The organism is Streptomyces sp. GESEQ-35 (genome assembly GCF_017948485.1).
Classification (GTDB): Bacteria; Actinomycetota; Actinomycetes; order Streptomycetales; family Streptomycetaceae; genus Streptomyces.
In genome coordinates this window covers 743,855-793,190 of sequence record NZ_JAFFSX010000002.1, presented here as the reverse complement: position 1 = coordinate 793,190, position 49,336 = coordinate 743,855, and the positions used below count along the sequence as shown (strand labels likewise).

42 protein-coding genes and 1 pseudogene (1 of these 43 only partly in view) are annotated in these 49,336 nt (G+C 70.7%); 15 read left to right on the top strand and 28 right to left on the bottom strand.

Annotated elements, in window-relative coordinates:
* The first annotated feature begins 242 nt into the window (after positions 1-242).
* Entirely contained in the window at positions 243-1,634 is a 1,392-nt protein-coding gene (locus KCH87_RS06990; protein ID WP_210584976.1) for an OFA family MFS transporter, read from the top strand.
* Position 1,635: 1 nt separating this feature from the next.
* Positions 1,636-3,051 carry an OFA family MFS transporter gene (locus KCH87_RS06985; protein WP_210584975.1) on the top strand — a complete coding sequence of 472 codons (1,416 nt, stop codon included), beginning with the start codon at positions 1,636-1,638 and terminating at the stop codon, positions 3,049-3,051.
* Positions 3,052-3,138: 87 nt separating this feature from the next.
* Here KCH87_RS06985 and KCH87_RS06980 read toward each other — a convergent pair whose 3' ends face one another.
* A complete protein-coding gene (locus KCH87_RS06980; protein ID WP_210584974.1) occupies positions 3,139-3,816 on the bottom strand; it encodes a GntR family transcriptional regulator in 678 nt (225 codons plus the stop codon).
* Between the two features lie 284 nt (positions 3,817-4,100).
* Here KCH87_RS06980 and KCH87_RS06975 point away from each other — a divergent pair, with 284 nt between their 5' ends.
* The 3 genes and pseudogenes from KCH87_RS06975 (at position 4,101) to fdhD (KCH87_RS06965) (ending at position 6,738) form a co-directional block, all read left to right on the top strand.
* The gene (locus KCH87_RS06975) at positions 4,101-5,072 is read left to right on the top strand and encodes a 2-dehydropantoate 2-reductase (RefSeq protein ID WP_210584973.1); all 972 of its coding nucleotides are present in this window, start codon (positions 4,101-4,103) and stop codon (positions 5,070-5,072) included.
* Positions 5,073-5,122: 50 nt separating this feature from the next.
* Positions 5,123-5,881: pseudogene (locus KCH87_RS06970) on the top strand (molybdopterin dinucleotide binding domain-containing protein); the annotation flags it as partial.
* Between the two features lie 8 nt (positions 5,882-5,889).
* Positions 5,890-6,738: a formate dehydrogenase accessory sulfurtransferase FdhD gene (gene fdhD / locus KCH87_RS06965; RefSeq protein WP_210584971.1), complete on the top strand. Its 849-nt coding sequence runs from the start codon at positions 5,890-5,892 to the stop codon at positions 6,736-6,738.
* A gap of 81 nt (positions 6,739-6,819) precedes the next feature.
* On the opposite strand, the gene KCH87_RS06960 is transcribed toward fdhD (KCH87_RS06965), so the two are convergent.
* The 20 genes from KCH87_RS06960 to KCH87_RS06870 all read right to left on the bottom strand — a co-directional run bounded on the left by KCH87_RS06960 (position 6,820) and on the right by KCH87_RS06870 (position 30,527).
* The gene (locus KCH87_RS06960) at positions 6,820-7,881 is read right to left on the bottom strand and encodes a sugar phosphate isomerase/epimerase (RefSeq protein WP_210584970.1); all 1,062 of its coding nucleotides are present in this window, start codon (positions 7,879-7,881) and stop codon (positions 6,820-6,822) included.
* 58 nt (positions 7,882-7,939) lie between these two features.
* A complete protein-coding gene (locus tag KCH87_RS06955) occupies positions 7,940-9,328 on the bottom strand; it encodes a nucleotide pyrophosphatase/phosphodiesterase family protein (RefSeq protein ID WP_210584969.1) in 1,389 nt (462 codons plus the stop codon).
* On the bottom strand, positions 9,325-10,554 hold the full coding sequence (eboE, locus tag KCH87_RS06950) for a metabolite traffic protein EboE (protein ID WP_210584968.1): 1,230 nt from the start codon (positions 10,552-10,554) through the stop codon (positions 9,325-9,327). The genes KCH87_RS06955 and eboE overlap by 4 nt, the downstream gene beginning before the upstream one ends.
* 3 nt (positions 10,555-10,557) lie before the next feature.
* Positions 10,558-11,406, bottom strand: coding sequence for a TatD family hydrolase (locus KCH87_RS06945; RefSeq protein WP_210584967.1), 849 nt, complete (start codon positions 11,404-11,406; stop codon positions 10,558-10,560).
* Positions 11,406-12,116, bottom strand: a complete 711-nt coding sequence (locus tag KCH87_RS06940) for an EboA domain-containing protein (protein ID WP_210584966.1) — start codon at positions 12,114-12,116, stop codon at positions 11,406-11,408. The genes KCH87_RS06945 and KCH87_RS06940 overlap by 1 nt, the downstream gene beginning before the upstream one ends.
* Positions 12,113-13,066 (bottom strand): sugar phosphate isomerase/epimerase, encoded by a 954-nt coding sequence (locus KCH87_RS06935; protein ID WP_210584965.1) that lies wholly within the window; start codon positions 13,064-13,066, stop codon positions 12,113-12,115. Before KCH87_RS06935 ends, KCH87_RS06940 begins: the two co-directional genes overlap by 4 nt.
* On the bottom strand, positions 13,063-14,115 hold the full coding sequence (locus tag KCH87_RS06930; protein ID WP_374198969.1) for an SCO3242 family prenyltransferase: 1,053 nt from the start codon (positions 14,113-14,115) through the stop codon (positions 13,063-13,065). The genes KCH87_RS06935 and KCH87_RS06930 overlap by 4 nt, the downstream gene beginning before the upstream one ends.
* Positions 14,116-14,297: 182 nt before the next feature.
* Complete coding sequence (locus KCH87_RS06925; RefSeq protein WP_210584963.1) at positions 14,298-15,491, bottom strand: inositol-3-phosphate synthase; 1,194 nt, start codon at positions 15,489-15,491, stop codon at positions 14,298-14,300.
* Positions 15,492-15,643: 152 nt separating this feature from the next.
* Complete coding sequence (locus KCH87_RS06920) at positions 15,644-17,005, bottom strand: ThuA domain-containing protein (RefSeq protein WP_210584962.1); 1,362 nt, start codon at positions 17,003-17,005, stop codon at positions 15,644-15,646.
* Between the two features lie 14 nt (positions 17,006-17,019).
* Positions 17,020-19,509 (bottom strand): PQQ-dependent sugar dehydrogenase, encoded by a 2,490-nt coding sequence (locus KCH87_RS06915; RefSeq protein WP_210584961.1) that lies wholly within the window; start codon positions 19,507-19,509, stop codon positions 17,020-17,022.
* A gap of 81 nt (positions 19,510-19,590) precedes the next feature.
* Positions 19,591-20,589: a sugar phosphate isomerase/epimerase gene (locus KCH87_RS06910; protein WP_210584960.1), complete on the bottom strand. Its 999-nt coding sequence runs from the start codon at positions 20,587-20,589 to the stop codon at positions 19,591-19,593.
* Between the two features lie 15 nt (positions 20,590-20,604).
* A complete protein-coding gene (locus KCH87_RS06905) occupies positions 20,605-21,813 on the bottom strand; it encodes a Gfo/Idh/MocA family protein (RefSeq protein ID WP_210584959.1) in 1,209 nt (402 codons plus the stop codon).
* 308 nt (positions 21,814-22,121) lie between these two features.
* On the bottom strand, positions 22,122-23,162 hold the full coding sequence (locus KCH87_RS06900; protein ID WP_210584958.1) for a substrate-binding domain-containing protein: 1,041 nt from the start codon (positions 23,160-23,162) through the stop codon (positions 22,122-22,124).
* 17 nt (positions 23,163-23,179) lie between these two features.
* Positions 23,180-24,199: an ABC transporter permease gene (locus KCH87_RS06895; protein ID WP_210584957.1), complete on the bottom strand. Its 1,020-nt coding sequence runs from the start codon at positions 24,197-24,199 to the stop codon at positions 23,180-23,182.
* The gene (locus KCH87_RS06890; protein WP_210584956.1) at positions 24,196-25,713 is read right to left on the bottom strand and encodes a sugar ABC transporter ATP-binding protein; all 1,518 of its coding nucleotides are present in this window, start codon (positions 25,711-25,713) and stop codon (positions 24,196-24,198) included. The genes KCH87_RS06895 and KCH87_RS06890 overlap by 4 nt, the downstream gene beginning before the upstream one ends.
* An 86-nt stretch (positions 25,714-25,799) precedes the next feature.
* On the bottom strand, positions 25,800-26,981 hold the full coding sequence (locus tag KCH87_RS06885) for an ROK family transcriptional regulator (protein ID WP_210584955.1): 1,182 nt from the start codon (positions 26,979-26,981) through the stop codon (positions 25,800-25,802).
* A gap of 203 nt (positions 26,982-27,184) precedes the next feature.
* Complete coding sequence (locus tag KCH87_RS06880) at positions 27,185-27,862, bottom strand: GntR family transcriptional regulator (protein WP_210584954.1); 678 nt, start codon at positions 27,860-27,862, stop codon at positions 27,185-27,187.
* 138 nt (positions 27,863-28,000) lie between these two features.
* Complete coding sequence (locus KCH87_RS06875; protein ID WP_210584953.1) at positions 28,001-28,939, bottom strand: beta-ketoacyl-ACP synthase III; 939 nt, start codon at positions 28,937-28,939, stop codon at positions 28,001-28,003.
* Between the two features lie 147 nt (positions 28,940-29,086).
* Positions 29,087-29,221 carry a hypothetical protein gene (locus tag KCH87_RS50035; protein WP_282612918.1) on the bottom strand — a complete coding sequence of 45 codons (135 nt, stop codon included), beginning with the start codon at positions 29,219-29,221 and terminating at the stop codon, positions 29,087-29,089.
* On the bottom strand, positions 29,190-30,527 hold the full coding sequence (locus tag KCH87_RS06870; RefSeq protein WP_210584952.1) for an OFA family MFS transporter: 1,338 nt from the start codon (positions 30,525-30,527) through the stop codon (positions 29,190-29,192). Before KCH87_RS06870 ends, KCH87_RS50035 begins: the two co-directional genes overlap by 32 nt.
* 181 nt (positions 30,528-30,708) lie before the next feature.
* Here KCH87_RS06870 and fdhD (KCH87_RS06865) point away from each other — a divergent pair, with 181 nt between their 5' ends.
* Positions 30,709-31,557, top strand: coding sequence for a formate dehydrogenase accessory sulfurtransferase FdhD (fdhD, locus tag KCH87_RS06865; protein WP_210584951.1), 849 nt, complete (start codon positions 30,709-30,711; stop codon positions 31,555-31,557).
* A gap of 7 nt (positions 31,558-31,564) precedes the next feature.
* Here the strand turns inward: fdhD (KCH87_RS06865) and KCH87_RS48885 are convergent, their stop codons facing one another.
* Together KCH87_RS48885 and KCH87_RS48880 are read right to left on the bottom strand one after the other, a co-directional pair.
* On the bottom strand, positions 31,565-31,945 hold the full coding sequence (locus KCH87_RS48885) for a LysR substrate-binding domain-containing protein (RefSeq protein ID WP_247195857.1): 381 nt from the start codon (positions 31,943-31,945) through the stop codon (positions 31,565-31,567).
* 64 nt (positions 31,946-32,009) lie between these two features.
* Positions 32,010-32,411: a LysR family transcriptional regulator gene (locus tag KCH87_RS48880; RefSeq protein WP_247195723.1), complete on the bottom strand. Its 402-nt coding sequence runs from the start codon at positions 32,409-32,411 to the stop codon at positions 32,010-32,012.
* A gap of 130 nt (positions 32,412-32,541) precedes the next feature.
* Between KCH87_RS48880 and KCH87_RS06855 the strand changes: the two genes are divergently transcribed.
* Positions 32,542-33,261 (top strand): SDR family oxidoreductase, encoded by a 720-nt coding sequence (locus KCH87_RS06855; RefSeq protein ID WP_210584950.1) that lies wholly within the window; start codon positions 32,542-32,544, stop codon positions 33,259-33,261.
* A gap of 207 nt (positions 33,262-33,468) precedes the next feature.
* Here KCH87_RS06855 and KCH87_RS06850 read toward each other — a convergent pair whose 3' ends face one another.
* Both KCH87_RS06850 and KCH87_RS06845 read right to left on the bottom strand, forming a co-directional pair.
* The gene (locus KCH87_RS06850; protein ID WP_210584949.1) at positions 33,469-33,996 is read right to left on the bottom strand and encodes an isochorismatase family protein; all 528 of its coding nucleotides are present in this window, start codon (positions 33,994-33,996) and stop codon (positions 33,469-33,471) included.
* A 19-nt stretch (positions 33,997-34,015) separates the two neighbouring features.
* Positions 34,016-34,453: a MarR family winged helix-turn-helix transcriptional regulator gene (locus KCH87_RS06845; RefSeq protein WP_210584948.1), complete on the bottom strand. Its 438-nt coding sequence runs from the start codon at positions 34,451-34,453 to the stop codon at positions 34,016-34,018.
* Between the two features lie 89 nt (positions 34,454-34,542).
* Between KCH87_RS06845 and KCH87_RS06840 the strand changes: the two genes are divergently transcribed.
* The 3 genes from KCH87_RS06840 to KCH87_RS06830 all read left to right on the top strand — a co-directional run bounded on the left by KCH87_RS06840 (position 34,543) and on the right by KCH87_RS06830 (position 39,139).
* A complete protein-coding gene (locus tag KCH87_RS06840) occupies positions 34,543-35,838 on the top strand; it encodes a zinc-binding dehydrogenase (RefSeq protein WP_210584947.1) in 1,296 nt (431 codons plus the stop codon).
* 170 nt (positions 35,839-36,008) lie between these two features.
* On the top strand, positions 36,009-37,910 hold the full coding sequence (locus KCH87_RS06835; RefSeq protein WP_210584946.1) for a sialidase family protein: 1,902 nt from the start codon (positions 36,009-36,011) through the stop codon (positions 37,908-37,910).
* 11 nt (positions 37,911-37,921) lie between these two features.
* Entirely contained in the window at positions 37,922-39,139 is a 1,218-nt protein-coding gene (locus tag KCH87_RS06830) for a DUF4185 domain-containing protein (RefSeq protein ID WP_210584945.1), read from the top strand.
* Here the strand turns inward: KCH87_RS06830 and KCH87_RS06825 are convergent.
* Entirely contained in the window at positions 39,075-40,079 is a 1,005-nt protein-coding gene (locus tag KCH87_RS06825; protein ID WP_210585025.1) for a bile acid:sodium symporter family protein, read from the bottom strand. The two genes, KCH87_RS06830 and KCH87_RS06825, sit on opposite strands and share 65 nt — an antisense overlap.
* 169 nt (positions 40,080-40,248) lie before the next feature.
* Here KCH87_RS06825 and KCH87_RS06820 point away from each other — a divergent pair, with 169 nt between their 5' ends.
* From KCH87_RS06820 to KCH87_RS06805, 4 genes are all read left to right on the top strand, one after another.
* Positions 40,249-41,127 (top strand): LysR substrate-binding domain-containing protein, encoded by an 879-nt coding sequence (locus KCH87_RS06820; RefSeq protein WP_210584944.1) that lies wholly within the window; start codon positions 40,249-40,251, stop codon positions 41,125-41,127.
* Between the two features lie 12 nt (positions 41,128-41,139).
* A complete protein-coding gene (locus tag KCH87_RS06815; protein WP_308298765.1) occupies positions 41,140-41,613 on the top strand; it encodes a hypothetical protein in 474 nt (157 codons plus the stop codon).
* Positions 41,614-41,839: 226 nt separating this feature from the next.
* Complete coding sequence (locus KCH87_RS06810) at positions 41,840-43,666, top strand: long-chain fatty acid--CoA ligase (protein ID WP_210584943.1); 1,827 nt, start codon at positions 41,840-41,842, stop codon at positions 43,664-43,666.
* A gap of 121 nt (positions 43,667-43,787) precedes the next feature.
* The gene (locus KCH87_RS06805) at positions 43,788-44,618 is read left to right on the top strand and encodes an aldo/keto reductase (RefSeq protein WP_308298764.1); all 831 of its coding nucleotides are present in this window, start codon (positions 43,788-43,790) and stop codon (positions 44,616-44,618) included.
* A 50-nt stretch (positions 44,619-44,668) separates the two neighbouring features.
* Here KCH87_RS06805 and KCH87_RS06800 read toward each other — a convergent pair whose 3' ends face one another.
* Both KCH87_RS06800 and KCH87_RS06795 read right to left on the bottom strand, forming a co-directional pair.
* Positions 44,669-45,370 (bottom strand): SDR family oxidoreductase, encoded by a 702-nt coding sequence (locus KCH87_RS06800; RefSeq protein WP_210584942.1) that lies wholly within the window; start codon positions 45,368-45,370, stop codon positions 44,669-44,671.
* A 60-nt stretch (positions 45,371-45,430) separates the two neighbouring features.
* Positions 45,431-48,808, bottom strand: coding sequence for a hypothetical protein (locus tag KCH87_RS06795; RefSeq protein ID WP_210584941.1), 3,378 nt, complete (start codon positions 48,806-48,808; stop codon positions 45,431-45,433).
* 279 nt (positions 48,809-49,087) lie between these two features.
* Here KCH87_RS06795 and KCH87_RS06790 point away from each other — a divergent pair, with 279 nt between their 5' ends.
* Positions 49,088-49,336, top strand: the 5' end (the start) of a protein-coding gene (locus KCH87_RS06790) for a glycosyltransferase family 39 protein (RefSeq protein WP_308298763.1). The gene runs 1,128 nt beyond the window's last position; 249 of the gene's 1,377 nt are visible here — the first part of the coding sequence; it begins with the start codon at positions 49,088-49,090; its stop codon lies beyond the right edge, outside the window.

The following is a 49,336-nucleotide window of genomic DNA, read 5'->3' as shown; positions in this document are numbered from 1 at the left end:
GTCTATATCGGCGAGCTCGGCCTCGGCGACGAGGAGCTGCGTCTGCTCAGGTCGAGCGGGGTGATCTGACGTGCTGCTCCAGACCCACGTCACGAGTCTTGTTGGGCGGTGGCCCATGAGGTGAATGTGGACGGGGTCGACCGACGGTGCGCGTCGGGCGACCCCGGGACACGCGCGCGCACGAAAGGCATTTGGACAGGGGGCGCTGGCCAGATCTTTCGACGCAAGGAGTGCTTGAGAAGATGACAACCGTCGAATACTCGAAGTCCGTCACCTACAGGGAGGTGACGGACCGCAACGGCCGCGTGTATCGGCTCGGCGAAACCGACCGGGACATCATGGGGCGGCCACGATGGACCATGGTGCTCTTCCCCTGGATCGGCATGATGGGCATCAGCTCCTCGGAGTACGCGTTCACGTCGGCCGAGGACACACTGCACGAGGCGCATCTGTGGAGCAGTGGGCACATCTTCTGGCTGATGGGCGTCTGGGTGTTCTTCCAGGCGGCCGTGGCCTTCCCTGCCGGGCAGCTGCGGGAGAGCGGAAAGCTTCCCGCGCGGTACGCGATGATGCTCGGCGCGCTGGGCACGGTCCTGGGCTATCTCTCACTCGCGTTCGCGCCGAACGTGATCGTCGCCTACCTCGGCTTCGGCATGTGCAGCGGCATAGGCGCCGGCCTCGTCTACGCGACCTGCGTGAACATGGTCGGCAAGTGGTATCCGGAGCGCAAGGGCGGCAAGACCGGCATGGTCAACGGCGGTTTCGCCTACGGCTCGGTGCCCTTCGTGTTCCTGTTCACCTCGTACATGGACCTGAGCAACTACGAGGTCGTCCTGGTGATGGTCGGCCTCATCTGCTGCTCCGTCGTGGCGTTCTCCGGGTGGTTCTTCAAGGACCCGCCGAAGAACTGGTGGCCCCCGCACGTCGACCCGCTGAAGGTGACCGACGACCCGAAGATCCGGCGCGCGCTGGAGAAGAACCCGCCGGCGGTGAAGCAGTACACACCGAAGGAGGCCGCACGCACGCCCGTCCTGTGGATGATGTGGTTCTGCCTGCTGTGCACGGCCGGGATCAACATCTTCGGCATCGCCTTCCAGGTGCCGTTCGGCAAGGACATGGGCTTCGCGGGCGGGATCGTGGCCACGGCGATGTCCCTGAAGGCGATCGTCAACGGCACGGGACGCGGCGTGATCGGCTGGATCTCCGACAAGTTCGGCCGCCGTAACACGCTGATCATCGTGTGTCTGGTGCTGGGCACCGCCCAGTTCGGTGTGCTGATCTCGGGCCAGATGGGCAGCATGCCGTTCTTCCTCTTCTGCTCCATGGTCTCCGGCTTCGGCGGCGGGGCGATCTTCCCCCTGTTCGCCGCCATGACGGCGGACTACTTCGGCGAGAACAACAACGCCTCCAACTACGGCATGGTCTACAGCTCGAAACTCATCTCCGGCCTCGTGGGCTCCGGAGTCGGCTCGGTCGTGGTCGGCGTCTGGGACTACGAGGGCGCGTTCGTCATCGCCGGCTGCATCGGACTGGGCTCCGCTGTGCTGGCGCTCTTCCTGAAGGCCCCCGGCAGGCCGAAAGCCGGTCGTCTCACCGTCCCCAACCCGCACCCCCTCGGCGAGGAAACAGCCTGACATGACGGCAGATCCGTACGCAGCAAACAGCAAGGCCGGCAAGTCCGCACAAAGCGACGCCGCACACCGTCCCTACAACGAAGTGACCGATACCCACGGTCGCATCTACCGCGTCGGCGAGAGTGACCGGGACATCCTCGGCCACTCCCGCAAGATCATGGTGTATCTGCCGTGGATCGCCATGATGGCCATCAGCGTCTTCGAGTACGCGTACGGCTCGGCGGAGGACACCCTGTCCCACGCCCACGGCTGGACGCAGAGCAACACCTTCTGGATCCTCAGCGTCTGGGTCTTCTTCCAGGCCGGCATCGCCTTCCCGGCGGGCTGGCTGCGGGAGAAGGGCATACTCACCGCCCGCAGGGCGATGTACATCGGCTCGGCCATGTGCCTGGTCGGGTTCCTCGCCCTGTCGCACCTGGGCAACGTCTGGCTGGCGATCCTGGGATTCGGCGTCATCGGGGGGATCGGCGCCGGCCTCGTCTACGCGACCTGTATCAACATGGTCGGCAAGTGGTTCCCCGAACGCCGGGGAGCCAAGACCGGATTCGTCAACGGCGGCTTCGCGTACGGATCACTGCCCTTTATTTTCATCTTCAACTACGGCTTCGACACCGCGAACTACCACCGCGTCCTGGACCTCATCGGCTGCTACATCGTGATCGTGGTCTTCGGGTGCGCGTTCTTCTTCAAGGATCCGCCGAAGAACTGGTGGCCCGCGGACGTCGACCCGCTGACCTACGGCGGCACCAAGAAGGGGGCCGAGAGCCTGGCCAAGAACCCTCCCGCGGTGAAGCAGTACACACCCAAGGAGGCCATCAGGACCGGCATGCTTCCCCTGATGTGGATCGCCCTCGTCATGACCGCGGGCGTGTCCATCTTCGGGATCTCCTTCCAGGTCGACTTCGCCAAGGAGGTGGGCTTCGGCCCGCTGGTGGCGGCCTCCTCCATGGGGGTCATGGCGGTCATCAACGGCATCGGCCGCGGGGTCGTGGGCTGGCTCTCCGACAAGTGGGGCCGCAAGTCCACCCTGGTGTTCGTCATTCTCGTCCTGGGTCTCTCCCAGTTCGGTGTGATCTGGGCCGGTGACGTCAAGAGCGAGGCGCTGTTCCTGTTCTTCGCCTTCCTCTCCGGCTTCGGCGGCGGCGCGTTCTACCCGCTGTTCGCGGCGCTCACCCCGGACTACTTCGGGGAGAACTACAACGCCTCCAACTACGGGCTGGTGTACAGCGGCAAGCTGATCAGCGGCCTGTTCGGCGGCGGCCTCGGCTCCATGGTGGTCGCAGCCTGGGGCTACAACGGCGCCTACGCGCTGGCCGGCGCCACCTCGATGGTCGCGGCGGCGATCGCCCTGCTGCTGCGGCAGCCGGGGCGGACCGGGGCCGGCGTATCGGCACCACAGCCGCAAGCAGCGGGCTGAGCGAGGAAGTCCGGACAGCAGGCGGCTCTCCCCTGCGGCATCCGCCGCAGGGGAGAGCCGCCTGCTCTGCTGGTCAGGGCCGCCCGGCTACTTCTCGCGCTCGTGGTACATCTTCCGCGTGTGTTCCGTGTGGGCGCGCATGACCTGCGTGGCGCGCTGCTCGTCGCGGTCCGCGATCGCCGCGATCAGCTCACGGTGCTCGGCCCAGGACTGGTGCCCACGCTGCCGGGCGACCGGCGTGTAGTACCAGCGGACGCGCCGGTCGACCTGCGCGGCCAGCTCGGCGAGGACCGTGTTGCCCGCGAGCTCCATGACCTTCGCGTGGAGCCGGGCGTTCAACGCCACCGCGCCGTCCACGTCATCGGCGTCGACCGCGCTCTCGCCCTGCGCGCACAGCTCCTCCAGCGTGGTGATGCCGGCGCTGCCCGCGTTGGCGGCGGCGAGCCGGGCGGCCTCGGCCTCCAACAGTGTACGGACGGTGAGGAGTTGGTCGGCCTCCTCCTCGGTGGGCTCGTGTACGAACGCGCCCTGGGCGGGCCGCAGATCGACCCAGCCCTCGGTACTGAGACGCTGGAGCGCCTCACGTACCGGCTGGCGGGACACCCCCAGATGCCCGGCGAGTTCGCTCTCCACCAGGTGCTGGCCCGGCTGGAGGGCACGGGTCGTGATGAGTTCGAGCAGCGCCTCGTAGACACGGTCGCGCAGCGGGCCGGGGCGTTCGAGCTTGGGCACCGCACCCTGCGGCAGTCCGGTCGTCGACAACATCGCGGTCCCTCCTGAGCAGCGGACGGCGCTGCAGCACGAAGCCAAATATGAATTGGCTTTCGCCTACAGTCTACGGCGCACAAATGCCCGCAGACGCAGGTGTCGGCCTCGCCGCCCGGAGCCGCCCGGAGCCGTACCGACAGCTCACGGCGGCGGGAGCGATGGGCGGGCCGCCGGAGTGGCGTCACAACTCTTGCTGTCGTCGACTCCATCCTGTAGACAATATTTCGTCGACACAGTTCGGCAGTTCCTCGGTATCCCTCGACCGAACGGAGCGCCACCCAGTGAAAGTCGCAGTCCTCGGCGCCGGAGCGATCGGCGCCTACGTCGGCGCCGCACTCCACCGCGCCGGCGCCGACGTGCACCTCGTCGCCCGTGGACCGCATCTCGCGGCCATGAGGCAACACGGAGTACAGGTCCTCAGCCCGCGCGGTGACTTCACCGCCCGCGCCCACACCACCGACGACCCGGCCGAGATCGGCCCGGTCGACTACGTCTTCCTCGGCCTCAAGGCGAACTCGTACGCGGCGTGCGGGCCGCTGATCGAGCCACTGCTGCACGACACCACGGCGGTGATCGCCGCCCAGAACGGCATCCCCTGGTGGTACTTCCACGCGCACGGCGGCCTCTACGACGGCCACCGCATCGAGAGTGTGGACCCGGACGGCGCGGTCAGTGCGGTGCTCGCGCCCGAACGGGCCATCGGATGCGTGGTCTACGCGGCCACCGAACTCGAAGGTCCCGGCGTCGTCCGCCACTTGGAGGGCACCCGGTTCTCCATCGGCGAACCGGACCGCAGTATCTCGGCCCGCTGCCAGGTCTTCAGCGAGGCCATGCAGGCCGGCGGTCTGAAGTGCCCGGTCGAACCCGACCTGCGCAACGACATCTGGCTCAAGCTGCTCGGCAACATCTCCTTCAACCCGATCAGCGCCCTGTCCCGCGCCACCATGCGGCAGATGTGCCTGCACGGCGGCACCCGCAAAGTCATCGAGACCATGATGGCCGAGACGCTGGCCGTCGCCGAGGCGCTGGGCTGCAAGGTCGGCGTCTCCATCGAACGCCGGCTCGCGGGCGCGGAACGCGTCGGAGACCACCGCACCTCCACGCTCCAGGACCTGGAGCGCGGCAAGCCGCTCGAACTCGACGTACTCCTGGCCGCCGTGGTCGAGTTGGCGGAGATCACCGGCGTCGAGGTGCCCACCCTGCGCACCGTGTACGCCATCTCGGATCTGCTCGCCCTGCGGACCGCCGCATGAGCGGACTTGTCCCGCAGCACAGACAAGGGACGGCGGGCCGGCTCCGGCCGAACCCCGGTACCGACGTCCCGCTGGCCCACGCGATCGGCCGGGAGATCATCCACGCGGGGCTCGCCGACCATGCCTTCATCGAACGAGCGACGAGCGGCTTCGAGGAGTACCGGCAGCTGGTCGAACCCTGGACCTTGTCGCTCGCGGAGAAGGTGACGGGCATACCGGCTGCCGCGATCCGGGGGCTGGCGCACGTCTGGACCCGCGACGAGCAGGCCCGGCTGATTCGGCTGCCGGGCGACACGGAGCTCGACAACGGCACCGACCATCTCCAGTCCCTGATCAACCTGTCCCTGCTGACCGGCCACACGGGTCAGCAGGGCTCGGGGGTTCAGCGCGCGCCCTTCCGGCTCGTCCAGCAGGCCCCGCCCGTCGACCTGACGGACGAGCGGTATCCGGTCCGCCTCACCACGGGACGCCGCCTCGACTCGTACAACAGCAGTGTCCAGAGGGGGGATTCCGCTGCGCCGCTGCGGCGCGGCGAGTGCATCGAGCTGAGCTCGGAGGACGCCGAGCACTACAGCGTGGTGGTCGGTGAGCAGGTACGGGTCTCCACCCGGCGCGGCTCACTGGTGGCACCGGTTTGGGTGGACCCGGCGCTGCGGCCGGGCCTGGCGTTCATGGCCCTGCGCCTTCCGGCGGACGCGGACATCAACCAGCAGACGGTCAGGGCCAGTTGTCCGATCGCGGGGGCGGCGGAGTTCACGGCGTCGGCGATCCGCATCGAGAAGCTGCCGGTCGCGGCGGCACGGAACTGAGGCCGGTCATGGGACGAGTCACGGAACGACGCAAGGTGATCCGGATCCGGGACGGGGCGGTCTCCACCCGCCCGGACACACTCGTCGCCGAGGAACCCCTGGAGATCAGACTCAACGGCAAACCGCTCGCGATCACCATGCGCACACCCGGCGACGACTTCGCGCTCGCCGCCGGATTCCTGGTGAGCGAAGGAGTGCTGGCTGCCGCTTCGGAGCTTCAGAACATCGTGTACTGCGCGGGTGCCACCGTGGACGGCTCGAACACCTACAACGTGGTCGACGTGAAGACCGCTCCAGGGGTTGTCATCCCCGACATCACGCTTGAGCGCAACGTCTACACCACCTCGTCCTGCGGCCTGTGCGGCAAAGCAAGCCTCGACGCAGTCCGTACGACAGCCCGCTGGCCCATCGCCGACACTCCCCCGGTCCGAGTCGACCCCGAACTGCTCGCGCGCCTCCCCGACCGGCTGCGCGCGGCACAACGGGTCTTCGACCGGACCGGGGGCCTGCACGCCGCCGCCCTGTTCACCGAGGACGGAGAACTGGTCGACATACGCGAGGACGTCGGCCGCCACAACGCGGTCGACAAACTCGTCGGCCGCGCCCTCCAGCACGGCAACCTGCCCCTGTCCCGCACGATCCTGCTCGTCTCCGGCCGAGCCTCCTTCGAACTCGCGCAAAAGGCGGTCATGGCCGGCATCCCGGTCCTGGCGGCCGTATCCGCCCCCTCCTCCCTGGCAGTCGACCTGGCCACCGAGACCGGCCTCACCCTGATCGGGTTCCTGCGAGGGACCTCCATGAACGTGTACGCGGGACAGGACCGCATCGCCCTACGGGCCGCGGCCACCCAGGGCTGACCGGCCCCCCGCGACACGACGGCGGGGCCCACCGGCGGGGAGCGCCCCCTGCGCCGGTGGGCCACGTCTCAGTCGTATCCGTCAGCACTTCTCGCGCAGTGAGTGCAGGTGCGCGCTGGAACGGCGGGCGAACGTGAAGGACTCGGTCGGGTTGTCGTGTTCGGCCTGCCAGTGGTGGGCCAGGCGGTGGCCGCGCAGGCGGGTGACGGCGGAGATGAACCGCTGGTAGTCGATGTCGCCGTCGCCGACGTCGGTCATGCGGTAGCCGTACTGGTTCGACGGGTCGCTCTCGCCGTCCTTCACATGGAACAGCGGGTAGCGGTCGGGCTGCTTGAGCACGTAGTCGAGGGGTTCGAAGGGGGCGGGTGTGCCGTCGGGGCGCTTGGAGAAGCGGAACTGGCCCGAGTAGGCCCAGAAGATGTCCATCTCCAGGAAGACGAGGTCCGGGTCGGTCTCGGCGAGCAGCACGTCGTAGAGGCGGACCTTGGGGTTGTCGGTGGCGAAGGAGAACTCCTCGGAGTGGTTGTGCTGGTAGAACTTCATGCCGCGCTTCTTCGCCGCGGCGCCGTAGGTGTTGAACTCCTCGGCGGCGCGCTTCCAGGCGTCGACGGTCGAGCCGTAGCGGAACGGGCCGGATGCGGTGCCGATGTGCTTGAGGCCGAGGGCCTGGGCGTCGTCGAGGACCTTGGTGAGGTTCTGGGCGAACGTGTAGGCATTGGGGTCGTCGGAGTAGTAGCCGACATGGCTGCCGATGGGGTTCAGGCCGTAGTTCCTCGCCAGCCGCTTGAGCTGGGCGAGCGTGATCGGTCCCGCCGAGCCCTGGGTGTAGCCGGCGAACTCGACCTCGTCGTAGCCGTACTTCTCCAGTTCGGCGAATACGGCGGCGAAGCCGAGGGTGGAGACCTTGTCGCGGAGGCTGTACAGCTGGATGCCGAGGCGGCCAGGGGGCAGGACGGGACGGCCGCGGCGCTCGGCGCCGGCTTCCGCGTCGGTGGCGGCCACGGCGGGGGCGGACGCGGCGCCGAGCAGTGCGGCGGCGGTGGCGCCGGCTGCCACGCCGAGCATGCCTCGTCTGCTGAGGCGGTGGGCCAGTTCGGGGTCGTTCGCCTTGCTCGTTCTGACCGTGCGAGGTGTGCGGCTCATGCGGAACTCCTCGAGGTGGGAGGGCGTTGTCAGTGGTGAGTGCTTCACTTGTGACCAGTCAGGAAAGACCGGCCAGTTGGAGCAGCAGTGACTTCACATCGGTGGCCGCGACGCGGTCGCCGACAGCGCGGGGGGTGGAGCAGATGATGAGCGGACCGTCGTCGTCGCTCGTGGGAAGGCGGCCGTGGCTGCCGCGAATAGGTGACGGGTCGAGGGGCACGACCGCCATCCGGTAGCGCATGCCGAGTTTCTTGCGCGCCAATGCCGTGGCCGCCTTGACCTTGACGTAGGGGTCGAGGGGATCCATGAAGAGTTCGACCGGGTCGTAGCCGGGTTTGCGATGGATCTCGACGAGTCGCGCGAAGTCGGGCGCGCGTTCGTCGTCGAGCCAGTAGTAGTACGTGAACCAGGCGTCCGGCTCCGCCACGGCGACGAGCTCGCCGGAGCGCGGATGGTCGAGGTGGTGGGTCTTCTTGCCCTCGTCGTCGAGGAGTTGCTCGATGCCGGGTAGGCCGTCGAGCGCTGCCCGGGTCGCGTCGAGGTCCTCGGGGCGGCGCACATAGATGTGGGCGATCTGATGGTCGGCCACCGCGAAGGCGCGTGATGCCATCGGGTCGAGGTACTCCATGCCGTCCTGCGTGTGAACTTCCAGCAGACCGGCGCGGCGCAGAGCGCGGTTGATGTCGACGGGGCGATCCGCGCGGGTGATGCCGTATTCGGAGAGCGCGACGACGGTACGGCCTTCTGCGCGGGCGTCGGCCAGGAGTGGGGCCAGGGCCGCGTCCAGGTCGGTGGCCGCCTTGAGCGAGCGTGGGTCGTCGGGGCCGAAGCGCTGTAGGTCGTAGTCGAGGTGGGGGAGGTAGCAGAGCGTCAGGTCGGGGTGCCGGGTGCGCATGATGTGGCGGGTGGCGTCGATGATCCAGCGGCTGGAGACCAGGTCCGCGCCGGGTCCCCAGAAGTGGAAGAGGGGGAAGGTGCCGAGTTCGGCGGTGAGTTCGTCGTGCAGGGCGACGGGGCGGGTGTAGCAGTCGGGTTCCTTGCGGCCGTCGGCGTAGTAGATCGGACGGGGGGTGACGGTGATGTCGGTGTCGGCGCCCATGGCGTACCACCAGCAGATGTTGGCGACCGTGTAGCCGGGGTGCGCGCGGCGGGCGGCGTCCCAGAGTTTGTCCCCGGCGACCAGGCCGTTGTGCTGCCGCCAGAGCAGGACATCGCCGAGTTCGCGGAAGTACCAGCCGTTGCCGACGATGCCGTGCTCCGACGGGTGGGTGCCGGTGAGGAAGGTGGACTGGGCGGCGCAGGTGACGGCGGGCAGGACGGTGCCGAGCGATGCGCGGGAGCCGGCCTGGGCGAGCGTCTTGAGGTGGGGCATGTGGTCGAGCAGGCGGGGGGTGAGTCCGACGACGTCGAGGACGAGGAGAGGAGTGGCCCCTTCGGATCGGGTCATGGCAGTTCCTTCAGGCCGAGGTCCGTCAACAGGTCGCGGGCGAGGGTGAGTTCGGCGGCGATGCCGTCGGCGAGCTGACCCCGGCCGCGGGGCCGCAGTTCGGGTGGGAGGGCCTGCCAGGTGTACGTCTCGACCTCGAGGTGGCTGGTGAGCGGGTGCGGGCCGCCGACCAGGCTGGTGAGCGCGGACTTGAGCACGGGGAGCGTGGAGGTGAGGGGTGCGGCGGGGGCCGCGTGCAGGGGGACGTGGAAGTGGGCTCGCCAGGGGGCGGCGTCGGGGAGGGTGTCGCCCTTGAGGGCCTCGCCGAGGTCGTCGGTGCCGTGCAGGCCGGCGGCGGTGGGGGTCCCTCCCGCTCGAACGGAGTTGAGAGTGGGGGAGGTGCGGGTCTGGTGCAGGAAGCGGGGTTCGTCGAAGGCGGCGAGCGCCTCACGGACTTCGGGGAGATGGGGGTGTTCGGCGTGCAGGGCGGCGGAGAGCTGGGACTTGACGACGGGGACGCCGGCCTCGGTGAGCGCGTCCAGGGCGGTGTGCGGGTCTTCGAAGGAGGTGGCGAGGTGGCAGGTGTCGACGCAGATGCCGATGCGTTCGTGGGCGATCGCGGTCAGCGGGGCGAGGGCGTCGGCGGTGGTCTCGACGATGCAGCCGGGTTCCGGCTCCAGGCCGATGCGGATGGAGCGGCCGGTCAACTCGTCGAGCGCGTCGAGTCGTTCGGCGAGCGTGAGCAGAGCGGTGCGGGCCGTCGCGCTGCGCTGCTCGATGGAGCTCTCGTTCCCTTTCGCGTGCAGGTCCGTGCGCCAGGCGAGCGGGAGGGTGGAGATGGTGCCCTCGGTGACGTCGTCGGGGAGCAGCGCGGCGAGGACGCGGGCCAGGGCGGTGGTGTGGTCGAGGCGTTCGGGGTCGGTCCAGTCCGGTTTGTAGACGCGGTACTTGACCTCTTCGGCGCCGAATCCTTCATAGGGGAAGCCGTTGAGGGTGACGACTTCGAGGCCGCGGCGGTCGAGTTCGGTGCGCAGGCCGCGCAGCGCGGACGGGTCGGTGACGAGGGCGTGCGCTGCGTCCTTGGCGAGCCAGAGGCCGATGCCGAGGCGGTCGCGGCCGAGGCGGCGGCGCACGGGTTCGCAGTGGTCGCGGAGTTGCGCGAGGACGCCGTCGAGGGTTTCGGCGGGGTGGACGTTGGTGCAGTAGGCGAGGTGGACGGTGGAGCCGTCGGGGTGGCGGAAGCGCATCGCTCACTCCCCGCCGCGCAGGATGGAGTTGCCCTCGTGGGTGGCGTCGGTGGCCGCGACATCGAGGTTGAGCCGGCCGCTGAGGTTGTAGAAGGCGACGGGGTTGCGCCACAGCACCCGGTCGACGTCGTCCTCCGTGAAGCCCTCGGCGAGCATCAGGTCGGCGACCTTGCGGGTCTTCAGGGGGTCGCTGCGGCCCCAGTCGGCGGCGGAGTTCACCAGTACCTGCTCGGGTCCGTACTGCTGGAGGATGGCGACCATCCGCTGCTCGTCCATCTTGGTTTCGGGATAGACGGAGAAGCCCAGCCAGCAGCCGCTGTCCTTGGCTTCCTTGACGGTGGTCTCGTTGAGGTGGTCGACGAGGACACGTTCCGGGGGCAGTGCGGACTCCCGGACGAGGTCGAGGGTGCGGCGCAGGCCCGCCAGCTTGTCGCGGTGCGGGGTGTGCACCAGCGCGGGCAGTTCGTGGTCGGCGGCGAGTTGGAGCTGGGTGGCGAGCGCGGTGTCCTCGGCGGGTGTCATGGAGTCGTAGCCGATCTCGCCGACGGCCACGACCTGGTCCTTGACGAGATACCTGGGCAGTTCGTCGAGGACGGGGAGGCAGCGCGGGTCGTTCGCCTCCTTGGGGTTGAGGGCGAGCGTGCAGTGGTGGGCGATGCCGTACTGGGCCGCGCGGAAGGGTTCCCAGCCGAGGAGGGAGTCGAAGTAGTCGAGGAAGGTGGCGGGTGAGGTGCGGGGCTGGCCGAGCCAGAAGGAGGGCTCGACGACGGCGCGGACACCGGCTGCGTGCATGGCCTGGTAGTCGTCGGTGGTCCGTGACGTCATGTGGATGTGGGGGTCGAAGAGGCGCATCAGGACTCCTTGCCGTGGGGGTCGGCCGCTGGTTGCCGTGGGGCTGCGGGCTCGCTGAGGGCCAGGACGCGGTGCAGGTCCTCCGGTACGGGACGGCCCGCCGCGGTGCGTTCGGACGCGTAGTCGCCGAGCATGCGGGCGAGTTCGGCGTCGGCGTACGCGCGGCGTTCCAGGTCGGCCACCTCGTCGACGGGCACACCGGTGAAGAGGCACTTCAGGACGGCGTGCCGCCAGTGGTGGGGGGTGAGGTGCCGGGCGGCGTAGGGGCCGACGGCCGCGGCGAGGAGCCGGGTGTCGTTGGTGCGCAGGGCGTCCTCGACGAGCGGCAGGGCGTCCGGGCCCGGCACGAGGTGCGGCAGGGCGTGCAGGACGGCTCGGCGTTCGGCGGCGGTGCCCTGGGAGTAGACCCGGGTGAGGGCGTCGGTGTCGGCGCGGGCGGCGTGCAGGATCAGGACGCGGGCGGCGTCGGCGTGTTCGGTCCCGCAGCGGCGTCCGGCCTCGGCGAGGCGTAGTTCCCACACGGAGATGGGGCCGTGGGTGCCGGGGTGTGCGGTGGCCTCGTCGAGCGCCCGGTCGAGCCAGGTGCGGGCGGCGCCGGTGAGGCGGGTCGTGAGGTGGCGGTGCAGCTCGTCCAGCGGGGTGAGGGCGAGTGTGGTGCCGCCTGGGGTGCCGGTCGCCGGGGTGTCCGGGGCGGCGTGCGGTTGCGTCATGGGGTGCTCCCTGCGGGGGTGGCGGAGGGCTCGCCGTGGGGTGGTGCGACGGGCGGGGTGTGCTGTCGAGCGGCGGTGTGGAGGAAGGGAAGGGAGAGTTCGGCCTGGTGCGGGCCGGCGTGGGAGTGGCGGGGCAGTTCGACGACGGTCAGGCCCTTGTAGCCGGAGGCGGCGAGGGCGGCGAGAACGGGCGGGAAGTCGATGTCCCCGTCACCGAAAGGGAGGTGCTCATGGATGCCGCGGCGCATGTCCTCGATCTGGACGTGCCGGAGCCAGGGGGCGGCGGCGCGTACGCAGTCGGCGGGCGGCAGGGGTTCGAGGCACTGGCAGTGGCCGATGTCGAGGGTCAAGCCGAGGTGCTCAGGGTCGCCGAGGGTCTGCCGGAGGCGGTGGAAGTCGGCGAGGGTGGCGAGGAGATGACCGGGTTCGGGCTCGACGGCGAGGGGGACTCCGTTGGCGGTGGCGGCATCCAGTACCGGTTCGAGCGACTCGGCCAGTCGCTTCCATGCCGTGTCCGTGTCCGTTCCGGCCGGGGTGATCCCGCTGAAGCAGTGGACCGCGTTCGCGCCCAGGTCGGCGGCGACCCGGACGGCCCGGATCAGCAGGTCGACGCGGCGCGCCCGGTCCGCCGGATCGGCGTCCAGCAGAGAGGGGCCGTGCTTGCGGCGCGGGTCGAGGACATAGCGGGCGCCGGTCTCCACGGTGACGTCCAGACCGAGCGCGTCCAGCCGTCGTGCGACCCGGCGGGTGCGGGCGGTGAGGTCGGATGCCAGCGGGTCGAGATGCATGTGATCGAGGGTCAGCCCGACGCCGTCGTAGCCGAGGTCGGCGAGCAGGGCGAGGGCGTCGTCGAGACGGAGATCGGCGAGGCCGTTGGTGCCGTAGCCGAAGCGGAGGGGGTTGGCCCCTGGGGCCCGGGGGATTTCGGGGACGCGGGGTTCCGGGGTCATGTGATGGTCACCTTCCTTGCGAACCTGCGTGCGAGCGGGGCCAGTGCGGCGGTCAGCAGGGCGGTGACGGGGGCTCCGGAGCGGGCGGCGAGGGTGGCCTGGAGGGGGATCATCGCGCGGATGCCGCCGGCGACGGCTCGTTGGGTGAGTGGGGGTGAGGGGTTGAGCGTGGCGTGGAAGTAGGGGCGTGCGGCGGTCGCGGCGTACGCCGTGGCGAGGACGGTGGGAAGAGGGCTCGGGGTGGCGGGGGTCGTCGTGGCCGGGGTTGTGGTGCCCGGCAGGCCGAGGACGGCTGCAGTCACTCGGCCTGCCGGGGGTCGGAAGGACGTGCGGCTTGTGTGGGCAGGGGAATCCGGCGAGGGTTTTTCGGATTCGCGCGCGGGGTGTGCGCGGGTCAGCAGCCCCGACAGACAGGCGGTCGTGACCAGCGCTGCCAAGGGTGCCAACGGTGAGCCGCCCTGGGTCTCCTGGCGGGACACGGTGGTGACCGCGAGGGTGTGGGTGCCGAGGGCGGCGGCGGAGGGAAGGGCGTCGCGGGTGCGGCCGGCGGTGGCCGCGGCGCCGAGGAGGACGTCCAGGCCGCGGGCCAGGGCCATGGCGGGCGGGCCTGCGGGGGTGTGCTTCACGGCGAGGTCGTAGGCCCAGACGGTCGCCGCGAGAGGCACCGCGACCGCGAGGGCGGGACGGCCGGCGCGGGCAGCCAGGGCCAGGCCTCCCGCGGTGAACGCGCAGGCTGCCGTGAAGGCCGCGGTGGGGTGGATACGGCCGGAGGGGAGGGGGCGGTGCGGGCGTTCCACGGCGTCCTCGTCCCGGTCCGCCCAGTCGTTGAGGGCCATACCGGCTTCGTAGAGACAGAGGGAGGAGCCGATGGCGAGCAGAGTGCGGCGGTTGGGGCGCACCCCGGTCGCGGCCGCGCCGGCCAGGGCATCGCCGGGCACCGTGAACAGGGCCGGGAGACGCAGAAGTTCGGCCCAGGCGCGTGCACGGCTCGGGATGTCGGCGCGCGCGTGGACTTGACGCGGGGTCTGGTCGGTACGGGCATCGACCAGGCGCACGACCTGGCCCGCACCAGCACCAGCACCAGCACCAGCACCAGCACCAGCACCAGCACCAGCACCAGCACCAGCCTGGCCCACACCCCGCGCCGCCGCTCCATCACCATGCCGCGCAGCTCGCGACCCCGTCCCTGCGTCACCCACGGCACGCAGCCATGCCCGCTCGCGCCCCCCGCTCATCGCTGCTCCTCGGCCTGGGGCACGGACCCGCTCTCCGGCTCCCCCGCGACCTCGTCCGCGGCACCGCCCCCCGCATCCCTCAACCGGCCCCCGAACTCCCGCAACACCACGTACTGCTCACCAAGGGCCGCGGGCCCCTCCCCCACCGGGTCCTTGAAGAAGAAGCCGAGTTCGGACAGCGGGCCGGAGATGCCGGTTTCGTGGGCGCGGGCCGCCAGCCGGGCCAGGTCCAGTACGAGTGGCGCCGCGAGTGCCGAGTCGCAGCCCTGCCAGATGGTCTGGAGGATCATCCGGGTGCCGAGGAAACCGTCGAAGGCGATGTGGTCCCACGCGGTCTTCCAGTCGCCGAGTGCGGGGACGTCGTCGATGTGGACCTCGCCCTCGGGGACGGCGTCCAGAGTCTCCGCGAGCACCCGCTCCTTGCCGGCGTTCTTCGCCGCCGCGGCACCGGGGTCGGCGAGTGCCGCGCCGTCACCGCCGCCCAGCAGGTTCGTGCCGGACCAGGCCCGGACCGCGAGCGCGCGCTGCGCGAACATCGGGCCGAGCGCGGAACGCAGCAGTGTCTGGCCGGTCTTGCCGTCGCGGCCCGCGTAGGGCAGACCGCTCGCCTCGGCCGGGGCGGCGAGCGAAGGGTGGTGCAGGCCGGTCGACGGGGTGAAGTTGACGTAGGGGCAGCCCGCGCGGAGGGCGGCCGCCGCGTACAGGGAACTCGGCGGCAGCGCGGCGCCGGTGGCCGGGGGCTCCGTGGAGGCCACGTTCACCACCACCGCCCGCGTCAGACCGCACCGTCGTACGAAGTCCTGGATGTCCGCGGCGAAGGCGGTGATCAGGTCGTCTTCGTCCCTGGTGTCTCCGGGAGCCGGGCCGCCGGGCCTGATCTCCTGGTCCGCCGCGGTCAGTTCGGACGCGATCGCGGCGGGGAGTCCCGGTGGCAGGACGCCGCCCGCCGCCAGGGCCTCGGCACGCTTCGGCAGGGGGCAGTCGACCGTGTCGTGGCCGCCGAAGACGAGGGAGGACAGGGGCGGCAGGCCGCAGTCCGTGAAGTCGGGGGTCTCGGTGACCATGCCCGTGGGCGGATGCAGGCCCGCGGTCACGGCGGCACACCCCGCGACGACGGTCGTGGCCACGGAGCCGCGGGCTCCGATCAGCCATACGCCCACACGAGGCGGTCGGGAAAGGGACGCGGACATGGGCAGCCTCCTTGTCGTACGCGAACACCGTGCGCGAACGCCGTGGCGTGAGCCGACAGACGTGAACGCCGCACGCCAGCCGTCATGCACGAAACCCGGGCACGAGTGGGGGGACGGCGGGCGGGGGTCCGGCGTCCCCCGCCCGCCGCCGCTCAGTCGCCCTCAGAGGCCGAGGTCCTCGGCCCCTTCGCGGGCAGTTCCTTGATCCGGATGTCGCGGAAGGACACTTGGTCGTCGCCTCCATGGTTCTGGATGCCGACGTGTCCGTCGCGCAGGCTCCGGGCCGGATCGGTGTTGGTGAAGTCGTTGATCTGCACGCCGTTGAGCCACACCTGGAGGCGCTCGCCCTGCACGCGGATCTCGTACGTGTTCCACTCCCCCGGCGGGTTCAGCGCACGGTCGCGCTCGGCCAGGTCGGCGGACTGGAAGCCGTAGACGGACCCGGTCGTCTTCTCCGGTACGTCCGTGGCGTCGATCTGGATCTCATAGCCGTTGTTGACAGCCGACCACGGATCGTCCGAGGGCGGAAATCCCACGAATACCCCGGAGTTGTCGTCCCCGTCCACCTTCCAGTCGAGCTTCAGCGAGTACGCGCCGAAGCCTTGGCCTGCGTACCAGAGCATGCCGAGGCCGCCGGTCGTCGTGAGCGTGCCGTCGTCGTTCAGGACGAACGAACCGGGGCCCGCCTGCTTCCAGTCGGCCAGTGAGTCGGAGGTGCCGTCGAAGAGGGAGCGGTAGTCGTTCTCCGGTCGGCAGTCGGCCTGGGCGTCACCGGCCGTCCAGCGGAGCCCGCCCAACAGGTGCTGTCGGAAGGCGGGTTCGGCGTAGGACTCCTTGGTGTGGCCGCCGCCCGTGTAGAAGGAGCGGCCTCCTTGGTAGTGCTGGCACCAGGCGATCGGATGGTCGCCTTCCATGCTGCCGCCGGTGTACGACGACTCGTCCAGCGTGGCGAGGACGTGGGCCCGTTCCCGGGGGTTGGAGCGGTAGTTGTACCACTCGTCCGTCCGGTCCCAGGCGGCGTTCAGACCCGCGGTCGCGGGGTGCGCGCGGTCCTCGACATGCACCGTCGCGCGCTGGATCGCCGGGTGCGAATCGAAATACGCACCGGCGAGGCCGCCGTAGAACGCCCAGTCGTACTCGGTGTCGGCGGCCGCATGGACGCCCATATAGCCGCCGCCGTGCCGGATGTAGCCCTCGAAGGCGCGCTGCTGGGTGCCGCCCAGGACGTCCCCGGTCGTCGAGAAGAAGACCACGGCGTCATAGCGCCGCAGGTTCTTCGGTGTGAAGGCGCCCGCGTCCTCGGTGGCGTCGACGGTGTAGCCGCTTGTCGCGCCGAGTTCCTTGAGGGCTGCCACCCCGTCCGGGATGGAGTCGTGGCGGAAGCCGGCCGTCTTGGAGAAGACCAGTATCCGCCCGGCGTCCGCGTCGGAGTCCGACGCGGCCGGTCCCGAGACGCAGCCGAGGACGAGTGCCGCGCCCACAACGGCGGTTGTCAGTCTGCCGGTTGAGTGCATCACAGCTCCTCCCCTCAACCCGTCGTGAAGGTGAAGTCGTCGACGTCGTACAGGGCTCCGGTGCCGCTCCCCTTGAAGACCAGGTAGAGCGTGGTCGTGCCGCGGGGTGCGCCGGACAGGCCCGCGGTGACGTCCTGGAAGTTCTCCCAGCCGCCGGTCACCGGCACGGTCGCCTTGCCGAGCAGCCGGCCGGTCGACGAGCCCGCGCGGATCTCGAGTGTGCCGCCCGCGCCGCCGGAGGAGACGCGCGCCGTGATGCTCTTGGCGTTGCTCAGGACGTACGGCTCGAAGGAGATCCAGTCGCCGTTGTTGATGTCGCCGGCCGTCTTGCCGCCGTTCGCGGTGTCCCTGGTGATGGTCGAGACGCCGGAGCCGTTGCCGAAGTGCTCGGCCTGGCGGTGCTTGGGCTGGAGGGCGCTCTGGTCGTGGGTGGTCAGCGGGGCCTGGCCGCCGCCCCCGCCGTCGGTGTACTCGGCGTCGAAGACCCCGAAGATGTTGGCGTTCGGGTCGTGGCCGCCGTCTGCGCTGGTCTGGATGGTGCCGGTGCAGCCGTTGGCCGAGGTCTGCGGGTGGCCGTGGCTGTCGTGGCCGAGGACGAAGGTGACCTTGACCTTGGAGCAGTCGATGGCTTTGCCGTCCTCGCGGTCGGTGACCTTCACCTTGAACGGGATCGCGTCACCGAAGCTGAACAGCTGCCCGTCCTTGGGGAGTTCGAGGACCACGTTCGGTGCGGTGTTGCCCACCACGACCTGCACGCTCGCGCTGCCGGTCCGGCCGGTCGCGTCCTTCGCGGTCAGCGTCGCCGTGTATGTGCCGTTCTTCTTGTACGTGTGTGACGGGCCGGCAGACGTCGACGTACTGCCGTCGCCGAAGTCCCAGCTGTAGGTGAGCGTGTCGCCGTCCTGGTCGGTCGTGCCCTCGGACGAGAAGCGCACTCGCAGCGGTGCCTGGCCCGAGGTGACGTTCGCGGCGGCCTGCGCCACGGGTGAGTGGCCGTCGGTCGCGTTCTCGATGCGGTACAGGGCGGAGTGCTCGTCGCCGCCGAACCAGGAGACGCCGTAGTCGAGGACGTACAGCGCGCCGTCCGGGCCGAAGGCCATGTCCATGATCTGGGTGCCGGTCCACGGGATGTCGTTGATGGACTGCACGCTGCCGCCGGCGTCGCTCTCGATGCGCTTGATCCAGCGGCGGCCGAACTCACCCGCGAAGAAGTCACCGTCGTACGCCTCCGGGAACTTCACCGGCGAGTCCAGGGCGGGGTCGTAGTGGTAGACCGGGCCGCCCATCGGGGACTCGGAGCCGTCGCCGAACTCGGGCACGGACGGGCCGTCGTAGGGGATCCAGGCGGCCTGGGCCGGCGGCAGGTCCGTCAGACCGGTGTTGTTGGGCGAGGTGTTCTTCGGGGCGGCGCAGTCGAAGGAGGCGCCGGACGTCTTGGTCGCGAAGTCGTAGTCCACGTAGGCGTCGTTGTCGCCCGTGCAGTAGGGCCAGCCGAAGTTGCCGGGGCCGGTGACACGGGCGAACTCGACCTGGCCGGCCGGTCCGCGCGCCGGGTCGGCGGCGCCCGCGTCGGGGCCGTAGTCGCCGACGTAGAGGATGCCGGTGGCCTTGTCGACGCTGAAGCGGAACGGGTTGCGGAAGCCCATCGCGTAGATCTCGGGCCGCGTCTTGTCCGTGCCGGGTGCGAAGAGGTTCCCGTCGGGAACCGAGTAGGTCCCGTCGGCGTTCACCTTGATGCGCAGGATCTTGCCGCGCAGGTCATTGGTGTTGCCGGACGAACGCTGGGCGTCGAAGGCCGGGTTGCGGTCGGCCCGCTCGTCGATGGGCGTGAAGCCGTCCGACTGGAACGGGTTGGAGTCGTCGCCCGTCGACAGGTACAGGTTGCCGGCCGCGTCGAAGTCGATGTCGCCGCCGACGTGGCAGCACAGGCCGCGGGAGGCCGCGACGTCGAGGATCTTCGTCTCGCTGGCGGCGTCGAGGGTGCCGTCCGTCTTCAGCACGAAGCGGGAGAGGCGGTTGACGCCGTCGAAGGGAGCGAAGTCGGCCGCGGTGCCGGTCTCGGGGGCGTCGCCCGCGGGTGTGTTCAACGGGGGCGCGTAGTAGAGGTAGATGAACCGGTTCTCGGCGAAGCCCGGGTCCACGCCTACGCCTTGGAGGCCTTCCTCGTCGTGCGAGTAGACGTCGAGCTTGCCGGCGAGCTTGGTGTTGCCCGCCGCGTCGGTGATGCGGAGTTCGCCGTCGCGTGAGGTGTGCAGGACCGAGCGGTCCGGGAGGACCGCAAGGGACATGGGCTCGCCGACCTCCGGCTCACCCTTGGCAAGGGTCACCTGCTGGAAGTCCTCGGCAGCCGCGGCGGGTTCGGCGACAGCGGGGGGCGCTACGAGGGTGAGGGACGCGGCTGCCAGCAGCGCCCCGCCGAGCAGGGCGACCGCCTTCCGGAAGGGCAGTCGTCGTCTGTGGGTCTCGTTTCTGTCGGTGCTGGTGGTGCGGTCGTTCGCGTGCACGGGTGCCTCCGAATGGGGCCGGTTGTACATGCGGGTGCTTTGCGCCGGGGTGCGCCGTCACCCCGGAGACTTGAGATGGGCTCAGTTGCCGAACGCCGCGTCGAAGGAGGCCGACGGCGGCTCGAAGTCGTATGCCTTGAGGCGGGTCAGGGCCTCGGGTGCGCCCTGGAGCCGGTCCATGCCGGCGTCCTCCCACTCGACCGAGATGGGGCCCTGGTATTCGATGGAGCGGAGCATGCGGAAGACGTCCTCCCAGGGGACGTCGCCGTGGCCCGCGGACACGAAGTCCCAGCCGCGGCGCGGGTCGCCCCAGGGCAGGTGCGAGCCGAGGCGGCCGTTGCGGCCGTCGAGCCGCTTGCGGGCCTCCTTGCAGTCGACGTGGTAGATGCGGTCGCGGAAGTCCCAGAGGAAGCCGACCGGGTCGAGGTCCTGCCACACGAAGTGGGAGGGGTCGAAGTTCAGGCCGAAGGCGGGCCGGTGGTCGACTGCCGCCAAAGCGCGTTGGGTTGTCCAGTAGTCGTAGGCGATCTCGCTCGGGTGGACCTCGTGCGCGAACCGCACGCCTTCGCGGTCGAAGACGTCGAGGATCGGGTTCCAGCGGTCGGCGAAGTCCTGGTAGCCGCGGTCGATCATCGACTCGGGGGCGGGCGGGAACATCGCGACCAGGTGCCAGATCGCGGAGCCGGTGAAGCCGATGACGGTGTCGACGCCGAAGGCGCTCGCGGCACGCGCGGTGTCGGCGATCTCGGCGGCGGCGCGCCGCCGTACGCCTTCCGCCTCGCCGTCGCCCCAGATGCGGGCGGGCAGGATCGCCTGGTGGCGCTCGTCGATGATGGCGTCGCAGACGGCCTGGCCGACGAGGTGGTTGGAGATCGCCCAGCACTTGAGGCCGTACTTGTCGAGCAGCGCGTGCCTGGACTGGAGGTAGGACGGGTCGGCGAGGGCCTTGTCGACCTCGAAGTGGTCGCCCCAGCAGGCGAGTTCGAGTCCGTCGTAGCCGAAGTCGCGGGCCAGGCCGCAGACCTCCTCCAGCGGGAGGTCGGCCCACTGGCCGGTGAAGAGCGTGAAGTTCCGCGGCATGGCTGAAGAGCCTCCTCAGACGGCGATGGGTGTGTAGACGGAGTTCTTCTCGGCGCTCTCCTCGACCGCCGCCAGGACGCGCTGCACCTGGAGGCCGTCCGCGAAGGAGGGTTCCGGCTGGCGGCCCTCGGCGATGGCGTGGACGAGGTCCCGGGCCTGGTGAACGAAGGTGTGTTCGTAGCCGAGACCGTGGCCGGGCGGCCACCAGGCGTCCAGGTAGGGGTGGTCGGGTTCGGTGACGAGGATGCGGCGGAAGCCGGCGTGCGTTCCGGGCTCCGTACCGTCGTGGTAGGAGAGTTCGTTGAGGCTCTCCAGATCGAAGGCCAACGAGCCCTTCTCGCCGTTGAGTTCGATGCGCAGGGCGTTCTTGCGGCCGGTGGCGTACCGGGTGGCCTCGAAGGAGGCGAGGGCGCCGGAGGGGAAGCGGCCGGTGAACAGGGCGGCGTCGTCCACGGTGACCGCGCCCCTGCCCTCGGCCGACTCGGCGGCGAGGCCCTTCACGGCCCCGGCCGGCAGCGGGCGTTCGCGTACGAACGTCTCCGTGAGCGCGGAGACCCCGGTCAGCCGCTCCCCCGCGAGGTACTGGGCGAGGTCGATGATGTGGGCGCCCAGGTCACCGAGTGCGCCCGAGCCGGCCAGCTCCTTGCGCAGCCGCCAGGTGAGCGGGAAGTCGGGGTCGACGAGCCAGTCCTGAAGGTACGTCACCCTGACGTGCCGCAGGTCGCCGAGCCTGCCGTCGGCGATCATCCGCCGGGCGAGGGCCGTCGCGGGCACCCGGCGGTAGTTGAAGCCGACCATCGCCAACTGTCCGCGCTGCAAGGCCTCCTGGGCGGCCCCCGTCATGGCTTCCGCCTCCTCGACGGTGTTCGCGAGGGGCTTCTCGCACAGGACGTGCTTGCCGGCGGCCAGCGCGGCGACGGCGATCTCCGCGTGGCTGTCGCCGGGGGTGCAGATGTCGACGAGGTCGATGTCGTCCCGTGCGATCAGGGCCCGCCAGTCGGTCTCGGCCGTCGCCCACCCGTGCCGGTCGGCCGCGGCGCGTACGGCGGCTCCGTCCCGTCCGCAGATCGCGGTCAGCGCCGGGCGCAGGGGCAGATCGAAGACACGGCCCGCGGTACGCCAGCCCTGCGAATGGGCGGCGCCCATGAAGGCGTACCCGACCATGCCGACACGGAGCGGCGGCTTGTCGGGCTCGGCTCCCGCCGGCGGGTTCGGCTGTCCCATGGAGTGGTCCTCCTCGTCGTCGTGGCGCGGTGGGGGGTGTGAGAGGGGTGTCTTATGGATCCGGCCGGGGTCGCGGGCCCTGGCACGCACATCTGCCGCGTTGTCGTCGGTCGCCGACTCCCCCACGCTCGAATGCGCTCGCGCGGGGGGACCCCCATCGCGTCGACTCCCTCCTCCGCCTTGCAGCTGCACGCACCAGACCCCGCTCAGCTCGGCCAAAATGCACCCTCTCTTGAACCCAGCCTGATCCATAAGACACCCCCTGGTCCGGCCCGGTGCGCGGGCCGGACCCGGGTGTGCGGGCGCGCTTACTTGAAGCCGGTGGACATGTACTGGTCGACGTTGGTCTTGTCGACGACGGCCGAGTACAGCGTCATCGAGGCCGGGATCTCGAACTCGGCGAGGCCGCCGACGCCCTTGCCCTGGCCGAGGGCGCGGGCGAGGTCGATCGCGGACGCGGCCATGGTCGGCGGGTAGAGGACGGTCGCCTTGAGAACGCCGTCGTCCTGCTTGATGGCCTGGAAGGCGGACAGCGCGCCCGCCCCGCCGACCATCAGGAAGTCGTCCCGTCCGGCCTGCTCGATGGCGCGCAGCGCACCCACGCCCTGGTCGTCGTCGTGGTTCCACAGAGCGTCGAACTTCGACTGGGCCTGGAGGAGTTGGGCCATCTTGGCCTGCCCGGACTCCACCGTGAACTCGGCCGCCTGGCGGGCCACCTTCTTGACGTTGGGGTAGTTCTTCAGCGCATCGTCGAAGCCCTTCGTGCGCTGCTGGGTGAGCTCCAGGTTGTCGAGACCGGCCAGCTCGATGACGCGGGCGCCCGACTTCCCCTTGAGCTTCTCGCCGATGTAGTGACCGGCGTTGAGGCCCATGCCGTAGTTGTCGCCGCCGATCCAGCAGCGGTACGCCTGCGGGGTGTTGAAGATCCGGTCGAGGTTGACGACCGGGATGCCCGCGCGCATCGCCTGCAACCCGACCTGGGTGAGCGCCTTGCCGTCGGCGGGCAGCACCACCAGGACGTCGACCTTCTTGTTGATCAGCGTCTCTATCTGGCCGATCTGCGCGGCGGTGTCGTTGGAGCCCTCGGTGATCTCCAGGGTGACGTCGGAGTACTTCTCGGCCCGGTTCTTGGCGTTGTCGTTGATCGCGTTGAGCCAGCCGTGGTCGGCCTGCGGGCCGGCGAAGCCGATGGTGACCTGCTTGCCGGGCTTGTCGTCGGCGGCGGGCTGGTCGTTGGCGGCCTGCTCGTCGTCGCTCGACTCGTTACTCGTGCAACCTGTAAGGAGGGCACCGGCGGAGACGGCGGCGGCCCCGAAGAGCAGTCCTCTACGGCTCGTGAGCTCTGACATTTCGGTGGACCCTTTCCTCAAGTCGTGCTTGCGGTACGGCGCTGGACCAGCACGGCGGCGACGATGATCGCGCCCTTGGCGATCTGCTGGACGTCGCTCTGCAGGTTGTTCAGGGCGAAGATGTTGGTGATCGTGGTGAAGATCAGAACGCCGAGCACGGAGCCGACGATGGTGCCGCGGCCCCCGCTGAGCAGCGTGCCGCCGATGATCGCGGCCGCGATGGCGTCGAGCTCGTACAGATTGCCGTTGGTGTTCTGGCCCGAGCCGGACAGGATGATCAGCAGGAAGGCTGCGATGCCGCAGCACAGTCCGGACAGCAGGTAGAGGTAGAGCCGCTGGCGGCGTACGTCGATGCCGGCCAGCCGGGCGGCCTCCGCGTTGCCGCCGACGGCGACGGAGCGGCGGCCGAAGGTGGTGCGGTTCAGGATCAGCCAGCCGATGATGGTGACGACGGCGAAGACCATCACGAGCGGTGGGACGCCGAGGACGTACGAGTCGCGCTCGCCGAGGTCCAGGATGCCGTCCACGGTGACGATCTGGGTCTTGCCGTCGGTGATCTGGAGCGCCAGTCCGCGCGCCGAGGCCAGCATGGCGAGCGTGGCGATGAACGGGACCATCCCGCCGTACGCGATGAGCAGACCGTTGACCAGGCCGCAGCCCACTCCGACGAGCACCGCGGTGAAGAAGATGCCCGCGAAGCCGTACTCCTGGGTGGCGACGGTGGTCGCCCAGACCGAGGCGAGGGCGACGATCGCGCCGACGGAGAGGTCGATGCCGCCGGAGATGATGACGAAGGTCATCCCGACCGTGACGACACCGATCACCGAGCCCTGGGTGAGGACGAGTTGGAGGTTGCGGGTGTCGAGGAACTCGTCGGGCTTGGTGATGCCGCCGATCACGATCAGCGCGGCGAGCACGCCGAGGAGGGAGAGCGTACGGACGTCGGCGCGTGCCAACATCCCCCGCCAGACGGGAGGTTGGCCCACCGGGGCCGTCTTTTCGGTGCCGCCCCGGGGCGGGGAGACGTGCTGCGTCATGACGCCGGACTTCCTTCCATGACGAGGTCGAGTACACGGTGTTCGTCGAGCTCGCGGGCGGGCGCCTCGTGTACGACACGCCCCTCGCGCAGCACCAGCACGCGGTCGGCGAGGCCGAGCACCTCGGGCACCTCGCTGGAGACCAGCAGCACGCCGAGACCTTCGTCGGCGAGGCGGCGGATCACCGCGTACAGCTCGGCGCGGGCGCCGACGTCGACGCCGCGGGTCGGTTCGTCGAGCAGCAGCACCCGGCAGCCGCGCAGCAGCCAGCGGGCGAGGACCGCCTTCTGCTGGTTGCCGCCGGACAGGGTGCGGATCGGCGCGGAGGGGGTGTCGGGGCGCAGGGACAGCTCGCGTGTCGCGGCCCGTGCCGCCTTCTGCTCGGCGCCCCGGTCGACCCAGCCGCCGCGTGAGAAGCGGGACATGGAGGAGACCGACACGTTGTTGGTGACGGACTCCAGCATCAGCAGTGCCTGCGCCTTGCGTTCCTCGGGGGCGAGCCCGAGCCCGGCGCGGACGGCGGCTCGCACACTGCCGGGCCTGAGCGGCCGCCCGTCCACGCGGACCTGGCCCGAGCTGGGCTTGCGGGCGCCGTAGATTGTCTCCAGGATCTCGGAGCGGCCGGAGCCGACGAGACCGGCCAGGCCGACGATCTCGCCGGGATGCACCGTCAGGTCGAGGGGCTCGAACTCGCCTTCCCTGGAGAGTCCTTGCACCTCCAGCAGAGAGCTCCCGGACACATCGCGCGAAGGCCGGTCCGGGAAGGCGTACTCGACGTTCCGCCCGGTCATCAGCGCCACGACCTCACGCGTCGGCGTCGACTTCGCGGGCAGTCCGACCGCCACCGCCCGTCCGTCCTTGAGGACGGTCACCCGGTCGCCGATGCGGCGGATCTCCTCCAGACGGTGCGAGATGTAGACGACGGCCACCCCGTCGGCGGTCAGGTCCGCCACGATCCGGAAGAGGTTGTCGACCTCGTCCGGGTCGAGCGCGGCGGACGGTTCGTCCATCACGATCAGCCGTACGTCGTGGGAGAGCGCCCGCGCCATCGACACGATCTGCTGCTGCGCCGCCGACAACTCCCCGACGAGCCGCGCCGGATCGATCTCCGGATGCCCGAGGCGCCGTAGCAGCGCGGCCGTCGACTCGCGTGCGGTCCTGCGTCGTACGACGAAACCGGCGGCCGTGGGTTCATGGCCGAGGTGGACGTTCTCGGCCACCGACAGGTGCTCCACCAGGTCGAGTTCCTGGTAGATGGTGGCGATGCCGAGGCGCATGGCGGCGATGGGCGAGCGGAGCGTGACCGGTTCGCCTCGCCAGTGGATCGTGCCGGTGTCCGGTTGGTGGGCACCGGCCAGGACCTTGATCATCGTGGACTTCCCGGCCCCGTTCTGGCCGAGCAGACAGTGCACTTCACCGGCCTGGACATCGAGGTCGACGCCGTCGAGGGCCCGGACTCCGGGGAACGACTTGGTGATGCCGGACATGCTGAGCAGCGGAGATTCAGGTGCCATGTGGCTTCCCCTTGGCGGGCGTGCGGGCCGGTTTCAGGGCAGGGCAAAGCAGGGCGCTGTGCTGGACGTGCCGTACGAAGTGCTGCTTACGCGGGTGAGAACAGGTGGTCGCTGATGAGGCGGGCCGCGCCGATGACTCCGGCGGTGGGGCCCAACTCCCCCAGAACGATGGGCAGGTTGCCGGTCGCGAGGGGAAGCGACTGGCGGTAGACCTGGGTGCGGAGCGCGGCGAGCAGGGTGTGGCCGAGGCCGGTCACTCCGCCGCCGATCACCACCAGGCCGGGGTTGAAGAAGGAGACGAGTCCGGCGATGACCTGGCCGACGCGGTTGCCGCCCTCGCGGATCAGATCGAGGGAGGTGGCGTCACCCGCGGCGGCCGCTGCTGCGACATCCACGGCGGTCAGGGTGCCGCTCGCCTCAAGGCGTGAGGCGAGTTCGGCGGACCGCCCCTGCTGGGCGGCCTCCATGGCGTCCCGGGCCAGTGCCGCCCCGCTGAAGTGGGCCTCCAGGCAGCCCCGGTTGCCGCAGGCGCAGGGGCGGCCGTCGGGTACGGCCTGGATGTGCCCGATGTCGCCTGCGCTGCCCGTCGTACCGCGGTAGACGTTGCCGCCGACGACGATGCCGCAGCCGATGCCGGTACCGATCTTGACGCAGAGGAAGTCGGCCACGGTCCGGGCGACGCCGGCGTGCTGCTCTCCCATCGCCATCAGGTTCACGTCGTTGTCGACCATGACCGGGCAGCCGAGGTCCTGGCTGAGCGCCTCCCGGACCGGGAACCCGTCCCAGCCCGGCATGATCGGCGGAGCCACCGGCACACCCTCGGGGTAGCGGACCGGCCCCGGGACGCCGATGCCGGCGCCGTCGAAACCCTCCGCGAGCCCCGTGGCCCTCAACTTCGCGGCCATGGCGAGTACTTGCTCGAAGACCGCGACCGGGCCCTCGCGTACGTCCATGGGCTGGTTGAGGTGACCGAGGATTTCCAGCTCGGCGTTGGTGACGGCGACGTCGACCGAGGTCGCGCCGATGTCGACGCCGAGGAAACGCAGCCCCGGGTTCAGCCGGACGTTGTGGGAGCGGCGGCCGCCGCGCGAGGCGGCGAGTCCGTCGGCCACGACGAGGCCGGTCTCCAGGAGCCGGTCCACCTCCACGGCCAGCTTCGACCGTGACAGATCGACCTGATCGCCCAGCTGGGCCCGTGAGTTGGGGCCGCCGTCCCTGAGCAGCTGGAGCAGACGGGCCTGATGAGCGTTCGCGGGTCGTGCCGTCATGCGTCTCACGAGCCCCTCCCCGCCTCAATCGGCCACCAGTTGCCGGGCTTTCGAGGGGAACGTAGCAGCGGCCGCCGAAGCTGGGAAGAAGCTGTGCAGAGATTGCTGCCAACTTTCTCCACTCACAGGACAAAGCTCGGGGCGCGGAGGCACGAGAGCGCAGGGCGGCAGCTACCCGAGAGGCCGGCTCCGAGAGCGAAGCGTCAGGACTTCGCCCGCGCGTGATACGAGCGCCGCGTGTGCTCGGTGTGGTCGCGCATCAGCTGGGTGGCGCGCTGCTCGTCCCGCTCCGAGATCGCGGCGATCAGCTCACGGTGCTCGATCCAGGACTGCCGGCCGCGCTGCCGGGCGATCGGTGTGTAGTACCAGCGGACGCGGCGGTCGACCTGGGCGGCGAGCTCGGCGAGGACCGCGTTGCCGGCCAGCTCCATGATCTTGGCGTGGAAGCGGGCGTTCATGGCGACGGCGCCGTCCACGTCGTCGGCGGCGACGGCGCTCTCGCCCTGCGCGCACAGCTCCTCCAGCGTGGTGATGCCGGCGCTGCCCGCGTTGGCGGCGGCGAGCCGGGCGGCCTCGGCCTCCAGGAGCGTACGGACGGTGAGGAGCTGATCCGCCTCCTCCTCGGTGGGCTCGTGCACGAACGCGCCCTGGGCGGGCCGCAGATCGACCCAGCCCTCGGTGTTGAGCCGCTGAAGCGCCTCGCGCACCGGCTGGCGCGAGACACCGAGATGGCCTGCGAGTTCACTCTCGACCAGATGCTGACCGGGCTGGAGGGAACGGGTGGTGATGAGTTCGAGCAGCGCCTCGTAGACACGGTCGCGCAGCGGTCCGGGTCGTTCGAGCTTGGGTACAGCCCCCTGCGGCAGTCCTGTCGACAACATCGCGGTCCCCCTCCTCGGCAGGGCCGTGTGCACAGCAGCCGTAGCGTCGGTATCAATTGCCTTTCGTCTACAGTCTACGGCGCATCAGGGCCAGGGAAACACGGAGTTGACCTCGTCACACCCGGACGCCGTCGCAGCTCATGGGCACCGGACGACCTGTCCGGCGTAAGAAAGATTCCCGCCGAAGCCGAACAGCAGGACCTGGTCGCCGGTGGAGATCTGGCCCTGTTCGACGAGCTTCGAGAGCGCGAGGGGGATGCTGGCTGCGGAGGTGTTGCCGGATTCGGCGACATCGCGGGCGACGACCGCGTTGACCGCGCCGATCTTCTCGGCGAGGGGCTCGATGATGCGCAGGTTGGCCTGGTGCAGGACGACCGCGGCGAGGTCCTCGGGCGCGAGCCCCGCCTTCTCGCAGACCTTGCGGGCGATGGGCGGCAGCTGGGTGGTGGCCCAGCGGTAGACACTCTGCCCCTCCTGCGCGAACCGCGCGGGCGTGCCCTCGATCCGTACGGCGTGCCCCATCTCCGGCACCGAACCCCACAGCACGGGCCCGATCCCGGGCTCGTCCGTCGCCTCGACGACGGCGGCTCCCGCTCCGTCCCCGACCAGGACGCAGGTGGTCCGGTCGGTCCAGTCGGTGACGTCGGACATCTTGTCGGCGCCGATGACCAGGGCGCGTACGGACGCTCCCGCCCGTACGGCATGGTCCGCCGTGGCCAGCGCGTGGGTGAAGCCCGCGCACACGACATTGACGTCCATGGCGGCGGGCGAGGGGATCCCGAGCCGGGCAGCGACCCGGGCGGCCATGTTCGGGGAGCGGTCGACGGCCGTCGACGTGGCGACCAGGACCAGGTCGATGTCGGCGGGCGTGAGGCCCGCCGACGCGAGCGCCTTGGCGGCGGCGTGCGCGGCCAGCTCGTCCACCGGCTCGTCGGGCCCGGCGATATGGCGCGTCCGGATACCCACCCGGCTGGTGATCCACTCGTCGCTGGTGTCGACCAGGCCCGCCAAGTCCTCGTTGGTGAGTACCTTGGCGGGCTGGTAATGGCCGACGGCGGCGATCCGCGAGCCGTTCATGGGTGGTCCCCCTTGTTGCCTTGGGTAGCGGATCCACCAGTCTGATGAGTGACTCGCGGGTACGGCGGCAGGTGATGCCACAGGAATCGGACGTCCGGGTTGTCGGCTTCTGTCAGGCCCTCGGACGCCCGAACAGATCCCGAACAGTCACCCGGTGAACAGCTGCGTCGCCTTCTGTACGAGTTCGTACACCCCGTACGCGAGCGGCGCCCCCACCCACAGCCAGGCGAAGGCGATCAGCCCGCGCCGGTCAGGCGGACTCTGGCTGCTGTCGTTCGACATCGACGGCCTCCTGACTGGTGGATGCGGGGATGTGATGGCGGGGGTTGACGGGCCGGACGAGTTCGTTGGCGACGAAGCCGACGACGAGCAGCCCGATCATGATGACGAAGGACAGCCCGTACAGGGACGAGCCGTGCTTGCCGGCCTCCTCCTGCCGGTCGGCGATCCAGTTCACGATCAGCGGTCCGAGGACTCCGGCCAGTGACCAGGCGGTGAGCAGCCGCCCGTGGATCGCGCCGACCTGGTAGGTGCCGAAGAGGTCCTTCAGATAGGCGGGGATGGTCGCGAAACCGCCGCCGTAGAAGGAGAGGATCACCAGCGCGCTCAGGATGAACAGCGGCTTGGAGGAGTCGCCGAACAGCGCGAGCGACGCGTACATCAGCGCTCCGACGCCCAGATAGACGCGGTAGATGTTCTTGCGTCCGATCAGGTCGGAGGTCGACGACCAGCCGATGCGGCCCGCCATGTTGGCCGCCGACAGCAGGGCGACGAAGCCCGCGGCGGCCGTCACCGAGACCGGCGTCGAGGTGTCCGCGAAGAAGTCCGTGATCATCGGGGCGGCCTTCTCCAGGATGCCGATGCCGGCGGTCACGTTCATGCAGAGCACGACCCACAGACACCAGAACTGCGGGGTGCGGATCGCGCTGTTGGCGGAGACCTGCGGCCCCTGAAGGGCACTCGGCGCACCCTCGACCGGCCTCGCGGTGCGCGGCACCCGCACCAGCAGCACGCCCAGCAGCATGAACACGGCGTACGTCAGCCCGTGCACGAGGAAGGCGAGCGCGATCCCGGAGCTGTCGCTGCCGAACGACTCCAGCATCTGCGCCGACCAGGGCGAGGCGATCAGCGCGCCGCCGCCGAAGCCCATGATGGCGATGCCGGTGGCCATGCCGGGCCGGTCCGGGAACCACTTGATCAGAGTGGAGACGGGCGAGATGTAGCCGATGCCGAGGCCGATACCGCCGACGAAGCCGTAGCCGAAGACGATCAGCCAGTACTGCTCGGTCGCCGCGCCGAGCGCGGAGAGCAGGAAGCCCGACGAGAAACACACCAGCGCCACGGTCATCGCCCAGCGCGGTCCGTTGCGCTCCACGAGCGTGCCGCCGAACGCGGCCGACAGACCGAGCATCACGATGCCGAGCTGGAAGGGCAGTGCGCTCTGGGTGCCGCTGAGGTCGAGCGCGGATTCGAGCGGCGGCTTGAACACGCTCCAGGCGTAGGCCTGGCCGATGGAGAGATGGACCGAGAGCGCGGCTGGGGGGACGAGCCAGCGGCTCCAGCCCGCGGGTGCGACAGGGGGACTCATGATCCCGAACGGTAGGAACAACCGGGGTAGTTGAAAAGGCGGCGCGTCGGCAGTATGCGGTGAGCGGTATCCAGAGCGCGATGAACGGTCGGACCGGCCGGTTTCCGGAGCCCGCTCCCTGTGCAGGACAATGAGATCGTGAAGGGCTACGCGCAGGTACGGAACCGGGGCTGATCAAGACATGGGACGAGTCACGGAACGACGCAAGGTGATCCGGATCCGGGACGGGGCCGTCTCCACCCGCCCGGACACACTCGTCGCCGAGGAACCCCTGGAGATCAGACTCAACGGCAAACCCCTCGCGATCACCATGCGCACACCCGGCGACGACTTCGCACTCGCCGCCGGATTCCTGGTCAGCGAGGGAGTACTCGCCGAACAGAGCGACCTCCAGAACATCGTCTACTGCGCCGGCGCCACGGCCGACGGCTCCAACACCTACAACGTGGTGGACGTGCGAACGGCGGCAGGGGTCGTGATCCCCGACATCACGCTTGAGCGCAACGTCTACACCACCTCGTCCTGCGGCCTGTGCGGCAAAGCAAGCCTCGACGCAGTCCGCACGACAGCGCGCTGGCCCATCGCCGACACTCCCCCGGTCCGAGTCGACCCCGAACTGCTCGCCGGCCTCCCCGACCGGCTGCGCGCGGCCCAGCAGGTGTTCGACCGGACCGGCGGCCTGCACGCCGCCGCCCTGTTCACCGAGCACGGAGAACTGGTCGACATACGCGAGGACGTCGGCCGCCACAACGCAGTCGACAAACTCGTCGGCCGCGCCCTCCAGCACGGCAACCTGCCCCTGTCCCGCACCATCCTGCTCGTCTCCGGCCGAGCCTCCTTCGAACTCGCACAGAAGGCGGTCATGGCCGGCATCCCCGTTCTGGCAGCCGTTTCCGCCCCCTCCTCCCTGGCAGTCGACCTGGCGGCCGAGGCGGGCCTGACTCTGGTGGGGTTCCTGCGGGGCAGCTCCATGAACGTGTACGCGGGTGAGGACCGCATCGCCCTAGGGGCCGCGGCCACCCAGGGCTGACCTCGCCTCAGCCCTGTGCCACTTTCGCGAACGCCGCGATCATGGGTGAGTGGCGGTTTGCCTCCCAAGCGAGGTAGACCTGGTCGTGGTCGGCGTCCGTCACGGGGACATAGGTGATGTCGGGGCGTGAGTACTGTGCGGCGACGGACTCCGGGACGAGTGTGATGCCCTGCCCGGCCACCACGCGCTCGAACTTCTCCTCGATGGTGCGGATCGGGACGTCGTCCGGCCCGGGGTCCGCGTAGCGCAGTCGTGGCTCGCCGTCGAGGTCGGCCAGGACGAGTTCCTCCTTGCCGGCGAGCCGGTGGTCCATGGGGAGCATCGCCACCCGGCGCTCGGTGAACAGCGGCAGCAGTTTCAGGCCGCGCTCCCGGATCGGCGGGCGCAGGTAGGCCAGGTCGACGGTGCCGTCGAAGATCAGGTCCTCCTGGTCGTCCCTCCCCCACTCTCGACTACGCTCGAGCGGGAGGTGCCCCCATCACTCGACGGGCCTCGACGCCGATGTCGGGATGCTCGGCGCAGAAGTCGCGCAGGGCCCGGGACAGCACGATCCCTGCCCGGAAGCCGACGACCAGGCGGTGCGGCCCGTTCGCGGCGCGGCGCACGCGGCTCCTGGCGGCTTCGGCGTTGGCGAGCAAGTACCGTGCGTCGTCGAGGAGTTGGTGTCCGGCCGGGGTCAACGTCACGCCGTGGCTGTCGCGTACGAAGAGAGTCGCGTCCAAGTCCTTCTCCAGCGCCCGGATCTGACGGCTCAGCACCGGCTGGGCGATGTGCAGCCGCTCCGCCGCACGTGCGAAATGGAGCAGCTCGGCCACCGCCACGAAGTAGCGGACCTTCCGCAGGTCGAGGTCCATGGCCCGCTCCTTCCGTCGTACCGGCGGCGATGTCTTCAGGGTATCGCCGACGCCGAAAGAGGTCTTGGACGGCGAGAGGGACGCGACCGCAGGCTGGATCACGGTGAACCACACGCGGAAGGGAAACATCATGAGCCTGCAAGGACAGCGGATCGTCGTCGTCGGAGGCACGTCCGGCATCGGACTGGCGGTCGCGGAGGCAGCCGCGCGGGAGGGCGCCGCGGTGGTGGTCGCCTCGCGCAGCGCGTCCCGCGTGGAGAGCGCACTGAAGCTGCTGCCCGAGGGCGCCGAGGGGCACCCGCTCGACGTGACCGACGAGGCGTCCGTCGAGGCCTTCTTCGGGCGGGTCGGCGCCTTCGACCATCTCGTCTTCACGGCCGGGGAACCGCTCACGTTCCAGCCGCTGGCCGGCCTGGACCTGACCCTCGGCCGGTCCTTCCTGGAGGCTCGGCTCTGGGGCACGTACGCGGTGGTCAAGCACGGCGCCCCGCTGATCCGCGAGGGCGGCTCTGTGGTGCTGACCTCGGGCACCGTCGCCCGGCGGCCGATGGCCGGCACCGCCATCGCGGCCGGACTGTGCGGTGCGATGGAGTCGCTGACCCGGGCGCTGGCCCTGGAGCTGGCGCCGGTCCGGGTCAACGCGGTCGCGCCCGGCGTCGTCCGCACGGACCTGTGGCGGGACCTCCCGGAGGAGGACCGGGCGGAGCTGTACCGGGCGACGGCCGACTCCCTGCCCATCGGCCGGGTCGCCGGCCCCGAGGAGATCGCCGAGACGTACCTCTATCTGATGCGCGGCGGCGTCAGCACGGGCTCGGTGGTCGTCGTCGACGGCGGGACGGTGCTGGTCTGAGAGCCTGTTTCTGAACCCCCGTCGTCCGCGCGGAGTGCGGGCGCAGCGGCGTTCGGTGCGTGCCCTGGGGGTCCCCCCGGCCGGAGGCTGGGGGAGTGCGGCGTCGCAGGTCATGTGGCGGAGCCACCTGTCCTGCGGCGACGTGCGCCGAGGGTGCGTGCCGGGCGTCGCTGCGCAGGCGGGGGTTCAGAAACAGGCTCTGAGGCCTCAGCCGGCCATGAAGCCGACGTCGGCCGCCGACACCACCGACCCCAGCCGCGGAAAGTCCAGCCGGACCGACGCGTCGTGCTCCGCGGCCGTGAACGCGGTCATCGCGTCCTCGACGAAGACGAGTTCGTAGCCGAGGTCGCCGGCCGCGCGGGCGGTGGACTCGACACCGAGGTTGGTGGTGATGCCGCCGAACACCAGGGTGGTGACGCCGCGTTCGCGGAGGCGGTCGTCGAGGCCGGTGCCCTGGAAGCCGCCGATGGTGCGCTTGACGACCTCCAGGTCGCCGTCCCCGAGCAGTCCGGCGGCGAGGCCACTGCCGGACGGCTGCTCGGCGACACCGGGGCGCTCGACGCGGATCAGTACGACCGGCGCCCCGGCCGAGCGGAACGCCGCCGCCAACTCCTCGGCGACGTGCAGGACTTCGGTCCCCTTGCGGGGCTCCAGGGGCAGCGCGACGATCCGGTCCATCAGATCGACGAGCACGAGGGCGCTGCGCGTGGGATCAAGCGCGAGAGGTGCGTTCATGACGGAACGTTATCCGTCGTCAGCCGTCCGTACCGGAAATCCGGATCAACAGCCCCATGAACTGGTCGCGTTCGGTGGCCGACAGCGGGGCAAAGAGTTCGTCGGTCGCCACCCGGGCCACTTTCTCGCAGCGCGCCAGCATGCGGGCCCCCTCCTCGGTGACGGACACCGCGTTCTTGCGCCGGTCCGTCGGGTCGGGGGCACGGACGACGAGGCCCGCGGACTGTAGATCGTTGAGGATCCCGACGACGTCCTTGGGGTCGAGACCGACGCTCCTGCCGAGGTCGGCCTGGGCGACGGGGGCGAGGTCGCGGACGGCCGAGAGCACGACGTGGTGCCACATCTTCATGCCCTCCGCGGCCAGCGCGGCGGCCACCAGCGCGCGCCCCCGGGCGGCGGCCCGTCCGAGGAGCCAGCTGGGCAGGGTCCGTATCGCGAGAAGGGGAGCTTCGGCCATGGCAACACACTAGGTGAAAATTCGTTGGACTTCCCCACGATCATCTGCTTATCGTTGGGACTCCCAACGAACCCCTGGAGGTGCGGTCGATGCGTCGCGTCCGGTACGACGCCCCCGGTGGCCCCCTCTTCCTGGAGCGGGCCCCGGTCCCGGAGCCGGCGCCGGGCGAGCTGCTCGTCCGGTGCGAGGCGGTCGGCGTCACGCTCCCGGTCGTGCGCAAGGTCACCGAGGCGGCCGATCCGGTGGCGCTCGGCGGCGAGATCGCCGGGGAGGTGGTGGCCGTCGGCGCCGACGTGACCCGGTTCCGGGTCGGCGACCGGGTGACCGGGCTGTGCATCGGGTACGCCTATGCCGACTTCGCCTGCCTGGGCGAGGCCATGGCCTCCCCCGTGCCCGAGGGCGCCTCACCCGTCGACGCGGTCGCGCTGGTCCGCAGTGGCCTGGTCGCGCTGGGCGCCCTGGAGGCGGCGCGGCCGCAGCCGGGGGAGGCGGCGCTGGTGACGGCCGCGGCTGGGGCGTGTTGCGAAAGTCCCGTCGTCCGCCCGGAGGGCGGGCCTGGCGGCGTCCGGTGCGTGCTCTCGGCGGGCCGGGCGGAAGGCCCCGTCGATGGGCCGGACGTACTTGGGCTTTCGTCCGGTGCGGCGAGTGGGGGCACCTCCCACGCCTTTTGGGCAGTGGGGGAGCGTGCCGGGCGTCGCCAGGCTGGGGGCACCTCCCGGCCGAAGGCTGGGGGAGGGACTTTCGCAACACGCCCCAGCGGGGTGGGCCGGCCGGCGGTGCGGCTCGCCCGGCTGCGGGGCGCGGGCCGGCTCGTCGGCGCCGTCTCCGACCGGGCGAAGTCCGGCTTCGTGCGCTCCCTCGGCGCCGACGAGGTGGTGGTCCACGGCGACGACTGGGGCAGGCCCGTCGACTATGTGCTCGACGCGGTGGGCAGCGACCTGCTCCCCGCGGCACTGGCCGCGCTCGCCCCCGGCGGGCGACCATGCGGGACTGGTGCAGCCCGGTGCGGTACAGCGCCCCGTAAGGGGCGCGGGGCTGTATCGATGTGCGGCTCCGCCGCGGGGCTCGACCAGCCCCCACCGGCCCGCGGTGAACGACCCGCATATCCAGCGGAGCGCCTGGTGGCGTACGGCTCGGGCGGCGGGACCGTCCGGGCGTACGACCTGCTCGTGGGCGCCAAGACGGTGACGGGCTTTCAGGTGGCCCGAATAGCCCGCGAGCAACCCGAGTTGTACGGGTCGTGGCGCCGGGAGCTGTGGCGGTTGTTCGCCGCGGGTTCCCTGAGGCCCGCCGTGCACGGGGAGTTCGCGCTGGAGGAAGCGGTGCGGGCGCACGCGGTGATCGAAGCGCGGAGCAACCTCGGGAAGGTGGTGCTGCGCCCCTGACGGGAAGCGCATCGCCGGCAGCACTCCCCCCAACACTCCCACGCGCCCCCCTACCCGCTTCTTGTGAGCTGTCGGTCACCACAACTACCGTCTGTGACACGCGCGTTGGACGTGGGATGTCCAGAGGTCAGATGTCCAGCGGTCCAGATGCCTGAAGGGCAGGTCATGCCATGCCGCCGAGTCTTCGTGCACGTCTTAGATCCACCCTCCGGGCTCTGAGATCCACTCTCACCGCGGCCGCCGTCACCACGGCGGCCGCCGCACTGCCGAGCCCCGCACACGCCCAACCCGCCACCAAGGTCCCGGTGTTCGAACAGCAGGTCCTCTTCAAGGCCTCGCAGGACCCCGGCTACGCCTGTTTCCGGATCCCGGCGATCGTGCGCACCAACGCGGGCACGCTGCTCGCGTTCGCCGAGGGCCGCGTCCTCAACTGCGGTGACGCCACCGACATCGACATCGTCGTCAAACGCTCCACCGACGGCGGGAAGACCTGGGGCCCGCTCCAGGTGGTCAACGAGGGCGTGGGCGACACGCACGGCAATCCGACACCGGTCGTGGACCAGGACAGCGGCCGGATCCTGCTGGCGGAGACATACAACGAGGGCCGCACGGACACCGGGAACTGCGACGTCCCCTGCGAGCGCAGCCCGTATCTTCAGCACAGCGACGACGACGGCCGTACCTGGTCCGAGCCGCGCGACCTGAGCGACGAGATCCTGCCCGAGGACTGGAACTCCTGGTACGCCACGGGGCCCGTGCACGGCATCCAGCTCACCCGTGGTGAGAACGCGGGGCGGATCGTCATCAGCGTCAACGGCGAGACGTGGGATGGCAGCCGGGTCACCCGGAACCATGCGGCGCTCATCGTCAGCGACGACGGCGGCGACCACTGGCGGCTCGGCGCCACCGACTCCTCGGAGATCGCCGAGGACGGCACCTTCGAGCAGAAGAACGGCGAGCTGACGCTGGCCGAACGCACCGACGGCACGATCCTGGTCAGCGGCCGCGAGTCGGACGGCACCGACCTCGGCCACCGCACCCAGGCCGTCAGCCAGGACGGCGGCGACAGCTTCGCCACGTCCTTCGAGGACCTCCCCGGCCTCTACGCCCCACAGGTCCAGTGCTCGATGCTGAACCTGACCAGCCGCCTCCTGCTGGCCTGCCCCGGTGACCCCGACCGCCGCCGGACCATGATGATCCGCTCCTCCTACGACGGCGGCAGCACCTGGGACAGCGTGGACCGTGGCACGGTCGTCGCCCGGGACTGGTCCGGCTACTCCGACCTGGTGCACATCAGCGGCACCACCGTGGGCCTGATGTACGAGGGCGGGGCCGTCGACGCCCGCGACGAGATCCGCTTCGCCCGCTTCACCGAGGACTGGCTCACCCCGAAACGCGGCCCGGACCCCACCACCTCCAACCAGGCCCCCCTGCTCGCCCCTCCGGCCTCCGTGCTCGGCGGCCCCAAGCCCACGGACGGCGTGTTCGACGGCGCGCTGGCCTTCGACGGCTCCGACGACGCCGTGCGGGTGGCGTACCACGAGGGACTCCGGATCGGCACCAAGGACTTCACCGCGTCCCTCTGGTTCCGCCACACCGCCACGACCGGCGAGCAGCCGCTGCTGTCGATGGGCGGCGTCGCGACCGGCCAGCCGCACATCACGCTGCGCGGCGAGCCCGCGAGCAAACGCGTGCAGGCCCTGATGACCGCGCGCGAGGGTGCGACGACCGTACGCAAGGCGGAGGTGAATTCCAACGGCGCGTACAACGACGGCCGGTGGCACCACCTGGCGTTCCGCCGCGGTGGGGGAACACTGACCCTCTTCATGGACGGCAAGGCGATCAGCACCGCGGACGTGGCCGGCTCGGTCAGCCGCAACTCGCCCTTCGGCGTGCACATCGGCCAGCGCATGGACAGCCGCGCCTTCTTCACCGGCGCGATCGACGACGTCCACGTCTGGGACCGGGCGCTGACCGACACGGAGATCACCCAGGTCCGTACGGACGGCACCGGTCCGGTTCTCGACACCGTCCTGTGGCTGCCCATGGACCAGGTCACCGGCAGCGACTAACGTCGCGGGGCGTGCCCGACGACGTACGAGCGCGACAGCGGACGGGGACCGGGCTCGGCCTGTTGCTGGCCCTGGTGCTCGCGGCCGTACTGCTCACCGCCCTCCCGGACGGCGACCGGGAGGGCGGCGGCGCGTGCCCGTCCCGGGCGGTGGGTTCCTGGTCGGCGGACCGGCGGCTCACCGGCGAGTTCGCCCGCTACGGCGACGACGCGACCCGCGCGGACGACTGGACCGGCGGCGACGGCACCCACTCGGTGCGGCTGCCGGACGGCCGGCTGCTGTGGCTGTTCTCGGACACCTATCTCGGTCGGGTGTACGCGCCGCCCAACCCGGTCGGCGAGTCGTACGCCTGGCGCGACACGACGGCGCCGCTGGTCCGCAACTCGGCGGTGGTGATGCGTGGCGGGCGGCTCCAGAGCACCCTCCCCGCGCCCCTCTTCCCCGATCCGGCCCCGAACGAGTGGCGGTGGCCGGTCGCCGCGCAGGTCGAGCCCCGCTCGCCCGGCTCGTCGGAGCAGGTCGTCCGGGTGCTGCTGTGGGTGCGGACGGCGGGCCAGTCACCCTGGATCTACGGCGTGCCCACCGCCACCGAGGTCGCCACGCTGTCCCTGCCCGACCTGCGGGTCGAGTCGGTCGTCCCGGTGCTCGACCAGCGGTTGGTCCCCGATCCCTCCCGGCGGGTCCTGTTCGGCACGACGCTGGTCCAGGAGGACGGCTGGACGTACGTCTTCGGCGGCGACGACGGCCAGGCGGCGTCCCGCCCCGCCTCGTCGGCGTATGTGGCGCGGGTGCCCGCGGGCAGGCTCGCCGAGCCGGGCGCCTGGCAGTACTGGAACGGGTCCGAGTGGGCGGCCGGTGCCGTCCCGCGCACGGTGCTGGGCGACGGGGTGGGCAGCGCGTTCTCGGTGGTGCGCGCGGACGGGACGTACGTCCTGTTCACCATGGCGGCGGGCGCCAAGGGTCTGACCACCGTCACGTCGTACTGGGCCTGCTCCCCCACCGGGCCCTGGCACGGGCCGACCCGGGACTTCAGCCCCTCACTGCCCGACGGCCAGGTCGCCGCCTACAACCCGCAGGCCCACACCGAACTGAGCGGTGACGGGCGGCTGGTGCTCAGCTACGACGTCAACTGGCTCGACCCGAGCGGCGGCGCGGCAGCTCAGCTCAGCCGGAACGTCTCCCTGTACCGACCGCGATTCGTGACTCTTCGGCTGGCACCGGCGGACTGAGCACCTTGTCGTGCGACCGGCGCTTGGCGATCACCGCGCACACCATCAGCTGCATCTGGTGGAAGAGCATCAGCGGCAGCACCGCAAGCGAGGCATGCGCACCGAACAGGACGCTCGCCATGGGCAGTCCGGAGGCGAGGGACTTCTTCGACCCGGCGAACTGGATCGCGATCCGGTCCCCGCGGTCGAAGCGCAGCGCCTTGGCGCCGTACCAGGTCAGGGCGAGCATCACGGCGAGCAGCAGGGCCTCGACGACGAGCAGACCGGCCAGCCGGGCCGGGCTCACCTGATGCCAGATGCCCTGCACCATGCCCTCGCTGAACGCCGTGTAGACGACCAGGAGGATCGACCCGCGGTCGACGAGCCCGAGCACCCTCTTGTGCCGGGCGACGAACCCCCCGATCCAGCGCCGCAGGACCTGCCCTGCGAGGAACGGCACCAGGAGCTGGAGCACGATCTTGATCAGTGAGTCCGCGGAGAAGCCGCCGCTGCTGCCCAGCAGCGAGGCCGCGAGAAGCGGGGTGATCACGATGCCGACGAGCGAGGAGAAGGAGCCCGCGCAGATCGCGGCGGGCACATTGCCCCGGGCCATCGAGGTGAACGCGATCGACGACTGGATGGTCGACGGGACGAGCGTGAGGAAGAGCAGGCCCTGATAGAGGGGGTCCGACAGCAGCACCGGGACGAACCCGCGGGCCGCCAGACCGAGCAACGGGAAGATCATGAAGGTGCACGCCAGGACCGTGACATGGAGCCGCCAGTGCTTGAGCCCGTCCAGCGCCTCGCGCGTCGACAGCCGGGCCCCGTACAGGAAGAAGAGGAAGGCGATCGCGGCCGTGGAGGCACCCGAGGCGACGTCGGCGCCCGTCCCGCGCGCCGGGAGGAGAGCGGCGAGCCCGACTGTCCCGAGCAGTAGCAGGATGTAGGGGTCGATCGGCATCCAACTCGGCCAACTCAGGCGTTTCACGGTGCTCAACTGACTCTTTCTCTCGGGCGGTACGGGGCCAACAGGTCCCCGCTCCATCGTCCTCCTCCGCGAGCTGATCGGGAATCCGTCATACCGCTCTGACTGTCATTGCGTTTCGCGATAACGCGGTACCGTGTGTCCCGTGTACGACCCCTCCCATCTGCGCACCTTCCTCGCGGTGGCGCAGACCCTGAGCTTCACGCAGGCCGCCCGGCGGCTCGGGCTGCGCCAGTCGACGGTCAGCCAGCACGTACGGCGGCTGGAGGACGCCGCCGGACGGCAGCTGTTCACCCGCGACACCCACTCCGTGGAGCTGACCGAGGACGGCGAGGCGATGCTCGGCTTCGCGCGCCGGATCCTCGAGGTGCACGAGCAGGCGACGGCGTTCTTCACGGGCACCCGGGTGCGCGGCCGGCTCCGCTTCGGCGCCTCCGAGGACTTCGTGCTGACCCGGCTGCCGGAGATCCTCGAGGGCTTCCGCCACGACCACCCGGAAGTCGACCTGGAGCTGACCGTCGAGCTCTCCGGCACCCTGCACGAGCAGCTGACCGCCGGGAAGCTGGATCTGGTCCTGGCGAAACGACGCCCCGAGGACCCGCGCGGCGAACTCGTCTGGCACGACGACCTGGTGTGGATCGGCGCGGAACGCCTGCGACTGGACCCGGAGCGCCCGGTCCCGCTGATCGTGTACCCGCCGCCCGGCATCACACGCGCCCTGGCCCTGGAGGCCCTGGAGCGGCAGGGCCGCGAATGGCGCATCGCCTGCACCAGCGGCAGCCTCAACGGCCTCGTCGCGGCGGCCCGCGCGGGTCTCGGTGTGATGGCGCACTCCCGCGGCCTGATCCCGCCGGGCCTGGTCCCCGTACCGGAGCGGGCGGGCCTGCCGGAACTGGGCCAGGTCGACTTCGTCCTGGTCCACGGCCGTCACCGCACCTCCGCCCACGGCGCGGCCGACGCCCTCGCCGCGGCGATCCTGGGGGGCGGCGACCGACTGCACCGGCGTCAGCGGAAGGGCTTCTGATACGTCAGCTGCATGACCCGGCTGGATCTCAGGCTGTTCCTGAAGCCGGCGTTCTCCGGGGTCATGGCGGGTGCGCTCGCCTTCAACGCCGCGGCCTTCGGTGTCATGGTGTACACGTCGATCTGGCTACAGACCCTGCTCGGGATGAGCCCGGTGCGCGGCTGCTGCACGGCGTGCCGACGCGGATCACCATCGGGGCGGGCTACGGCGGGCGCCCTGACCCCCGGGCTGATCCTCGTGGGCGTCGGTACGGGTCTGGTGTCGCCCGGTATCGCGGGCGGCGGCGCCGGAGCGCTGTACGGCGCCTTCCCCGGGCACACCCTGCACGAGGGGTTCGCCGAGGTGCTCAACTCGGCGGCGGGGGTGGCCGGTTGCGCGGCGATGGCGGCCGGAGTGCTCGTCCTCGCCCTGGTCAGGACACCGGGCGGAGTGACGAATACGCCCGCGCCGACGCTGACAGAAGAGCAGGCCGCACACCGGAGCTGACGTCGCCCAATGCCGTAATCGTGCCGTACAGATTCCGTGGAGATTACGGCACCGAAACTTACTCAACCGTAAGGAAAGTGTCCGACCCTTCCCTATGTGAGCGCATTTTCGGACACCGACCAGGGCGTATCTGAATGTTGCTCCGTTTCGACCCCCCTCCCGCCCCGCTCCCGGGTGGGGTAGCTTTCACGGCCTGCGGAGCGTCACCAGGAGCGGGGAGCGGGGTTTGCGCGAGTTCACCAACCCTCCGTTGGCGTTGGCACCGCCGGTGGGCGGACTGGCCGATGTCGTGTTTCAGCACGCCCAGGAGGACCCGCTGTACATCGCGCTCGGCCGCAAGGACGAGCAGGGCCGGTGGCGGGATGTCACCGCCGCCGAGTTCCGTGACGAAGTACTGGCTCTCGCCAAGGGTTTGCTTGCCCGAGGCATCCGGTTCGGCGACCGGGTCGCGATCATGTCCCCCACGCGTTACGAGTGGACGCTCTTCGACTTCGCGTTGTGGACGATCGGCGCCCAGGTGGTGCCGGTCTATCCCACGTCCTCGGCCGAGCAGTGCTTCTGGGCGCTGTACGACGCCGAGTGCACGGCCGCGATCGTGGAGCACGAGGACCACGCGATGACGATCGCCACCGTCATCGACCGGCTGCCGCAACTGCGTCAGCTGTGGCAGCTCGACGCCGGGGCCGTGCAGGAGCTGTACGACGCCGGCGCCCACATCGAGGACGAGATCGTGCACCGGCACCGGCAGGCGGTCACCCCCGACTCGGTCGCCACGATCATCTACACCTCGGGGACGACGGGCCGCCCCAAGGGCTGTGTCATCACGCACGGCAACTTCATGTACGAGGCGGACACGGTCATCGAGCGCTGGGAGTCGGTGTTCCACTCCAAGAAGGGCGACGAGGCGGCCACCCTGCTGTTCCTGCCGCTCGCGCATGTCTTCGGGCGGATGGTGCAGGTGGCCGCGATCCGTGGCAAGGTCAAGTTCGGCCACCAGCCGCAGATGAACGCGGCCGCCCTCCTTCCCGACCTGGCCGCCTTCAAGCCGACCTTCTTCCTCGGCGTGCCGTACATCTTCGAGAAGGTCTTCAACGCCTCCCGCCGCAAGGCCCAGCGGGAGGGCAAGGCGGGGCCCTTCGAGAAGGCCGTCGAGATCGCCGTGAAGTACGCGGACGCCGTGGAGGCCAAGGCCTGGGGCCTCGGGCCCGGCCCCTCGGCAGCACTGCGCATGCAGCACCAGCTGTTCGACAAGCTCGTCTACGCCAAGATCCGGACGGCAATGGGCGGCCGCATCCGGCACGCGATGACCGGCGGCTCGGCGATGGACCGGCGGCTCGGGCTGTTCTTCGCGGGCGCGGGCGTGCACATCTACGAGGGCTACGGCCTCACCGAGTCGACGGCGGCCGCCACCGCCAACCCGCCCGAGCGCACCCGTTACGGCACCGTCGGGCAGCCCATCCCCGGTATGACCGTGCACATCGCGGACGACGGCGAGATCTGGCTGCACGGCGCCAACGTCTTCCAGGGCTACCTCAACAACAAGAAGGCCACCGACGAGACCCTGCACGACGGCTGGCTCGCCACCGGCGACCTGGGCTCTCTCGACGAGGACGGCTATCTCACCATCACCGGCCGCAAGAAGGAGATCCTGGTCACCTCTGGCGGCAAGAGCGTCTCGCCCGGCCTGCTGGAGGAGCGCGTACGGGACCATCCGCTGGTCTCCCAGTGCATCGTCGTCGGCAACGACCGCCCGTACGTCGCCGCCCTGGTCACCCTCGACCAGGAGGCCGTCGAGCACTGGCTGACGATGCGCGGCAAACCCCAGATGTCCCCGGCCCAGCTGGTGCGCGACGCGGACCTGGAGACGGAGGTACGGCGCGCCGTGGTCGCCGCCAACACCCTGGTCTCGCAGGCCGAGTCGATCCGTACGTTCCGGATACTGGCCCAGCCGTTCACCGAGGAGCACGGGCTGCTGACGCCGTCCCTGAAGCTCAAGCGCAAGGCGATCGAGAACGCGTACGCCAACGAGGTCGAGGCGCTGTACCGGGCCTGAAACCGGCCCGTACCACCGATAACGACACATTCCGGCGGATTCTCTGGTCCGGAATGCATCACGGCTCGTGATCGTTGACGATGTCAGTACCACCTGACGACAACCGAAGGATCGAGAGCGCGTGAGCAGCAAGGTCCCCCCGATCATCCTCAACAACGGCGTCGAGATGCCCCAGCTGGGCTTCGGCGTCTGGCAGGTGCCGGACGACGAGGCGGAGCAGACGGTCGCGACGGCGCTGGAGGCCGGGTACCGCAGCATCGACACAGCGGCGATCTACGGCAATGAAGAGGGCACCGGCAAGGCGATCACCGCCTCCGACATACCCCGCGAGGACCTCTTCGTCACCACCAAGCTCTGGAACAGCGAGCACGGGTACGACTCCACCCTGCGCGCCTTCGACGAGTCCCTGCGCAAGCTCGGCCTGGACCACCTGGATCTGTACCTGATCCACTGGCCACGACCGGCCACGGGCAACTTCGTCGACAGCTTCAAGGCGTTCGAGAAGCTCCTCGCCGACGGCCGGGTCCGTGCCATCGGCGTCTCCAACTTCCTGCCCGAGCACCTGGAGCGTCTGATCGGCGAGACGTCGGTCATTCCGGCGGTCAACCAGATCGAGCTGCACCCGCACCTCCAGCAGCACGCTTCCCGCGAGTACCACGCGGAGCAGGGCATCGCCACCGAGGCCTGGTCGCCGCTCGGCTCCGGCAGGGGTCTGCTGGAGGTTCCGGCGGTCGTGGCCATCGCGCAGAAGCACGGCCGCACCCCGGCTCAGGTCGTGCTGCGCTGGCACGTCCAGCTCGGCAACGTGGTGATCCCCAAGTCCGTGACGCCGTCCCGGATCAAGGAGAACATCGAGGTCTTCGACTTCAGCCTGGACACCGAGGACCTGGCGGCGATCAGCGCGCTGAACGAGGACCGGCGGATCGGTCCGGACCCGGCCACGACCGAGTGAAGCTGAGCGGCACCCGGCGGGCGGCCCGTTGACGGGCCGCCCGCGCAGGGTCAGTTGGGCTGCCCGATCGGCCGTACGACCACGGTGTTGATGTCGACTCCAGCCGGCTGCCGGATCGCCCACACGACCGACTCGGCGATCTGGTCGGCGGTCAGGAGATGTCCGGGCGGCAGACTGCCGTAGCCGTCCCAGAACGGCGTCTCCACACGGCCCGGCGCGATCAGGGTCACGCCGACGCCCCACTCGGTGACCTGTCGCCGGGTGTTCTCGGCGAGCCCGGTCACCGCCCATTTCGTCGCCCCGTAGATGTTGCCCGGCGTGTTCACGAACCCGGCGACGCTCCCGACCAGCACAATCCGGCCCCGGGTCTCCTTCAGGGCGTCGACGGACGCGCGGACGAGCAGCGCCGGGCCGAGCACATTGGTCAGCACCATCTCGGTCCACCCGGCGGGATCGCCCTCGGCGACCGAGTCGTGGGTGGCGAAACCGGCGTTGGCGACGACCGTGTCGAGCCGCCCGAACTCCTTCAGCGTGGCCTCGACGGCCCCGCGCACCTGGTCGTAGTCGGCCGCGTTGCCGGTGATCGTCAACAGGCCCTCGGGGTTGCCGAGTTCGTCGGCGAAGCCGCTCAGCCGTTCCTCGCCGCGGCCGGTGACGGCAACCCGGTGCCCCGCGTCCAGCAGCTGCCGCGCGACCGCGGCGCCGATGCCGCTGCCACCACCCGTGATGAGCGCGACCGGTGAGTCGGTCATGGTCTCCCCCTGCTTCTTCGGTGAACTGCGGGGAGTCCATCACTTGGAGCGCTCTTCAAGTCAAGTACCGCAGGTGCGGCGGTACTCGGCCGAAGGGAAGTAGCGGTGCCACTCCGTCCCGGTCAGGCCGCCCTCCGCGCGGGAGCAGATCTCCGCCGCCGCCCGCGACGGCGCCAACGGGCGTGTGCGGTCGGCGAGATGGGGCGTGGTGATGCGCAACTGGCCGTCCCCTGCGGCGAATCGCAGTCCGATCACCGGGATGTCCCCGGCCGGGAGCGTGGCCGGGGACAGGGTGGGTGTGGCCGTCTCCCACACCTGCACGGATCCGTCGGGCGCGCTGACCGCGAGGAGCGAACCGTCGGCGGAGAACGCCGGCGCCACCGAGTACAGCGTGGAGCCGACGGCTCTCAGGACGGTGATCCTGCGCCAGGTGCGCGCGTCCCAGAGGGTGAGGCGGCCCTGGTAATCGGCGACCGCCAGATAGCGGCCGTCCGGGCTGAAGGTGCCGGCGGTGAGCAGGTCCTCGCCTTCGACGCCTCCGACTCCCTTGCGCTGCTTGCCCGTTGACGGGTCGACAGGCTTACCCTCCATGGTCAGCGCGGTGCGGCCGGTGGGGTCGACCGCCACCAGTTCGGTGTCGTCGGCGGCACGGCGCCGCGGCTGTGCCGACGCTGCCTCGGTCCGCCAGCCGGGGCCCGTCAGTCCCTGCAACGAGAGGGTGTGCACGACGCTGGTCCGTCCGCCCTCGCGGTAGCGCACCACGCCCTGGCCGGGGTCCAGCCGCAGGTCACCGATCGACGAACCGGCGACGGAAAGGGTGAGGAGCGGCACGCGCGGGCTGTCGCCCTCGGGGGCCGGGAGATCCGTACGCCACAGGCTGAAGGAGTCGCCTCCCCACGCGAACGCGTAGGCGCCGGAGAACTCCACGGCCTGTGCGCCGCCCGCGAGCGGCAGCAGCGGGCGTTCACGTCCGGCCCGGAAGTCCCAGGTGACGATTCCGTCGGAGGTGCCGGAGGCCACCGCCCGCTGGTCGGAGGTGAACGTGAGATCCCCCTGGCACAGCGTCCGTTCGGCCGCCCCGGGCACGTCCCCGGTGACCAGGCGGCCCTCGATGCCGTCGAGGACCCGTAACCGGGTGCCGTCGTTCTCGCACCAGGCGGCGTGGCGGTCGTCGCTGCTCAGCACGGGGAGCGAGCCGTCGTCGCTGCCCCGCCCGTACCGGAACAGCACATGCTGCCGGCGCACGTCCCACACCTCCAGCACCGCGCGCCCGTCCTCCGCGCCCGGCACCGTCCGCCGTACCAGGAGCGTGCGCCCGCTCGGCCCGAACGCGAGCTCGGTGTTGTTCCGCGGACCGACCGCGATCCGGTATGTGCCGCCGTCCGCGAGGGAGTCGATGATCACGTCGTCCCCCTCCGGGGCGCGGTAGGCGATCAGCCGTCCGTCCTCGGAGGCGGCGACGATGTTCTCGGAGAGGCCGCGGTGCTTCACGGTGCGGATCAGGCGGTGTCCGGGTACGTCCCACTGCATGGCCCGGTCGTGGACGACGGTGGTCAGGATCCGGCCGTCCCGGCTGAGCCAGACGGGCGCGTTGAGGGCGCGGCCGCCCTCCTCGGGCTGGGTGAACACGTCCTGCTCGGTCTGCGCGGCGGCCGTCCGCAGCGCCTGCCGGGTCTCGGGCAGGTCGGCGGTGCGCCAGGCGGCGACGGCCAGGCGCATCGCGGCGCTCGGCTCGGCGGTGCGGAGCGACGCGGCCAGGGCGGCCGCCTGGCGGGCCTCGGCCTCGTCGCGCTGCCGCTCGCTGACCCCGCTCTGCCGCCAGGCGGCCGCGCCCGCGACGACGGCCAGGCACAGCAGGACGGCGAGCGCACCGGTGAGGGCCCGCAGCCGGCGGGCGGCACGGGTCGCGGCCCGCCGCCCGCGTTCGTGGGCGTGCACGCTCGCGGCCAGGAAGTCACGTTCGAGCCGGTTCAACTCCCCCTGTGCCGTGCCCTCCTGGCCACCGTCGCCGAAGGTCTCGCGCGCCTGGGTCAGCCGGGTGCCCCGGTAGAGCGCGCCCGCGTCCCGGCCCAGCTCGTCCCAGGTGAGCGCGGCCTCGGTGAGTCGGCGGTGCAGGCGCAGCCGTTCGCGGCCCTCGTCCAGCCAGGCGCGCAGCCGCGGCCAGGCGCCGATGAGGGCCTCGTGCGCGAGGTCGACCGTGTCCCCGTCGACGGTGAGCAGGCGACGGTGCACCAGGTGCTCCAGAAGGCCGGCGGTCGTCTCGTCGGCGTCGAACTCGGCGCGGTCGACGGGCCGTCGGGTGTCCTCGGTACCGTCGCCGGGGCTGACCAGGCGCAGCAGGAGGGCCCGCAGCGCGGTCGACTCGGCGGGCGTGCACCGGGTGTAGACGGTTTCCGCGGTGTGCGCGACGGCGCCCCGGACACCGCCGACGGCCTCGTAGGCGGCGAGGGTGAGCGTCTTGGCGGCGCGGCGGCGCCAGACCTCGCGCAGGGCGTGCGCCATCAGCGGGAGACCGCCCGGTTCCTCGGCGACGTCCGCGACGATCCGTGCGGTCAGGGCGCGTTCGACGACGTGCCGTCGCGCCGTCGCCGGTCGCACCACGGCTTCCCGCAGCGCGGCCGGCGGCATCGGTCCGACGAGCAGCGTGGAGTCCCGCAGGGCCTCGGCGAGCCTGCGGTGGTCGGCGCAGCGGCCGTAGAAGTCGGCGCGGACGGCGATCAGCACACGCAGCCGGGCCGCCGGGTCCGCCGCGGTGAGCAACTGCCCGAGGAACCGGTCCCGTTCGGCGGGGTCGGCGCAGAGGGTGAAGACCTCCTCGAACTGGTCGACCACGAGCAGTGTGTCGCCCGGCGCGTCATGCGGTGTGAACAGGGCCTCGTGGGTGCGGGCGGGGTGCGGGCCCGGGGTGAGCAGGCGGATGGCCGCGAGGGCGGTGCCCGTCGTGGCCGACGGATCCCGCAGCGCGGGTATCAGTCCGGCCCGCAGCAGCGACGACTTGCCGCTGCCGGACGCCCCGACGACCGCCGCGCATCGCGTGCGGGCGGTGAGCCGGGCCAGTTCGGCGGTCAGGTCGTCCCGGCCGTGGAAGTGCTCGCCGTCGCCCGTCTCGAAGCGGGCGAGCCCCGGGTAGGGGCTGTCCTCGTCGTCCGGGCCGTCGAGGGCCCGGGTGTCGGCCGACTCGGCGACGGCCTCCCGCCATCGGCGCTCCCACTCCTCGGGGTCACCGTCGCAGGCGGTGACGTAGGCGAGGAGCACGGGCAGGGTGGGCAGCCGTTCGCCGGCCGCCGCGGCCGAGAGGGTGGGCGCCGAGTAGACGGCGCCGAGCGCCATCGCGCGGTAGGTCGGGGTGCCCGCCTCGTCACGCAGCTTGCGCAGTTCGTACGCGAACCGCTGCACGGCCCCCGCCCCCGGATCCAGCGGTTTCTCCCGGCGTCCCATGCGCGTCTCCCCCTCGCTCACGGCTGTCCCACACGTTAACAACCGGCCGACACGGATTGATTGGCACGCCGATTCGGGGCTGCCCAACAATCCGCCGACGCCTGAACTCGTCGGTGCACGCCGTCGCGGTGCCCACATCCGGGGCCCCGCGCCTTCGACCACGCACCGGAGTCAGCCATCGCCACCCTCCACTCACCAGGACCGCTCGCACGGACGGTCCGGTTGCCACCCGCCCCGATCCCACCCGCACCGGCATCCGCGCGCGGGGGCCGGTGGCAGGTGTGGGGCCCCGCCGCCCTGTCCCTCGCCCTCGGCCTGTGGGGCATCCGGCGCGGCGGCAGCATGTGGCGGGACGAGGCGGTGACATACGACATGGCACGGCGCTCGCTGCCCGACCTGTGGGCGACGCTGGCGCACGCCGACGCCGTGCACGGGCTGTACTACCTGCTCCTGCACGGCCTCTTCGAGGTGTTCGACGGCGCGGACCCGCTGCTCGTGCTGCGCCTGCCCTCGGTGCTGGCGACCGCC

What these genes read in the sequence shown, in the direction of transcription:
- fdhD (WP_210584971.1), top strand. Translation starts at nt 5,890, where the DNA reads ATGGGACGAGTCACGGAACGACGCAAGGTGATCCGGATCCGGGACGGG.
- KCH87_RS06895 (WP_210584957.1), bottom strand. Translation starts at nt 24,199, where the DNA reads ATGACGCAGCACGTCTCCCCGCCCCGGGGCGGCACCGAAAAGACGGCC.
- KCH87_RS06850 (WP_210584949.1), bottom strand. Translation starts at nt 33,996, where the DNA reads ATGAACGCACCTCTCGCGCTTGATCCCACGCGCAGCGCCCTCGTGCTC.
- KCH87_RS06870 (WP_210584952.1), bottom strand. Translation starts at nt 30,527, where the DNA reads ATGAGTCCCCCTGTCGCACCCGCGGGCTGGAGCCGCTGGCTCGTCCCC.
- KCH87_RS50035 (WP_282612918.1), bottom strand. Translation starts at nt 29,221, where the DNA reads ATGTCGAACGACAGCAGCCAGAGTCCGCCTGACCGGCGCGGGCTGATC.
- KCH87_RS06840 (WP_210584947.1), top strand. Translation starts at nt 34,543, where the DNA reads ATGCGTCGCGTCCGGTACGACGCCCCCGGTGGCCCCCTCTTCCTGGAG.
- KCH87_RS06815 (WP_308298765.1), top strand. Translation starts at nt 41,140, where the DNA reads ATGACCCGGCTGGATCTCAGGCTGTTCCTGAAGCCGGCGTTCTCCGGG.
- eboE (WP_210584968.1), bottom strand. Translation starts at nt 10,554, where the DNA reads ATGCGCTTCCGCCACCCCGACGGCTCCACCGTCCACCTCGCCTACTGC.
- KCH87_RS06885 (WP_210584955.1), bottom strand. Translation starts at nt 26,981, where the DNA reads ATGACGGCACGACCCGCGAACGCTCATCAGGCCCGTCTGCTCCAGCTG.
- KCH87_RS06980 (WP_210584974.1), bottom strand. Translation starts at nt 3,816, where the DNA reads ATGTTGTCGACGACCGGACTGCCGCAGGGTGCGGTGCCCAAGCTCGAA.
- KCH87_RS06925 (WP_210584963.1), bottom strand. Translation starts at nt 15,491, where the DNA reads ATGTCCGCGTCCCTTTCCCGACCGCCTCGTGTGGGCGTATGGCTGATC.
- KCH87_RS06875 (WP_210584953.1), bottom strand. Translation starts at nt 28,939, where the DNA reads ATGAACGGCTCGCGGATCGCCGCCGTCGGCCATTACCAGCCCGCCAAG.
- KCH87_RS06900 (WP_210584958.1), bottom strand. Translation starts at nt 23,162, where the DNA reads ATGTCAGAGCTCACGAGCCGTAGAGGACTGCTCTTCGGGGCCGCCGCC.
- KCH87_RS06990 (WP_210584976.1), top strand. Translation starts at nt 243, where the DNA reads ATGACAACCGTCGAATACTCGAAGTCCGTCACCTACAGGGAGGTGACG.
- KCH87_RS06905 (WP_210584959.1), bottom strand. Translation starts at nt 21,813, where the DNA reads ATGGGACAGCCGAACCCGCCGGCGGGAGCCGAGCCCGACAAGCCGCCG.
- KCH87_RS06825 (WP_210585025.1), bottom strand. Translation starts at nt 40,079, where the DNA reads ATGCCGATCGACCCCTACATCCTGCTACTGCTCGGGACAGTCGGGCTC.
- KCH87_RS06855 (WP_210584950.1), top strand. Translation starts at nt 32,542, where the DNA reads ATGAGCCTGCAAGGACAGCGGATCGTCGTCGTCGGAGGCACGTCCGGC.
- KCH87_RS06945 (WP_210584967.1), bottom strand. Translation starts at nt 11,406, where the DNA reads ATGCGCCTCTTCGACCCCCACATCCACATGACGTCACGGACCACCGAC.
- KCH87_RS06920 (WP_210584962.1), bottom strand. Translation starts at nt 17,005, where the DNA reads ATGCACTCAACCGGCAGACTGACAACCGCCGTTGTGGGCGCGGCACTC.
- KCH87_RS06910 (WP_210584960.1), bottom strand. Translation starts at nt 20,589, where the DNA reads ATGCCGCGGAACTTCACGCTCTTCACCGGCCAGTGGGCCGACCTCCCG.
- KCH87_RS48880 (WP_247195723.1), bottom strand. Translation starts at nt 32,411, where the DNA reads ATGGACCTCGACCTGCGGAAGGTCCGCTACTTCGTGGCGGTGGCCGAG.
- fdhD (WP_210584951.1), top strand. Translation starts at nt 30,709, where the DNA reads ATGGGACGAGTCACGGAACGACGCAAGGTGATCCGGATCCGGGACGGG.
- KCH87_RS06795 (WP_210584941.1), bottom strand. Translation starts at nt 48,808, where the DNA reads ATGGGACGCCGGGAGAAACCGCTGGATCCGGGGGCGGGGGCCGTGCAG.
- KCH87_RS06890 (WP_210584956.1), bottom strand. Translation starts at nt 25,713, where the DNA reads ATGGCACCTGAATCTCCGCTGCTCAGCATGTCCGGCATCACCAAGTCG.
- KCH87_RS06940 (WP_210584966.1), bottom strand. Translation starts at nt 12,116, where the DNA reads ATGACGCAACCGCACGCCGCCCCGGACACCCCGGCGACCGGCACCCCA.
- KCH87_RS06880 (WP_210584954.1), bottom strand. Translation starts at nt 27,862, where the DNA reads ATGTTGTCGACAGGACTGCCGCAGGGGGCTGTACCCAAGCTCGAACGA.
- KCH87_RS06845 (WP_210584948.1), bottom strand. Translation starts at nt 34,453, where the DNA reads ATGGCCGAAGCTCCCCTTCTCGCGATACGGACCCTGCCCAGCTGGCTC.
- KCH87_RS06835 (WP_210584946.1), top strand. Translation starts at nt 36,009, where the DNA reads ATGCCGCCGAGTCTTCGTGCACGTCTTAGATCCACCCTCCGGGCTCTG.
- KCH87_RS06985 (WP_210584975.1), top strand. Translation starts at nt 1,636, where the DNA reads ATGACGGCAGATCCGTACGCAGCAAACAGCAAGGCCGGCAAGTCCGCA.
- KCH87_RS06960 (WP_210584970.1), bottom strand. Translation starts at nt 7,881, where the DNA reads ATGAGCCGCACACCTCGCACGGTCAGAACGAGCAAGGCGAACGACCCC.
- KCH87_RS06955 (WP_210584969.1), bottom strand. Translation starts at nt 9,328, where the DNA reads ATGACCCGATCCGAAGGGGCCACTCCTCTCCTCGTCCTCGACGTCGTC.
- KCH87_RS06800 (WP_210584942.1), bottom strand. Translation starts at nt 45,370, where the DNA reads ATGACCGACTCACCGGTCGCGCTCATCACGGGTGGTGGCAGCGGCATC.
- KCH87_RS06935 (WP_210584965.1), bottom strand. Translation starts at nt 13,066, where the DNA reads ATGACCCCGGAACCCCGCGTCCCCGAAATCCCCCGGGCCCCAGGGGCC.